The sequence below is a fragment of the Acinetobacter sp. YH12116 genome, from assembly GCF_013418895.1.
In the GTDB taxonomy this organism is placed as follows: domain Bacteria; phylum Pseudomonadota; class Gammaproteobacteria; order Pseudomonadales; family Moraxellaceae; genus Acinetobacter; species Acinetobacter indicus.
The window spans coordinates 115344-172336 of record NZ_VPBE01000002.1 but is presented as its reverse complement, the minus strand read 5'-3'; the positions used below and the strand labels follow the sequence as shown (position 1 = coordinate 172336).

General features: G+C 45.2%; 58 protein-coding genes and 2 pseudogenes (1 of these 60 only partly in view). 33 read left to right on the top strand and 27 right to left on the bottom strand.

The window, feature by feature from the left end; genetic code table 11:
• Positions 1 to 117 carry the 5' portion of a hypothetical protein gene (locus tag FTU54_RS02215; RefSeq protein WP_005177774.1) on the bottom strand. The gene continues 141 nt to the left of window position 1, outside the view, so 117 of the gene's 258 nt are visible here — the first part of the coding sequence; the start codon lies at positions 115 to 117; the stop codon falls past the left edge of the window.
• 1062 nt (positions 118 to 1179) lie between these two features.
• Here FTU54_RS02215 and aroQ point away from each other — a divergent pair.
• The 3 genes from aroQ to accC are packed head-to-tail and all read left to right on the top strand — an operon-like array spanning position 1180 to position 3456.
• Positions 1180 to 1635, top strand: a complete 456-nt coding sequence (aroQ, locus tag FTU54_RS02210; RefSeq protein ID WP_005177772.1) for a type II 3-dehydroquinate dehydratase — start codon at positions 1180 to 1182, stop codon at positions 1633 to 1635.
• Positions 1636 to 1651: 16 nt separating this feature from the next.
• Positions 1652 to 2074 (top strand): acetyl-CoA carboxylase biotin carboxyl carrier protein, encoded by a 423-nt coding sequence (gene accB, locus FTU54_RS02205; protein ID WP_005177770.1) that lies wholly within the window; start codon positions 1652 to 1654, stop codon positions 2072 to 2074.
• Between the two features lie 17 nt (positions 2075 to 2091).
• A complete protein-coding gene (accC, locus tag FTU54_RS02200) occupies positions 2092 to 3456 on the top strand; it encodes an acetyl-CoA carboxylase biotin carboxylase subunit (RefSeq protein ID WP_005177767.1) in 1365 nt (454 codons plus the stop codon).
• A 65-nt stretch (positions 3457 to 3521) separates the two neighbouring features.
• Here the strand turns inward: accC and FTU54_RS02195 are convergent, their stop codons facing one another.
• Positions 3522 to 4013 carry a hypothetical protein gene (locus FTU54_RS02195; protein ID WP_034597534.1) on the bottom strand — a complete coding sequence of 164 codons (492 nt, stop codon included), beginning with the start codon at positions 4011 to 4013 and terminating at the stop codon, positions 3522 to 3524.
• A gap of 197 nt (positions 4014 to 4210) precedes the next feature.
• On the opposite strand from FTU54_RS02195, the gene FTU54_RS02190 reads away from it, so the two are divergent.
• Entirely contained in the window at positions 4211 to 5698 is a 1488-nt protein-coding gene (locus tag FTU54_RS02190) for an amidase (protein WP_180074357.1), read from the top strand.
• 48 nt (positions 5699 to 5746) lie between these two features.
• Here the strand turns inward: FTU54_RS02190 and FTU54_RS02185 are convergent, their stop codons facing one another.
• Positions 5747 to 6907 carry an MFS transporter gene (locus FTU54_RS02185; RefSeq protein WP_168399653.1) on the bottom strand — a complete coding sequence of 387 codons (1161 nt, stop codon included), beginning with the start codon at positions 6905 to 6907 and terminating at the stop codon, positions 5747 to 5749.
• A 203-nt stretch (positions 6908 to 7110) separates the two neighbouring features.
• Between FTU54_RS02185 and FTU54_RS02180 the strand changes: the two are divergent.
• The 3 genes and pseudogenes from FTU54_RS02180 to FTU54_RS02170 all read left to right on the top strand — a co-directional run.
• Positions 7111 to 7275 (top strand): annotated as a pseudogene (locus FTU54_RS02180) (cytochrome b); the annotation flags it as partial.
• 255 nt (positions 7276 to 7530) lie between these two features.
• The gene (locus FTU54_RS02175) at positions 7531 to 7770 is read left to right on the top strand and encodes a DUF2171 domain-containing protein (protein WP_005177756.1); all 240 of its coding nucleotides are present in this window, start codon (positions 7531 to 7533) and stop codon (positions 7768 to 7770) included.
• A 38-nt stretch (positions 7771 to 7808) separates the two neighbouring features.
• Positions 7809 to 8156 carry a four-helix bundle copper-binding protein gene (locus FTU54_RS02170; RefSeq protein WP_104471465.1) on the top strand — a complete coding sequence of 116 codons (348 nt, stop codon included), beginning with the start codon at positions 7809 to 7811 and terminating at the stop codon, positions 8154 to 8156.
• 377 nt (positions 8157 to 8533) lie between these two features.
• Here the strand turns inward: FTU54_RS02170 and FTU54_RS02165 are convergent, their stop codons facing one another.
• The 4 genes from FTU54_RS02165 to FTU54_RS02150 all read right to left on the bottom strand — a co-directional run bounded on the left by FTU54_RS02165 (position 8534) and on the right by FTU54_RS02150 (position 10177).
• On the bottom strand, positions 8534 to 8770 hold the full coding sequence (locus FTU54_RS02165) for a hypothetical protein (RefSeq protein ID WP_160241332.1): 237 nt from the start codon (positions 8768 to 8770) through the stop codon (positions 8534 to 8536).
• Between the two features lie 402 nt (positions 8771 to 9172).
• Positions 9173 to 9505 carry a hypothetical protein gene (locus FTU54_RS02160; protein WP_168399652.1) on the bottom strand — a complete coding sequence of 111 codons (333 nt, stop codon included), beginning with the start codon at positions 9503 to 9505 and terminating at the stop codon, positions 9173 to 9175.
• 118 nt (positions 9506 to 9623) lie between these two features.
• Positions 9624 to 9767: a hypothetical protein gene (locus FTU54_RS02155; protein ID WP_005177747.1), complete on the bottom strand. Its 144-nt coding sequence runs from the start codon at positions 9765 to 9767 to the stop codon at positions 9624 to 9626.
• 176 nt (positions 9768 to 9943) lie between these two features.
• Positions 9944 to 10177 carry a hypothetical protein gene (locus FTU54_RS02150; RefSeq protein ID WP_005177745.1) on the bottom strand — a complete coding sequence of 78 codons (234 nt, stop codon included), beginning with the start codon at positions 10175 to 10177 and terminating at the stop codon, positions 9944 to 9946.
• A 209-nt stretch (positions 10178 to 10386) separates the two neighbouring features.
• Here FTU54_RS02150 and FTU54_RS02145 point away from each other — a divergent pair, with 209 nt between their 5' ends.
• Positions 10387 to 10869 (top strand): CinA family protein, encoded by a 483-nt coding sequence (locus FTU54_RS02145; protein WP_168399651.1) that lies wholly within the window; start codon positions 10387 to 10389, stop codon positions 10867 to 10869.
• A gap of 74 nt (positions 10870 to 10943) precedes the next feature.
• Positions 10944 to 11564 carry an aminotransferase gene (locus tag FTU54_RS02140; RefSeq protein ID WP_168399650.1) on the top strand — a complete coding sequence of 207 codons (621 nt, stop codon included), beginning with the start codon at positions 10944 to 10946 and terminating at the stop codon, positions 11562 to 11564.
• A gap of 76 nt (positions 11565 to 11640) precedes the next feature.
• Here FTU54_RS02140 and prpC read toward each other — a convergent pair whose 3' ends face one another.
• Both prpC and prpB read right to left on the bottom strand, forming a co-directional pair.
• Positions 11641 to 12780, bottom strand: a complete 1140-nt coding sequence (gene prpC / locus FTU54_RS02135) for a 2-methylcitrate synthase (protein ID WP_045795691.1) — start codon at positions 12778 to 12780, stop codon at positions 11641 to 11643.
• 4 nt (positions 12781 to 12784) lie between these two features.
• Complete coding sequence (prpB, locus tag FTU54_RS02130; RefSeq protein ID WP_005177735.1) at positions 12785 to 13669, bottom strand: methylisocitrate lyase; 885 nt, start codon at positions 13667 to 13669, stop codon at positions 12785 to 12787.
• A gap of 226 nt (positions 13670 to 13895) precedes the next feature.
• On the opposite strand from prpB, the gene FTU54_RS02125 reads away from it, so the two are divergent.
• Positions 13896 to 14546 (top strand): TetR/AcrR family transcriptional regulator, encoded by a 651-nt coding sequence (locus FTU54_RS02125; RefSeq protein ID WP_075167741.1) that lies wholly within the window; start codon positions 13896 to 13898, stop codon positions 14544 to 14546.
• Between the two features lie 114 nt (positions 14547 to 14660).
• Complete coding sequence (gene argF, locus FTU54_RS02120) at positions 14661 to 15575, top strand: ornithine carbamoyltransferase (protein WP_005177730.1); 915 nt, start codon at positions 14661 to 14663, stop codon at positions 15573 to 15575.
• Positions 15576 to 15653: 78 nt separating this feature from the next.
• On the opposite strand, the pseudogene FTU54_RS02115 reads toward argF, so the two are convergent.
• Positions 15654 to 16907 (bottom strand): annotated as a pseudogene (locus FTU54_RS02115) (MFS transporter).
• A 358-nt stretch (positions 16908 to 17265) separates the two neighbouring features.
• Between FTU54_RS02115 and FTU54_RS02110 the strand changes: the two are divergent.
• Positions 17266 to 17739 carry a hypothetical protein gene (locus FTU54_RS02110; protein WP_016658171.1) on the top strand — a complete coding sequence of 158 codons (474 nt, stop codon included), beginning with the start codon at positions 17266 to 17268 and terminating at the stop codon, positions 17737 to 17739.
• 83 nt (positions 17740 to 17822) lie between these two features.
• On the opposite strand, the gene FTU54_RS02105 is transcribed toward FTU54_RS02110, so the two are convergent.
• The 7 genes from FTU54_RS02105 to rpiA all read right to left on the bottom strand — a co-directional run bounded on the left by FTU54_RS02105 (position 17823) and on the right by rpiA (position 24536).
• Entirely contained in the window at positions 17823 to 18176 is a 354-nt protein-coding gene (locus FTU54_RS02105) for a YnfA family protein (protein ID WP_005177718.1), read from the bottom strand.
• A gap of 110 nt (positions 18177 to 18286) precedes the next feature.
• The gene (gene clpA / locus FTU54_RS02100) at positions 18287 to 20563 is read right to left on the bottom strand and encodes an ATP-dependent Clp protease ATP-binding subunit ClpA (protein WP_005177712.1); all 2277 of its coding nucleotides are present in this window, start codon (positions 20561 to 20563) and stop codon (positions 18287 to 18289) included.
• A 9-nt stretch (positions 20564 to 20572) separates the two neighbouring features.
• A complete protein-coding gene (gene clpS, locus FTU54_RS02095) occupies positions 20573 to 20989 on the bottom strand; it encodes an ATP-dependent Clp protease adapter ClpS (RefSeq protein WP_035363010.1) in 417 nt (138 codons plus the stop codon).
• 18 nt (positions 20990 to 21007) lie between these two features.
• Complete coding sequence (locus FTU54_RS02090; RefSeq protein ID WP_075167738.1) at positions 21008 to 21754, bottom strand: DUF6776 family protein; 747 nt, start codon at positions 21752 to 21754, stop codon at positions 21008 to 21010.
• Between the two features lie 79 nt (positions 21755 to 21833).
• A complete protein-coding gene (gene argC, locus FTU54_RS02085) occupies positions 21834 to 22889 on the bottom strand; it encodes an N-acetyl-gamma-glutamyl-phosphate reductase (RefSeq protein WP_171526523.1) in 1056 nt (351 codons plus the stop codon).
• A gap of 183 nt (positions 22890 to 23072) precedes the next feature.
• The gene (locus tag FTU54_RS02080) at positions 23073 to 23753 is read right to left on the bottom strand and encodes a M48 family metallopeptidase (RefSeq protein ID WP_180074355.1); all 681 of its coding nucleotides are present in this window, start codon (positions 23751 to 23753) and stop codon (positions 23073 to 23075) included.
• Positions 23754 to 23864: 111 nt separating this feature from the next.
• Positions 23865 to 24536: a ribose-5-phosphate isomerase RpiA gene (gene rpiA / locus FTU54_RS02075; RefSeq protein WP_168397627.1), complete on the bottom strand. Its 672-nt coding sequence runs from the start codon at positions 24534 to 24536 to the stop codon at positions 23865 to 23867.
• A 107-nt stretch (positions 24537 to 24643) separates the two neighbouring features.
• Here rpiA and ilvA point away from each other — a divergent pair, with 107 nt between their 5' ends.
• The 3 genes from ilvA (at position 24644) to FTU54_RS02060 (ending at position 28353) form a co-directional block, all read left to right on the top strand.
• The gene (gene ilvA / locus FTU54_RS02070) at positions 24644 to 26182 is read left to right on the top strand and encodes a threonine ammonia-lyase, biosynthetic (RefSeq protein ID WP_005177685.1); all 1539 of its coding nucleotides are present in this window, start codon (positions 24644 to 24646) and stop codon (positions 26180 to 26182) included.
• 144 nt (positions 26183 to 26326) lie between these two features.
• Positions 26327 to 26977, top strand: a complete 651-nt coding sequence (locus tag FTU54_RS02065) for a TrkA family potassium uptake protein (RefSeq protein ID WP_005177682.1) — start codon at positions 26327 to 26329, stop codon at positions 26975 to 26977.
• 11 nt (positions 26978 to 26988) lie between these two features.
• On the top strand, positions 26989 to 28353 hold the full coding sequence (locus FTU54_RS02060; protein WP_180074353.1) for a TrkH family potassium uptake protein: 1365 nt from the start codon (positions 26989 to 26991) through the stop codon (positions 28351 to 28353).
• A 71-nt stretch (positions 28354 to 28424) separates the two neighbouring features.
• On the opposite strand, the gene FTU54_RS02055 is transcribed toward FTU54_RS02060, so the two are convergent.
• The 3 genes from FTU54_RS02055 to FTU54_RS02045 form a co-directional block, all read right to left on the bottom strand.
• Positions 28425 to 29570 carry a phospholipase A gene (locus tag FTU54_RS02055; protein WP_005177679.1) on the bottom strand — a complete coding sequence of 382 codons (1146 nt, stop codon included), beginning with the start codon at positions 29568 to 29570 and terminating at the stop codon, positions 28425 to 28427.
• A 21-nt stretch (positions 29571 to 29591) separates the two neighbouring features.
• Positions 29592 to 32531, bottom strand: coding sequence for an insulinase family protein (locus FTU54_RS02050; protein WP_180045868.1), 2940 nt, complete (start codon positions 32529 to 32531; stop codon positions 29592 to 29594).
• Positions 32532 to 32676: 145 nt separating this feature from the next.
• Positions 32677 to 33126, bottom strand: a complete 450-nt coding sequence (locus FTU54_RS02045) for a GNAT family N-acetyltransferase (protein ID WP_005177673.1) — start codon at positions 33124 to 33126, stop codon at positions 32677 to 32679.
• Between the two features lie 136 nt (positions 33127 to 33262).
• Here FTU54_RS02045 and FTU54_RS02040 point away from each other — a divergent pair, with 136 nt between their 5' ends.
• From FTU54_RS02040 to FTU54_RS02005, 8 genes are all read left to right on the top strand, one after another.
• The gene (locus tag FTU54_RS02040) at positions 33263 to 34267 is read left to right on the top strand and encodes an adenosine kinase (RefSeq protein ID WP_160243235.1); all 1005 of its coding nucleotides are present in this window, start codon (positions 33263 to 33265) and stop codon (positions 34265 to 34267) included.
• Between the two features lie 14 nt (positions 34268 to 34281).
• On the top strand, positions 34282 to 34590 hold the full coding sequence (locus FTU54_RS02035) for a Rieske (2Fe-2S) protein (RefSeq protein WP_180045899.1): 309 nt from the start codon (positions 34282 to 34284) through the stop codon (positions 34588 to 34590).
• 27 nt (positions 34591 to 34617) lie between these two features.
• Positions 34618 to 35235 carry an OB-fold-containig protein gene (locus FTU54_RS02030; protein ID WP_104489428.1) on the top strand — a complete coding sequence of 206 codons (618 nt, stop codon included), beginning with the start codon at positions 34618 to 34620 and terminating at the stop codon, positions 35233 to 35235.
• 691 nt (positions 35236 to 35926) lie between these two features.
• A complete protein-coding gene (gene cydP, locus FTU54_RS02025) occupies positions 35927 to 36118 on the top strand; it encodes a cytochrome oxidase putative small subunit CydP (RefSeq protein WP_005177663.1) in 192 nt (63 codons plus the stop codon).
• A complete protein-coding gene (locus FTU54_RS02020) occupies positions 36118 to 37704 on the top strand; it encodes a cytochrome ubiquinol oxidase subunit I (protein ID WP_127799519.1) in 1587 nt (528 codons plus the stop codon). Before cydP ends, FTU54_RS02020 begins: the two co-directional genes overlap by 1 nt.
• A complete protein-coding gene (gene cydB / locus FTU54_RS02015; protein ID WP_160241340.1) occupies positions 37701 to 38846 on the top strand; it encodes a cytochrome d ubiquinol oxidase subunit II in 1146 nt (381 codons plus the stop codon). Before FTU54_RS02020 ends, cydB begins: the two co-directional genes overlap by 4 nt.
• A 26-nt stretch (positions 38847 to 38872) precedes the next feature.
• Positions 38873 to 38974 (top strand): cytochrome bd-I oxidase subunit CydX, encoded by a 102-nt coding sequence (gene cydX / locus FTU54_RS02010; RefSeq protein ID WP_002120988.1) that lies wholly within the window; start codon positions 38873 to 38875, stop codon positions 38972 to 38974.
• A 3-nt stretch (positions 38975 to 38977) separates the two neighbouring features.
• Positions 38978 to 39280, top strand: a complete 303-nt coding sequence (locus FTU54_RS02005) for a cyd operon YbgE family protein (protein WP_005177656.1) — start codon at positions 38978 to 38980, stop codon at positions 39278 to 39280.
• Between the two features lie 363 nt (positions 39281 to 39643).
• Here FTU54_RS02005 and aroC read toward each other — a convergent pair whose 3' ends face one another.
• The 3 genes from aroC to FTU54_RS01990 all read right to left on the bottom strand — a co-directional run bounded on the left by aroC (position 39644) and on the right by FTU54_RS01990 (position 42306).
• On the bottom strand, positions 39644 to 40735 hold the full coding sequence (aroC, locus tag FTU54_RS02000) for a chorismate synthase (RefSeq protein WP_016658184.1): 1092 nt from the start codon (positions 40733 to 40735) through the stop codon (positions 39644 to 39646).
• A 14-nt stretch (positions 40736 to 40749) separates the two neighbouring features.
• On the bottom strand, positions 40750 to 41760 hold the full coding sequence (gene prmB / locus FTU54_RS01995) for a 50S ribosomal protein L3 N(5)-glutamine methyltransferase (protein ID WP_045795711.1): 1011 nt from the start codon (positions 41758 to 41760) through the stop codon (positions 40750 to 40752).
• A 168-nt stretch (positions 41761 to 41928) separates the two neighbouring features.
• Positions 41929 to 42306 carry a lysozyme inhibitor LprI family protein gene (locus FTU54_RS01990; protein ID WP_257223312.1) on the bottom strand — a complete coding sequence of 126 codons (378 nt, stop codon included), beginning with the start codon at positions 42304 to 42306 and terminating at the stop codon, positions 41929 to 41931.
• Between the two features lie 197 nt (positions 42307 to 42503).
• Between FTU54_RS01990 and FTU54_RS01985 the strand changes: the two genes are divergently transcribed.
• The 5 genes from FTU54_RS01985 to FTU54_RS01965 all read left to right on the top strand — a co-directional run bounded on the left by FTU54_RS01985 (position 42504) and on the right by FTU54_RS01965 (position 47698).
• Positions 42504 to 42809, top strand: a complete 306-nt coding sequence (locus FTU54_RS01985) for a hypothetical protein (RefSeq protein ID WP_005177647.1) — start codon at positions 42504 to 42506, stop codon at positions 42807 to 42809.
• A gap of 165 nt (positions 42810 to 42974) precedes the next feature.
• Complete coding sequence (locus FTU54_RS01980; RefSeq protein WP_005177645.1) at positions 42975 to 44348, top strand: AarF/ABC1/UbiB kinase family protein; 1374 nt, start codon at positions 42975 to 42977, stop codon at positions 44346 to 44348.
• Positions 44349 to 44572: 224 nt separating this feature from the next.
• Positions 44573 to 45868 (top strand): acyl-CoA dehydrogenase family protein, encoded by a 1296-nt coding sequence (locus FTU54_RS01975; protein ID WP_180045872.1) that lies wholly within the window; start codon positions 44573 to 44575, stop codon positions 45866 to 45868.
• A gap of 26 nt (positions 45869 to 45894) precedes the next feature.
• Positions 45895 to 47094: an acyl-CoA dehydrogenase family protein gene (locus FTU54_RS01970; RefSeq protein WP_180045874.1), complete on the top strand. Its 1200-nt coding sequence runs from the start codon at positions 45895 to 45897 to the stop codon at positions 47092 to 47094.
• A 115-nt stretch (positions 47095 to 47209) separates the two neighbouring features.
• The gene (locus FTU54_RS01965; protein ID WP_104513276.1) at positions 47210 to 47698 is read left to right on the top strand and encodes a GNAT family N-acetyltransferase; all 489 of its coding nucleotides are present in this window, start codon (positions 47210 to 47212) and stop codon (positions 47696 to 47698) included.
• Positions 47699 to 47789: 91 nt separating this feature from the next.
• On the opposite strand, the gene FTU54_RS01960 is transcribed toward FTU54_RS01965, so the two are convergent.
• Entirely contained in the window at positions 47790 to 48995 is a 1206-nt protein-coding gene (locus FTU54_RS01960) for an alkane 1-monooxygenase (RefSeq protein WP_168381374.1), read from the bottom strand.
• Positions 48996 to 49188: 193 nt separating this feature from the next.
• Here FTU54_RS01960 and FTU54_RS01955 point away from each other — a divergent pair, with 193 nt between their 5' ends.
• A complete protein-coding gene (locus tag FTU54_RS01955; RefSeq protein ID WP_016658191.1) occupies positions 49189 to 50127 on the top strand; it encodes an AraC family transcriptional regulator in 939 nt (312 codons plus the stop codon).
• On the opposite strand, the gene lpxB is transcribed toward FTU54_RS01955, so the two are convergent.
• Positions 50117 to 51286 carry a lipid-A-disaccharide synthase gene (gene lpxB / locus FTU54_RS01950; RefSeq protein ID WP_168370481.1) on the bottom strand — a complete coding sequence of 390 codons (1170 nt, stop codon included), beginning with the start codon at positions 51284 to 51286 and terminating at the stop codon, positions 50117 to 50119. The two genes, FTU54_RS01955 and lpxB, sit on opposite strands and share 11 nt — an antisense overlap.
• Before the next feature lie 632 nt (positions 51287 to 51918).
• Between lpxB and FTU54_RS01945 the strand changes: the two genes are divergently transcribed.
• From FTU54_RS01945 to FTU54_RS01935, 3 genes are all read left to right on the top strand, one after another.
• On the top strand, positions 51919 to 52809 hold the full coding sequence (locus tag FTU54_RS01945) for a sulfite exporter TauE/SafE family protein (protein WP_016658193.1): 891 nt from the start codon (positions 51919 to 51921) through the stop codon (positions 52807 to 52809).
• A 127-nt stretch (positions 52810 to 52936) separates the two neighbouring features.
• A complete protein-coding gene (locus tag FTU54_RS01940) occupies positions 52937 to 54028 on the top strand; it encodes a 3-deoxy-7-phosphoheptulonate synthase (protein ID WP_005177632.1) in 1092 nt (363 codons plus the stop codon).
• Between the two features lie 64 nt (positions 54029 to 54092).
• Positions 54093 to 54617 (top strand): protein tyrosine phosphatase family protein, encoded by a 525-nt coding sequence (locus FTU54_RS01935; protein ID WP_016658194.1) that lies wholly within the window; start codon positions 54093 to 54095, stop codon positions 54615 to 54617.
• On the opposite strand, the gene ispF is transcribed toward FTU54_RS01935, so the two are convergent.
• On the bottom strand, positions 54605 to 55093 hold the full coding sequence (ispF, locus tag FTU54_RS01930; RefSeq protein ID WP_180045876.1) for a 2-C-methyl-D-erythritol 2,4-cyclodiphosphate synthase: 489 nt from the start codon (positions 55091 to 55093) through the stop codon (positions 54605 to 54607). The two genes, FTU54_RS01935 and ispF, sit on opposite strands and share 13 nt — an antisense overlap.
• 97 nt (positions 55094 to 55190) lie before the next feature.
• Here ispF and FTU54_RS01925 point away from each other — a divergent pair, with 97 nt between their 5' ends.
• A complete protein-coding gene (locus FTU54_RS01925) occupies positions 55191 to 55841 on the top strand; it encodes a hypothetical protein (protein ID WP_005177627.1) in 651 nt (216 codons plus the stop codon).
• Positions 55842 to 55855: 14 nt separating this feature from the next.
• Here FTU54_RS01925 and FTU54_RS01920 read toward each other — a convergent pair whose 3' ends face one another.
• Complete coding sequence (locus FTU54_RS01920; RefSeq protein WP_104488970.1) at positions 55856 to 56764, bottom strand: AEC family transporter; 909 nt, start codon at positions 56762 to 56764, stop codon at positions 55856 to 55858.
• Between the last annotated feature and the right edge of the window lie 229 nt (positions 56765 to 56993).

Sequence of the window (56993 nt, the reverse complement as noted above, 5' to 3'; positions counted from 1 at the left end):
CACCACAGTTGAAGACGCACATGCCTGCTTAAAAGCATCACGGAATGCGTGAATCGCCAGTTTTGGAATCATATCATCCTCCACCTTGCCTGCTTTCATAATCGTATAAGCTGTCATTGGACAACTCCTGTTCACACTGTGTGTAATATGTCTTTATCTTAGCACATCAGGGCTATTTGTCTATTTATACAGCATTTCGCCGATACAAGGTTGTCACAGACTGAATTAGATAGATCTGCCTTATTTAGGCTAAATTAAGATATTCGTCGCATTTAAGAAGATTTCCCCTTAATAAAGCAATACTGTTATTTTTTAATTCTAAAATCAAGGCCCTACTCGCCAAATCAGTTTAGGCAATACGTGAACTATCAAATTTTGCCAACCTTGCCTGAACGGCTTTCGTACAGAAAGACACGAAACTGTCTTTTTCAATGAAAGAATTGGTCAATGACTTCCTGAAAATAAATCTAACGCTTTTGACTTCAACCTGCTCTCGTGTTCGTCACAATGACTATCCATGATCAGGATTGCTCTTTTCCTATTGGTGCTTTAAATACTCGAATACACCCTCTATCTGAAAGATCAGCCCAACTATTAAGCACATGCTAAACTGATCTAAACAGCACGCTAATGACTAATCGAATTACTATATCCCAAGCACAAAATAAAGATAAATATTTGTAATTCAATAATAAATAAAGATATCAACACGGTAGTTTAAAGCCAGATAAAACAGAATCTATAGCGGCAACCTCTCAGCAGATATATTGAATGGTATAAATTTTAAAACGCGGCCAATTCAATATAGAAATCAGGAGGAGGATAAAAACTCCCCAAATTCAGGGATAGCATTCCGGGGGAAATCCAGAGATAAAACCGGATGCACATGTAGGCCATCTACTTGGGCTTAAACTCATCAAACTATTTTGCGGCAAACCTGTGAATGGTTTTGGTCAATTCTCATTACAATGTAAAAAACCGTAATTTCGTGCAAATTTGGAATCTTTTAACATTGTGAATTGTATGCAAAGTTTGCATGATATAGCCATATTTTGCGACATGCTTTTCACGTAAATTTAAAGAAATTATAAAAAAAATGTGGAATTTCATGCCATAATAAGCAAACTTTGCAGACATCTTGCAAAGACTATTTGCAACTTATTAATTGGAGCAGGCTGGATGAGTTCAACCATTTTGGTTATTCATGGACCGAATTTAAATTTGCTAGGAAAGCGAGAACCTGAGGTTTATGGACACCTTACCCTTGAGGATATAAATCAGCAGCTCATGACACAAGCGCAAAATGCATCATTTTCGCTAGAAACTTTCCAGAGTAACTGGGAAGGTGCCATTGTCGACCGAATTCATCAGGCAGGTCAAGAAGGCGTTCAATTCATCATTATTAATCCTGCAGCCCTGACCCATACCTCAGTCGCAGTACGTGATGCACTTCTTGGCGTTGCCATCCCGTTTATTGAAGTCCATCTGTCTAACGTGCATGCACGTGAAGCATTTAGACATCATTCATATTTGTCCGATAAAGCTGTAGGCGTGATCTGCGGATTGGGTGCAAAAGGCTATGCTGCTGCACTTGACTACGTTATCGAAAAAATTCAACTCACTTCGCAATCTTAATTAGGAATACTGTCTCATGGATATCCGTAAAATCAAGAAACTCATCGACCTGATGATTGAATCTGACTTACAAGCGATTGAAGTTAAAGAAGGCGATCAGGCGATTGCGCTTACTCGTCGCAGTCCAGTAGTAGCGGCAGCAGTTCCAGCAATGCCTGCTCCAGCAGCAGATCTGCCATCAGCACCGAAATCTTCTCCACGTGGCGCAGTTGAAACTTCTCCAATGGTTGGTGTGTTCTATGCAGCACCAAGCCCAGGTGAAGCACCTTTTGTGAAAATCGGTCAAACCGTTTCTGCAGGTGAAACCTTAGGTATTATCGAAGCCATGAAAATCATGAACCCGATTGAAGCGACTCAAAGCGGCGTGATTGAAGAAATTCTAGTTAAAAATGGTGAAGTGATTCAGTTTGGTCAACCACTCTTCCGCTACCGCGCTTAAGACCACGGGGACTCACAATGTTGCAAAAAGTTTTAATTGCAAACCGTGGTGAGATTGCGCTTCGCATCACCCGGGCCTGCAAAACTTTAGGAATCAAAACTGTCGGTATCTATTCCGATGCCGATAAAGACCTGATGCATTTACGTTTCTGTGATGAAGCCGTGTGTATCGGTCCGGGCGCGAGCAGCGACAGTTATCTGAATATTCCTGCGATTATTACCGCAGCAGAAATTACCGGTGCTGATGCCATTCACCCGGGTTATGGTTTCCTGTCTGAAAATGCGGAATTTGCCGAAATTGTAGAAAGCTCAGGCTTTATCTTTATTGGTCCGCGTCCAGAACACATCCGCTTAATGGGGAACAAGGTTTCTGCCATTACCGCCATGCGTAAAGCCGGCGTACCGACGGTACCAGGTTCTGCCCATGCAGTAACACCACAAAATGCCCTGGCTGAAGCCAAAGAAATCGGCTTTCCACTGATTGTTAAAGCAGCTGCCGGTGGTGGTGGTCGTGGTATGCGTATTGTTGAACGTGTCGATACCCTGCTGGAATCGGTACAAGCGGCGCAGCGTGATGCGGAAATGTGGTTTGGTGATGATACGGTCTATATGGAACGTTTCCTGCAAAAGCCTCGTCACGTTGAAGTGCAAGTACTGGGCGATGGTAACGGCCATGCCATCCATCTGTATGACCGTGACTGCTCTTTACAGCGTCGCCATCAAAAAGTTCTGGAAGAAGCACCAGCACCAAACCTGCCAGAGCAAGCACGTGCAGATATTTTAGAAGCCTGTGTCAACGCCTGTAAGATGATGCAGTATCGCGGTGCCGGTACTTTCGAGTTCCTGTTTGAAGATGGCGAGTTCTTCTTTATCGAGATGAACACCCGTGTTCAGGTAGAACACCCGGTAACTGAAATGGTCACAGGTATTGATATTATTGAACAACAACTGCGCGTTGCCGGTGGTTTAGGCCTCGACATTCAGCAGGAAGATGTTCAGGTGAAAGGTCATGCCATTGAATGCCGTATCAATGCGGAAGATCCATCAACCTTCCTGCCATCACCAGGCAAGATTGAAAACTTCTACGCGTCTGGTGGTGCCGGTATCCGCTTAGATTCACATATCTATCCGGGCTATAGCATTCCGCCTTATTACGACTCGATGATCGCTAAACTGATTGCGCATGGTAAAGACCGTAGCACCAGTATTGCGCGCATGCGTCAGGCGCTGGATGAAATGATTTTGACCGGTGTGAAAACCAATATTCCATTACATAAAGATCTGATCTTGCAAGATGAAAACTTCTGCAAACAGGCAATGGATATTCACTACCTGGAAAAGCATTTGTTAAAGCAGCTTGAAGGTGCCAACAAGGAAGCCTAAGCGTTTCCTTGTGAAAATAAAAAAACCGCTGATTTCAGCGGTTTTTTTATGGCTGAATTTCAGCTTTAAGGCAAAACACGGCGCAAAGTGGCAAAGCACTGTTCGGCTTTTTCATTACTACAGAAATGAATAGTATGCGGGTTTTTCCATTGCACAAAATATTGTGAAATCTCCCCGGTCTGATCTTCCTGATAACCGGAACAATCGACCTCATTATTGTCATATTTAATTTGCATGATTAAGGCAGGTAAACTGCTGGCCGGATCTTCTGCCGGCTGATAGTCATAGATGCCAGACGACCATTCCTGACCGCTTTTGATAATGACATCGTTATCGCCCCGAAAATTATAATATTCAATACATTTGCGGTTATTTGGAATTTCCATGCCCCACAATCCCACAATTTCAGGACGGGTAATGACACGAACGGTATTGGCATTGACAGGCGCTTTTGCAGCGGTTGCGGCAGCACTATTTGTTGTTGTCGTTTTTGTTTCATTGGCCATCACGGCAGTGCAACATACTAACATTAAACTGGTGAGATAAAGTTTTTTCATACATTGATTCAATGATATAAAGTACCCGCTAACGTTAGCATATTTTTTGCAATAAACTTAGTGCATAAACATAACTCAACAATTTTTTTAAGCCCCAAAATCGCTAATTTTTACTGTTTAAATTTTAATCTCACCTTGCAACTTTGCGTAAAATCTCTTACAACAGTTTCTGACAATTTATATTTTCAGGATTGAAAATGAAGTTACAAGAATATTTAAAATATGATGGTCTGGGGCTGGCCGAATTAGTGGCAAAAAAAGAAATTCAGGCATCGGAACTACTGAAACTGGCCATACAACGTGCCGAACAAAGCAAAAGCCTGAATGCAATTATTATTCCGATGCATGAACATGCACAGCAACGCGTACAAGGGCCATTGTCGGGTCCATTTGCTGGGGTACCCTTTCTGGTCAAAGACCTGTTTCAGGAATACGCTGGCTACCCGACTTCTTATGGCTGTCAGGGCTTAAAAAGGATGGGCTATATTCCCGAAACAAACGCTGAAATTGTCAATCGTTGGGAACAGGCCGGAATTGTGACTTTTGGCCGTACTAACACTCCTGAATTTGGGATTAAAGGCATTACCGAACCGGATGCCTGGGGCAGCTGTAAAAACCCGTGGCATTTAAAACATAATAGTGGTGGCTCATCGGGTGGTTCTGCGGCTGCGGTGGCCGCCGGTATTGTGCCGCTGGCCGGTGCCGGCGATGGCGGTGGCTCGATTCGTATTCCTGCCTCTTATTGCGGCTTGTTCGGTTTAAAGCCGAGTCGTGGCCGTACCCCATGGGGACCGTCCATGAGTGAAGCCATGCACGGCGCCGCCATTCAGCATGTGTTGACGCGCAGTGTCCGGGATAGCGCCGCCATGCTTGATGCAACCCACGGCGAAGAACACAGCTCTTTATTTAAGATTCAGCGCCCGGAAGGTCAATATCTGCAGCTGATGCAACAAGCACCGAAAAAACTGAAAATTGCGTTTAGCACCCACTCTCCTATTGGTACCGCTGTATCTAAAGATGCTATTCAGGCCATTGAGCACACTGTAAAACTCTTAACCAGCCTTGGGCATGAAGTAATTGAAGATCAGCCGGCTATTGATGGCATGCAACTAGCCAAAGATTTTATTACCACCTGGTTTAGTCAGTTCTCTTATATGCTCAGCCAGATTCGCGCACAGTATCCTTCACGTGATGATGATTTCGAGCTGGACTCACTGGCGCTGGCTGCATTTGGTGCCAAAACCTCTGCGCTGGACTATATTCACAACCTGAATAACTGGGGCGTTTATACCACGCAAATGAACCAGTTCTTTGACCGTTATGATTTATATCTGACCCCAGCCACAGCCTCGGTAGCTCCCCAGAATGGCGAAGTTAAAACGCCAGCCTGGCAAAAACCGGTGTTAAAAGCCTTGTTGAAAGTCGGACAGGCGCATCTGTTAACCCAAGGCAAACTGGTCGATCAGATTGTACGGGAAAACCTGAAATGGGTACCTTTTACCCAGCTGGCCAATATTACCGGCTTACCGGCGATGTCTGTGCCACTGTACTGGAATAAACAGCACTTGCCTTTAGGTTCTCAGTTTATTGCACCTTTTGCTCGTGAAGATGTATTACTACAACTGGCTGCACAACTGGAACAGGCTCAGCCGTGGTTCCCGCAATATCAGCACATCAAAATTTAAAGACTTGAATAGCCTGATTCAACAGCCGGTCGATATGACCGGCTTTTTCTACGCCTGTTTTTGTAGCTGTTTCGGTAAACCAAAGACCAGTAACAAACCCAGTAATGTAGATAAGCCAGCCCAGATAAAGACCGTTTGCCCTGAAAAAATATCCCAATAATAACCAGCCAAAATACTTCCCAACGCCACACCCATACCCCACATAGTGCTATAGATAGCTTGCCCTCGTCCTTGCTGACCCAAGCTGAAATTCTGAAAAATCACCCGCATCGCAATCACATGGAATAAGCCAAAACTAAAGGCATGAATGGTCTGGGCAAAAAACTGGGCGATAAAACTGTCAGGTAGCATACCCACAACAATCCAGCGTAAACCGGTCAGCAGCAAACAAGCCATCACCAGTGTTCGCCATGACCAGCGCGACAAGAAAAAGGTTGCATAAGCAAACATGATAATTTCTGCAATCACGCCTACTGACCACAACAAACCAATTATTGAAGTACTAAAACCAGCCTGACTCAGATAATTGCTATAAAAACTGTAAAACGGCGCATGCGAAAATAGCAGAATAAACTCAATGAGGAAAAAACAGGCCACCACAGGTCGTTTTAACACCGACCACAAAGGTTCCAGCTGTTTTTGGGAACTAGGTGCAGCGCTGGGTTCTTTAATGCTAAAAGACCAGATAAATGCCAGAAACGCGATACATAGCAACAATACCGGCAGCATGGAGATTGGAATAATTTCCAGCAAGGCACCGATACCAAATACCGCAACAATAAAACCGACCGATCCCCATTTACGCACCTTGCCATACAGCTGTTCACGTTGATCGCCCAGCCAGAATAAAGTCACCCCTTCAAACTGGGCCAAAATGGCATTCTGGAAAAAGCTAAAAATTAGCATCAACAACGCGACTGACTGAAAACTATTCGGAATGATAAACAGCATGAACCAGATACAGGCTTCCATCCAGGTGGCAATACGCACCAGCAACATGCGTTTACCGGATTTATCGGCAATCCATCCCCAAATAAAAGGGGCAAAAAAACGGGTGATAATTGCAATGGAAGACAGAATCCCGATTTCCTGATAATTGAAGCCCTGATCTTCCAGATACAGGCTCCAAAATGGCATAAATGTGCCAACAATGGCGTAGTAGAAAAAGTAGAAACCGCCGAGCCGTGTACTGATTGCAAGTGATCGCATTAGCCGCCCAATCCTTGCATGTTGAATCTGTAATGGAACTTGATGAGTGCATTGGGTTGCATGTATTTGCCTTTGCTTGCAGTTGAGGATACTGCTGAGAAACTCTGCCGAATTTCAGTATTTTAGCACTTGCTTTGTGACGCAACTCAACAGATTGAAAAAAGAAATCCTCAAGATGAGATCAGATGCAGATCATTTAATATATGGTACAAGCCAATCCGGAGCTGTTAGCCATCGTTAAACCCTTACATATCTATTTATCCTGGGCAGCAGGCCTATTATTGATAGGCCATGTACTGGCGGCATTAAAACATCATTTTATTGACCGCGATCATGTTCTAAAAAGTATGATTTCGAGCGATAAATAAATATCGGTTTTAAATCAGAATAAATCAGGCAGTTTATCCACTTAAACTGTCTGATATAAATAGGACAAAACTGTCATAAATAAAATACCCTTGTATATAAATAAAACCCACGCCTCTCTTTATTCTATTTAAAAGCATGTAACCGTTTAATACGACGTGAATATCTGCCGCTGATTTGTATCGCTTTTATTGCTTTTCATCTTTTGTACGATAGCTTGCATTAGAGTGAAAAAATCCTGTTCTTGAGGCAGCAGTATGGCCAAGTTTCGTCATCATGAACTGCAACAACATGCGGAGGTCTTTACCGCTAACGGCGTTCATCTGGGCCAAATTGAACAGTTTCTGGATTTAGATCGAATCCAATTAAGTCAGGATGCCGAAGGCAAAGCACATCTGATCCCGCTATCCTGGGTGGGTGATATTTGCGAGCAGCGCATTATCCTGATTAAAAACCTGCAAGAAGTACAAGAAACCTGGATTGAAATACCGCAATAAATTTTGATATCAACCGGACTTTATTCGAGGATCTGCTTATGAATCAGCTGCCGCATCTTTCATCCGTTCAACAATCTTCGCTTTCAATACAGGCCTGTCTGGAATGCATTGTTGCTTGTCAACGCTGCGCAGATGCCTGTTTACACGAAGAACATGTGCAGATGATGCGAACCTGCATCCAGCGCTGTTTGGACTGTGTTGAAACCTGCAAACTCTGTGTTACCTTTGAAGTTCGCAACTCGGAGCTACATCATTTAGCCATGGACCTGTGTGCCAAAGCCTGTGAACTGTGTGCCGAAGAATGTGGCCAGCATGAAGATGAACATTGTCAAAACTGTGCCCGCGCCTGTCGTGCCTGCGCAGAAGCCTGTCAGATTGAAGGTTAATATGGTTTAACGAATCTCAACTGGAAAATAAAAACCACCCGAAGGTGGTTTTTATTTTTAAAAGAGTACGACTCTGTTTTGCCCTAATAAGTAAATCAGACAGGTGATAATACATGAAGCACTCACCAGAACCGTAATATCTAAAGACCGTCGTGTATTCACTTTCATATCCATACTCCTTTCTTATTATTGTTCTGTTCTTATACCAAGAAATAGTGATATGACCAATTGCATTATATTACAAAAGCTCACCTATTTATAATATACATCCCCTACATGTATATAAATCCAGAATACTTGGTAATTTATATTAAATTTCTATCACTAAAATTAGCAAAAAATAACATTTACTTTTTTTATCTATTTAAAAATACGGATTATTCTTTTTCCACAAAACTTAATTCATACTCATCTTGGGTCACTTTTAGCTTGATTCCACGATAACGGCGCTTGTCCGGATCGAGTGCAGAATCTCGGACTTCCTTGGAAAAACGTATATCATGCATAAAATGCGCATACAATTTATAGCCCAAACGTAGTTTTTTCGGTTTCTTGCCCTCTTTTAGGCACTTATCAATGGCCTGATTTAAAAACTCCAAGCTGACATCGTTCATCTGCTTTAACCTCACTTTAACCTTTATTCATTAGTTTTAAATATAAGTAGCAAAAGTTTCATTTTTAAGAATATAGAAAAAATAATATATAGATATATAATATAAAAAATATCAGTTATTTAGCTTTGCTCGATTTTTACCATTGTTTAAAATATTTTAATAAATTACATTTCTATTAAAATCCAGGCAAAAAAAGAGTCCATACGAGGGATGTATGAACTCAAACTCATAAAGAGAAAAGTCAAGAAAAAATAAGAATTTACAGCGCATATTTCCTGATTAAAATTGTCCTATTTTCCTGGATTTCCAGCATTGGCAAAAGCTTCCATTTTTTATTTTTTTTAAACAACAAGTCATATTTTTCAAAGTAATTTCAAAACGTTACTTGTCACATTTTATTGACTAAGGTGCTAGCGTTAGCTGATAACCCAAGCCTTGCGCCGCACCCAGTTGTGTGGCCGAAATGGTAAAGATGGCAGTCTGGCCGGTACTGGCACCACACACGGTAATATGTACCAGACCATCATGCCCGAGTGCTTCATTATAAACTTCTATCCCGGCCTGCTGCAGTTGCTCTTTCAGCTGCTGTAAACGCACTTTGGGATCATCCCCCTCACACTGCTTTAAACCTAAGGACTTGGTCACATCTACCTGTTGTGCTGGTGTAGAAGGTACGCTTTGACATGCCATCAGCGTACAACTGGCAAGCATGCCGACAAATAAACCGATCTTCATCTTGCATCTCCTTGATCAAACTGCAGCAAGCTCTGCGCTATACTGACGCTTCCTGTCCTGCAACACGTTTGATTTAACTATGAAAAATTAGGAGCTGATGGATAAACATCCCCCAGATTTAGCGCTGTACGGCGGTATCCTGTTTATCTCTTGGATGTTGTGGATGCGGATTCTTTTTATTTGGAATCACTTGTGAATCGGTCTTGGGTTGAGGTTGCTGTTGCTGGGTCTTTTCATTAGAGGTTTTTTCTGGTTTAGCCATCATCGACTCCTGTCTTTATTGTTGTGTTGAACTGTTTTTATTGTTCATGATTTAAGACAGCCACGCTGTATAGCTTTGGTCAATATTTCTGCTTTCTTGTTAATTCAGGCTTTGTTATTGCAACAGTTTTAAAAATAAGGCAGATAAAAAAAGCCGCCCGCAGGCGACTTTCAGTGTTATGCCACAGTCACGACTTTGACAATAATACGTTGCAAGTTTTCTGGCTCTGCTGCGTTCTGGACGCGTTTCAGTTCTTTACTAATCACTTTAAACTGATGGTTCTGATAAGAAATTACTTCAGGAATCTGGTCAAAATATAAAGCATCGGCCTGTAATTCTTCCTGGAAAAGTAAGGTTCCTAACTGGTAGTCGAGGTCTTTTAAGACCATATATTTCACAATCGTTTTCATTGTATTAACCTACTTTCACTAAGCACTTTATTTTTAGTTTTACCATTCTTTTGCAGCAGAATAAACCGATAATTTCGAGTTTCGCCTAACTGCTATACAATTGAAACCGGAACGCGCGATCTTTAGTGCTAAATGCCTGAATCCGCAACAAGATTGAGGCTGATCTCGCTTAAAATCGCTTGGAAAAGAAGAAGAAATGGAGATTCATCATGCTGAAACGCTGCTGTGATGCGCTGGAACAACAGCAACTGACCATTGCCTTTATTGAAAGTGCCAGTTCAGGCTATTTATGCAGCCAGTTTTCAATTTATAAAAATAGCGGCGCAGATATTTTACTCGGGGCGCTGGTCAGCTATGACCCGAGCATTAAAGCCAACCTGTTACAGATTGATCCGGCACTGATTGCGCATTACACGGCGGAATCTGCGGAAATTACCGCGCAGATGGCCTTGCATGGCCAGGCTCTGTTTAAACAGGCCAATATTGTGGTGGCCTGTACCGGTTTGCTGAAACCCGGTGGCAGCGCCTCTGCAGAGAAACCCGAAGGCACTTTTTATATTGCCATTCACTATCAGCAGCAATTGCATAATTTTCATTATCTGCTGGATGGCAGCCCGATTGAACGGCTGGATCAACTGACTCACTTGGTGGCACAGGAAGTATTGGCACTTATTTTATCTTCACCCACCTAGATACACAGTTTCTCATCTTTTCTCCATGATTTTGGCTTAAAGTAAAACCATATCCTGCAATGTGGAGTCGAAGTATGAAACTGGTTCAACCATTATTATTTTCTGCTTTGGCCTGTCTGCCCATCATCAGTTTTGCCACCGTCGGCGGCCAGCAACGAATTGAAGTGCTGGGCTATGACCAGAAAGATCAAAAAGTCTATCTGCTGCGCCATTATGAAGATGGTCGTGGCCGTTTGCCGCAGCTGTATTATTACAACTTTAAATCTAAACAGCCGAATCAGCTGGTTCAGGTCAACTCGCTGTATATTAATCCCAAAACCAAAAAGATTGACTATGACCAGCCACCTACCCGCTTTAATGCCGAGTTGGCCAAAATTAAAAACCGCTTAAAACCCTTAACCAAGATTAGTACGCAACAGGCGCAAATTAAGGTTTTGCACAGTAGCAAACGTCGTGCCGACTGGATTAATGGTACGGAAGCGGTACCGCAGTGGCAATATTGCTATCGGGTTGATGCGGGGAACTTCCGCAGTACCGTCCAGCAAGCCACCAGTTATAAGCAAGGCTTGAACATTCACCAGGCCTATAACATTCCGCAGCAGTCAAAAATGCTGGTGACTGTGAAATATTTAGGCATTCCGTTTGAAATGGGCTATCCAATTGAAGATCCGGTTCTGCTCAGCAACTCTCAATAACAGCAAAAATGGAGCGAAAAAATATAGCAGCAAAAAATAAAGCCTCAGATGAGGCTTTATTCAAGTACACGGCAGATTAAGCCGCCGAGGTACGCTCTGCAATTGGCACCACTTTGCGCAGTTCTGGACCGGTATAATCCGCACTTGGACGGATAATACGGTTATCCGCACGCTGTTCCATCACATGCGCCGCCCAACCGGTCACACGCGACATCACAAAGATTGGCGTGAACAGCTTGGTCGGAATACCCATAAAGTGATAAGCCGAAGCATGGAAGAAATCTGCGTTACAGAACAGTTTTTTCTCGCGCCACATCACTTCTTCACAGCGGACCGATACTGGATAAAGTACGGTATCACCCACATCTTTGGCCAGACGCTCTGACCAGACTTTAATAATGCCATTACGCGGGTCATTGTCCTTATAAATAGCATGACCAAAGCCCATGATTTTCTCTTTACGCTCCAGCATGCCCAGCATTTCACGCTCAGCTTCTTCTGGAGAGGTCCAGTTTTCAATCATTTCCATAGCCGCTTCATTGGCACCGCCGTGCAGTGGACCACGCAGTGAACCAATCGCGCCGGTAATACATGAATGCATATCAGACAAGGTTGATGCACACACGCGCGCCGTAAAGGTGGATGCGTTAAACTCATGCTCTGCATACAGAATTAACGACACGTTCATCACCTGTTCATGCAACTCATTTGGTTTTTCACCACGTAACAGATGCAGGAATTGCGCGCCAATTGAATCATCATCGGTATTTTCATCAACACGTACGCCGTCATGGCTAAAACGGTACCAGTAACAGATAATGCCCGGTAAAGCGGCCAGAATACGGTCAGCAACATCTTGCTGCACATCAAACGACTGTTCGGTTTCCAGATTGCCGAGCATCGACACGCCAGTACGCATCACATCCATGGGATGTGAATCGGCCGGAATACGCTCCAGTACTTCTTTTAGTGCATCTGGTAACTGACGTAAAGATTTCAGCTTGGCTTTATAGCTGGTTAGCTGTTCGGTGGTAGGTAATTCACCAAAGAAGATCAGATAAGCGACTTCCTCAAACTGGCAGTTTTCTGCCAGATCCTGCACGTCATAACCACGATAGGTCAGACCCGCACCGCTTTTTCCAACCGTCGATAATGCGGTTTTCCCTGCGACTTGTCCGCGCAATCCAGCGCCAGTCAGTACTTTTCCTTCAGCCATTGTTTTAATTCTCCTGCTTGAACAGTTTATCTAATGTGTTTTCAAAGGTGTGGTAATCTAAAAATTCATATAATTCTTTGCGTTGCTGCATTTTATCCAGCACATGGGTTTGTGTGCCATGCTCACGAATCGACTGCATCACTTCCAGCGCTGCTTTTTGCATTGCACGTGTTGCCGACAATGGATATAACACCATACGCACGCCCTGCTCAGCTAGTTCATCAGTGGTGTAATACGGCGTATCACCAAATTCGGTAATGTTGGCCAGTACCGGTACACCGACTGCATCACAAACAGTTTTGTACATGGTAATGTCGGTCATGGCTTCTGCAAAAATGGCATCTGCACCTGCCTCGACACAGGCACAGGCCCGGTCAATCACCGCCTGCAAACCTTCTTTTTGCAAGGCATCGGTACGCGCCATCACCACAAAGTTGGAATCAGTTTTGGCATCGACTGCCGCTTTAATACGATCCACCATTTCCTGCTGGGTCACAATTTCCTTGTTCGGGCGATGGCCACAGCGTTTTTGCGCCACCTGATCTTCAATATGCACCGCAGCAGCACCTGCTGCAATCATTTGCTTGATGGTACGGCCAATATTAAATGCACCGCCCCAGCCGGTATCAATATCCACCAGCACAGGTGTATCGACACGTTCTGTAATACGGCGTACATCTTCCAGGACATTATCGAGGCTGGTCATGCCCAAATCCGGCAAACCGTAGGAATAATTGGCGACACCTGCACCCGATACATAAATGGCTTTATAGCCGACCTGTTTTGCCATCATGGCTGCATAGGCATTGACTGTACCGATAATTTGTAAGGGCTTTTCCGTGTCCAGCGCCTGTCTGAATCTTAAGCCTGCAGATGTTTGTTCTGTCATCGTCCTTTCCACAGTAGTTTCTAATTATTGAGGCTTGAGTATACTCAGAATCTTTGCCTAAACCATGACCAATTAGAATAAAGTCCCTAAAACTTTAGTCAAATATTCAAGTAAATCTGTAAGAAAAAAGTCAATACATTTCCGTCTACGCTATTCCATGCCAAGCGGTCATATATTTGCTACAATTATATTTATTCCTTACCAATTGGCGGCCTGCTCCCTGATTATGCATGATTTGGCTCAGTTAGAACCCTTTAGCAAAGATGTCCCTCCGACCAAGCGTGGGCATGAACGCTGTCTGGCTTTATTATTGAGCGCCAATGACCTGTTTCTGGAACATGGCTACGATGCTGTCTCGCTGGATGATATCGTGCATCATGCCGGTGGTTCCAAGGCCTTTATCTATAAATATTTTGGCAATAAAGAAGGCCTGTTTACCGCCATTTGTGATTATCGTGCGGAAAAGTTCTTTAAAGACATTTGCTTACCCTTTGAATCTTTTGAGGGGGATTTACGGGCTTATTTAATTCATACACTAGATAATTTTAAAAGCCATTTAAGTGTGCCGGCCAATTCTGCCTTTTTAAGGTTAATTTTGGAGCGCACCCAGCACAATGTGGAACTGGCGCGTTATATCTATGAACAAGGCCCCAAGCATTTGCAAACATCCATTGCACATGCGCTGGATCATGCCGCCGCCCAGGGTCTGATTCGCTGTGAGAATTCACTTTATTCAGCGCAGCTGTTCTTTGGCATTCTGCGTAATCTGGAATGGCGGATTTTAATGGGCTTGCCTGTTCAGGATGACCCGCAAACCACAGATGACTATATTCATTACTGTGTCGATCACTTTCTGCAAGGTCACCAAATCGTCTAGTTTTTTGCAATTTCGATTCAATATAGTATATTAGCCGATTCCCTGTTTTATTTAACCAACCAACAACTAATTGTTGTTTTGATTTCAATTTCAGCAATTATTGTGGAGTAACGAATGGCTCTACGTCACTTTCTCACTTTACGCGACCTGTCGACTTTAGAACTTAACCAGATTTTGCAACGCGCAATTGAACTTAAACGCAAGCAGCATCAGCATGAAGTTTTCCAACCTTTTATTGGTAAAGTTTTGGGCATGATTTTTGAGAAGTCGAGTACCCGTACCCGTGTATCGTTTGAAGCTGGTATGAATCAGTTTGGTGGTAGCGCAATTTTCTTATCTCCACGCGACACCCAGTTAGGTCGTGGTGAGCCTATTGAAGATTCAGCACGCGTGATTTCAAGCATGCTGGATATTGTCATGATTCGCACCTTTGGACATGACATTGTGGAGCGTTTTGCTTCTTATTCCAAAGTGCCGGTGATTAATGCCTTAACTGACGATCATCATCCATGTCAATTACTGGCCGATATGCAAACCTTCCTTGAGCATCGCGGTCCAATCGAAGGCAAAACCGTGGCCTGGATTGGTGATGGCAACAACATGTGTAACTCCTATATTGAAGCGGCACACATGTGGGGCTTCAAGCTGAAAGTGGCCGCACCTAAAGGTTATGAGCCACAAGAAAAATTCCTGTCTGAATTTGCTCACTGTGTTGAACTGGTCGATTCTGCTGAAGATGCCGCAGTCAATGCCGATTTAATCGTGACCGACGTGTGGGCCAGCATGGGTCAAGAAGAAGAACAGAAAATCCGTGAACAGGCATTTGCCAACTATCAGGTTAATGAACGCCTCATGGATCTAGCGCATCCAGATTGTCTGTTCATGCACTGCCTGCCTGCACACCGCGGTGAAGAAATTTCAGAAAATATGCTGGATCATAAAAATTCTGTGGTTTGGGATGAAGCGGAAAACCGTCTACACGCACAAAAAGCCCTAATGGAATTCCTGATCAACGAGCATTTAAAATAATTGCTAACCGCATCAAGATAAAAAAGCACCGTTCATTCCCGGTGCTTTTTTCGTTTTGATCAAGTCATGAAATCCGGATTAATGATCATCTTTTAAATAGCGCGCTTCACGAGGAATTTGCAGACTATAGAAGAAACAGATCACCAGCATCACAATCACATAGATAAAGAAACTGTTTTCAATACCGGCTGATTTAAACTGTAAAGCCACTGAAGGGGCTGAGCCGCCAAATACTGCATTACCAACCGCATAAGAGAAACCAACACCGAGTGCACGCACATGCGGCGGGAACATTTCCGCTTTTACAATTCCACTGATCGAGGTATACAGACTTAACAGCATCATCAGGAAAATCAACAGCAAGGCCACCATCATGGGTGAATCACTAAAGGCACGCATCCCGATTGCCATAACAGGATAAATGGCAATCGCCATCAGACCACTAAACAGCAGCATCGAATTTCTGCGACCAATCCTGTCTGATAAAATCCCGAAGAATGGCTGCGCCACCATCAGAATAAAAATACAGCCCGTCATGATTAGCCCGACCGTCTGCGAATCAATGCCGATATTGGTCAGATAGGTTTTGGAATAAACCGTAATCACATAGAAACTAAGTGAACCCGCCGAGGTATAGCCCACCACCAGCAAGAAAGTTTTCCAGTGATTTTTAAACAGCTCTTTTAAGCTGCCCGACTCTTCTTTATCGCTGTCTTCATGTGACAACGTTTCTTCCAGACGGCTTCGTGCCAGCAGTGAGGCAATGGCAGCCAGACCACCAATCACAAACGGAATACGCCAGCCGCCATCCTGTAACTGCTGCTCGGTCATAAAACTCAGGAAAATTACACCCAGCAAGCTGGCCAGTAACTGTCCGCCGGTTAAAGTCACATATTAGAACGAGGCAAAAAAGCCGCGCTGACCTTCTAAACCCAGCTCACTCATATAGGTGGCAACCGCACCATATTCCCCGCCAACCGACAAGCCTTGTAACAAACGCACCAGCAACAGCAGGAACGGTGCCGCCATCCCGACTTGCTCATAAGTCGGCAATGCAGCAAACAGAAAGGAACTGAAGGCCATTAGGCAGATGGAAATCACCATGGACTTTTTACGGCCATGTTTATCGGCAATACGTCCAAACAGCCAGCTGCCAATCGGACGCATAAAGAAGCTTGCCGCAAATACCCCCCAGACATAAATGGCCTGGGTAGAACTATCCATGTTCGGTGCAGTCAGCGCTTGGGTAAAGTAAACCGCAAATACAGCATAGATATAGAAATCGAACCATTCGACGAGGTTGCCCGAGGCCGCCCCGATAATTCCCTTAATTCGACTGGCTTTTTCCTGTTTGGTTTAAGCTTGGCTCAAGGTTTATCTTCCTCATTTTTAATTTATTGAAATTTCTCATGTATAGGCGATAAGCTCTTGCCACATAAGGAGATATTTTTGCTTAGATACAGCATAAGCACGTTGCTAATATAACTTTTAATGGAAACTTCACACAAAAAATAAAATGTAATTTTTGATCAATTTTTTAGTTAAAAAGTCTTTAAACACAATAATTTATAGATAAATAGATTATATATTTCTTAAATTTATAGAGATAAAGCCAGATCGGATGGTTGCTTATCCGCCCTATTCATGTTGATATAAATGTCTAGAATACAGCTCATAATGTGTGACTCGAATGAACAATAAAATCTATTTGTCGACAGTTTTAGCCCTCGGACTCAGTGCCCTTTCATTCACCAGCCATGCCAGTGAACTGGACCAGTATCTGCAACAAAAACAGATCATTGATGCCGAGTACAAAATCAAGAATACGACCGGACTTAATGAAATTCTGAATATTATTAGTGTGGAAGATTCACGCACCCTGCCGTATCAGGTCGATCAGAATACGATTATTGAACAGATGCAGCTATTTGCAGACCGAGTTGAAGTGAAAGGTTTGATTAGCAGCCCGGATTTCGAGCAGTTTGCTCAGGATGTGGGCCATAGCGAAGTGAAAAAAATCATGAAAAAGAATTTACTGCAGAATTGCGAGATGATTTTTGAGCATCAGTTCCAACGCGTCAATCCCTACCGGATTGAGCTGCAGTTAAGCTCGGCGCAGCAGCAGTATCAGTTACAGCTAAAAAATTCGGAATGTCAATTCTAAACCAACCCGATTAATCACTAACTGCGGTAGTAAATCCTGCCGCAGTAAATTCCCATTTTCAGCCCACAATGACAATAGAAAAATTAACGCACCAGTCCTTGTGGCTGCAAAATAATAATCAGCGCGCCGCACATCACCACCAGACCACCCAGCAGATCCCAACGACTTAAACTGACTTGATCGACAAATTTCAGCCACATCAGCGCGGTAAAAATGTAAATTCCACCATAAGCGGCGTAAATTCGCCCTGATGCTGCCGGATGCAAGGTTAACAGCCAGACAAATACCGCTAGAGCCAATACCGTAGGCAACCAGAGCCAATGTGATTTCCCCTGATTCAAAATTAAATAAGGAAAGTAACAGCCCAAAATTTCCGCCACCGCCGTCACCAAGAACAGACAAACCGTGGTCAGAATTTTAGTGATAGAAAAATCCATAAAAACTCACAATACAAGTGACGCGCAGCTTTCCAATAGAAAGGTAAAAAGATAAACCTTAAACAAACAAAAGCCCGTGCATACACGGGCTTTCATATTCAAGTACAGGATTAAGCCGGTTCAGCGGTTTGATCTTCAAATACTTCAAGTTTCAAACCGGTGGCTTTACCGTTTTCTTTCTTGACAGATACGGCTACATTGCCGCCGTGTTCAGCCAGCTCACCAAATAGGATCATCTCTGCCAGTGGTTTCTTCAGGTGTTCCTGAATTAAACGCTGCATTGGGCGTGCACCCATTAAACGGTCATAGCCATGTTCAGCCATCCACTCACGTGCATCCTGATCTACTTCAAGAATGACTTTTTTCTCATCCAGCTGAGCTTGCAGTTCAGTCAGGAACTTGTCGACCACGCTTTCAATCACGCTGGTCGGCAAGGCTTTAAACTGAATTACGCTGTCCAGACGGTTACGGAATTCAGGCGAGAAGGCTTTTTTCATTGCTTCCTGGTTGTCATTGCTGTTGTCCTGTTCCATAAAGCCAATGCTGACACGAGAAATACTTTCTGCACCAATATTGGTGGTCAGTACCAGCACCACATTACGGAAGTCTGACTTACGCCCGTTATTATCGGTCAATGAGCCATGATCCATAATTTGCAGCAACAGGTTAAACACATCCGGATGGGCTTTTTCAATTTCATCGAGTAGCAGCACACAATGCGGATTTTTATGAATCGCATCGGTGAGCAAACCACCCTGATCAAAACCGACATAGCCCGGCGGCGCACCAATTAAACGGGACACCGCGTGGCGTTCCATGTACTCCGACATATCGAAGCGGACCAGCTCGACACCCAGCAATTTGGCCAGCTGCTTGGTGACTTCAGTTTTACCCACCCCGGTCGGGCCGGCAAATACAAAACTACCCACTGGTTTATCAGGCGATTTCAAACCGGCGCGTGACAGTTTGATGGCAGATGCTAACGCTTCAATCGCTTCATCCTGACCGAACACCACACGTTTCAGATCACGTTCCAGATGCTCAAGCACAGTCTTGTCATCTTTAGACACCGTTTTCGGTGGAATACGGGCAATTTTCGCCACAATATCTTCGATATTTTCCACGGTAATCAGACGATCTTCCTGCTCATCTTTCAGACGGCGCTGTGCACCGGCTTCATCAATCACGTCAATGGCCTTGTCTGGCAAGAAACGGTCATTGATGTATTTAGATGACAACTCAACCGCAGAAACCAGTGCTTTATCGTCATATTGCACATGGTGGAAATCTTCAAATTTTGATTTCAGGCCACGTAAAATATCAATGGTTTCAGGAATTGATGGCTCATTGACATCAATTTTCTGGAAACGACGCGACAAGGCATGATCTTTCTCAAAGACCTGACGATATTCCTGGAACGTGGTCGAACCGATACAACGCAAAGTGCCATTGGCTAGCGCCGGTTTAATCAGGTTCGAGGCATCCATGGTGCTGCCCATGCTGGAACCGGCACCAATAATCATGTGGATTTCATCAATAAATAAAATCGCTTCCGGCTTTTTCTTTAACGCATTTAACAGCTGTTTCAGGCGTTTTTCAAAATCACCGCGGTATTTGGTTCCGGCCACCAAGGCACCAATATCCAGACTGTAAATTTCCGAATTGAGCAGTGGTTTTGGCGCTTTACCATTCACGATTAACCAGGCCAGACCTTCGGCAATTGAGGTTTTACCAACCCCCGGATCACCGACCAGCAGCGGGTTGTTTTTGCGACGGCGACATAAGATTTGCGCGGCGCGTTCAATTTCTTTTTCACGGCCAATCAGTGGGTCAGTTTTGCCCTTCACCGCTTCATTGTTGAGGTTGGTGGTATACAGCTCCAGCGGACCGCTATTGGCCGAAGTTGAGCTTTCCCCATCGAGTTCTTCAATTTCTTCTTCGGCTTGCGATTCTTCTTTGCGCGTACCGTGAGAAAGATACTGGGTTAAGGTTAAACGGTTAATTTGATGGCGTTTTAATAGATATACGGCAAAAGAATCCCGTTCCGAATACATCGCAACCAGAATATCTGCGCCTTCGACTGTGCGATCACCACCACTGGATTGCACATGGAAAATTGCTCGTTGCAAAATGCGGTCAAAGCTTTCCGTTGGATGCGGTGCCTGATCGCTGTTTTCACCGAGTTTAGGGGTATGTTGTTCTACATATTCTTCAAGTTCTTTGCGCAGCACAATAATATCTGCCCCGCATGCTTTTAGCGCATTTACTGCAGAATCATTGTCGAGCAAAGCCAATAATAAATGTTCTACCGTCAGAAACTCATGTCTCTTTTGACGAGCCATGCTAACAGCCAAACGTAATGATACTTCTAATTGACGACTGAGCATGTAACCCCCTTAGTTTTTAGGCTCAATCTGACAAAGTAATGGATGACCTTGAGATCGAGCGTAATTATTGACTTGGTTTGCTTTGGTCTCTGCGATGTCTCGCGGATAAACCCCTGCAATACCTTTTCCTTCGTAATGTACAGTTAGCATTACTTGAGTCGCTTGGTCAAGATTCATTGCAAAGTATTGTTGTAAAATTTCAATTACAAAGTCCATTGGGGTATAGTCATCGTTCAATAAAACGACAGCGTATAGTGGTGGACGCTTTAATTCAGGCGGTGCCGTCTGTACGGCAATGTCTCCGTCCTCATGCTCATTCGGCTCATCCGTACTTAAACGCGGATTAAAATGCCAGTCCACCATGCCAGACTGCTGAAAAGACTGTTTGATTTCGTTTAAACAAATTGGTCGTTTGTTACTTCGCATAAGAGATTTATTTCACAGTTATTGCGCAGTGGCTTCTGCTTGCGGTATTTCAGAGATAAAGGCAGAAGGCGCTTCCGTGGCTTTTCCACGTGCCCAGCTGAATCGTTTGGTCACAGGGGTACTACCAGTTAAACGCACTTCAATAAATTGCGGACTAAAGCCTTTTGGCATGGTCCAGCGGCCGGTCAGGCGCTCATAATTATCAAAATTGAAATTATTGTCTTCCATGGGCACCACCAGCACCTCGGTGCCCTGAATCAGACGCAGTTCAACATTGCCTGAAGCACGGCGCTTATTCGGGCTGATCTGCACCAGATCGAGCTGATATTCATAGGCATTATCGGGTAAAGGTTTAATCCCAATATTCTGGATGGTCAGACTTAAACCACCCCGATCACGCAGCACTTCACGGTATAAATTGCCCATGCCATCGGCCTGGATTTTATCATTACGTGCCTGATTCAGGGCCGCATACAGGTCATTGGCATTGCTGACCGCTACATCACGCTCCTGAACCGCTGCATTCAGGGTTTTATTCAGGCTTTCCAGACGAACTTTCTGTTCCTGTACGACTTCAACCAGCTGCTCTGCATCGGCATCATAACCGACCACAGTCAAACCCTGACGATGCCCCACCGAATAGCCCAAAAAGCCACTGCCTAACATTAATACAGCTGCACCGAGTACGAGAGGTAAATTGCTTTGCATAAAAGGTTTTTTCGGTGGCGTCGGTTGTGACGTGGTATTGGTATCCGTATTCTGCATCGTCATCTCTTGTTTTGATTGCATTCAAACCACACATTTAAATCGAAATCTAAATGTGTGTGAAGTCGAAAAGCGTTTCTTATGGTAATAGACCAATCACCTCGAGGCCAGCCTGCTCTGTAAAGCCAAACATCAGGTTCATGTTTTGTACCGCCTGACCGGCTGCCCCTTTCACCAGATTGTCCTGTGCCACCAGCACCACCAGTTTCTTCGGTTGCGGCTTGTACAGCGCAATACGTAACTGGTTCGCGCCGCGTACTGAACGCGTTTCAGGTGAGCTGCCTGCTGGCATTACATCTACAAACTGCTCTTGCGCATAAAACTGTTCATATAGCGCCTGTACATCTGCCGCATCCCCTGCATCGGTCAGGTCAATATACATGGTGCTGAGCATGCCACGAATCATCGGCACTAAATGCGGTACAAACACAATGTGGTTAAACACATCTTTTTGACCAGAAATATTTTCCAATGCTTCCACAATTTCCGGATGATGACGGTGACCTGCCACCCCATAAGCCTTGAAGTTATCGGCATTTTCAGAGTAAATCATGCCCAGGCTGGCTTTACGGCCGGCGCCGGATACGCCCGATTTGGCATCAATAATAATACTTTCAGGTTTAATCAAGGTTTCAGCAGATTTTAATAATGGTGCCAAACCTAATTGCACGGTAGTTGGATAACAGCCCGGGTTGCCAATCACCTGTGCAGTTTTGATCTGCTCACGGTTCAGTTCAGATAAACCATAGACTGAATCTTTAAGAATGTCCGGACACGCATGTTCCATGCCGTACCATTTTTCGAATTGGGCCAAATCCTGTAAACGGAAATCTGCCGCCAGATCAATGACTTTGGTATTGGCCGCAACCAGATCGGCCGCGTGTTTCATGGCAACACCGTGCGGCGTGGCAAAGAACACCACATCACACTGTTTTAAATCTTCAATATTTAAATCTGAATAGCATAAATCGGTATGACCACGCAGACTTGGGAACATATCATCGACACGGCGACCAGCTTCAGTACGTGAGGTTAATACAGTGACCTGTACCTCTGGATGTCGTAGTAAAAGACGTAAAAGTTCAACGCCTGTATAACCTGTACCGCCGACAATACCTACTGAAATCACGTTCATACCTCAATCAAGTGTGCTATGTTCAATAAAGCAGTAGTATGACAGGAAGTTTGTGCTTTCTAAACCTTTTTACTCGGTATTGATGGTTTTTTGTCTTATGTATCTATTGGATCGATCAGAGTACTGATTTTTCAAGAAAATGAACGAGGAATGGGTGAGTTCAACAAGGATGACCCGGCACCCTCACCCCAACCACCAATACGGCAACTGAAAGCGTTTTAAAAATTGTCGATGCTGCTGAAACTCAGGATCATGCCGCGCCACCTCTGCCCAAAAGCGCGGGCTATGATCAAAATGGCGGGTATGCGCCAACTCATGCACACAGACATAACGACAAATCGCTTCTGGCATTAATACCAGCGCACTATTCAGCATAATATCGTGGCGGGCCGAGCAACTGCCCCAACGGGTTTTCGGCTGGCGGATATTACAGCCGTTAAAGTTCAGCCCAGTATCCAGACTCAACTGTTTTAAATACAGCGGCAAATGCTGCTTGGCATAGGCAATAATAAAAGTTTTTAAATAAGCTTCAGGATGCCGATCACTAATCCACAGCTGTAAAGCAGATTCATCCCAGATAAAATTCTGTTTCTGGCTCTGATAACCAATCTGAATAGGCGTATTGAGATTAAACAGTTGTAATTCAGCAGGCAGGCTCTGATCAATCTGTTGCAACTGGGCCTGTTGCGCTTGCCAGGTTTTTAACAGCCAGCCTTCGGCATCGGCAATAAATTTCTGGATTTGGCGATTGCTACAAAAAACAGGCGCCGTAACTTTAATCTGCTGACCAGCGACACGTAAACGCAGTCGTGTCGCACGGACGTTGCGGGTGATTTGAATTTCAGGAAGGTCAGATAATGTCATTATTGTTCTTTTTAGAGAGTCCTCCCCGACCCTCCGTTAATCAAGGAGGGAGAAAAGCCCCCTCTTTAAAAAAGAGGGGTTTGGGGAGATTAACTCTTAAAGCTGTTAAGTTTAAATTGCAGTACGCTCTTCAATACCGTTATTGGTTGCAACAATAGCAATATCAGCTTTGTTTAAAGCAAAAATACCGTTACACACCACACCCGGAATATCATTGATGGTTTTTTCCAGTTCCAGTGCATTTAAGATATTCAGGTTATAAATATCTAAAATCACATTGCCGTTATCGGTTACCACACCTTCACGGTACGCCGGATCACCCCCAAGTGCGACCAACTTGCGTGCCACAGCAGAACGCGCCATTGGAATTACTTCAACCGGTAGCGGGAATTCACGGCCCAACTGTTCAACCCATTTTGAATCATCGACGATACAAACAAATTTTTTCGCAATCGACGCGACAATTTTTTCACGGGTTAACGCCGCACCGCCACCTTTAATCATGTGCATATGACGGTCAATTTCATCTGCGCCATCGACATAGGCATCTAAACCGCCCACGCTGTTCATATCCACAACTTCAATACCCAGCTTTTTCAGGCGCTCTGCCGTTGCTTCAGAACTGGCTACAGCCGCTTCCAATTGCAATTCAGGCAATAAATCGATGAGGAAATTGACGGTACTGCCTGTGCCTACACCCAGAATCCCGCCTTTAGGCAAATGTTTTAAGGCTGCTTTTGCCGCAGCTTGTTTCTTCTCATCTTGGGTTGCATACAGACTCATGACTTCGCTCAACTATTTTTTGACATTTGATGCTGATTTTACAGCCCAAATGTACAGGGGTTTGTTACAATAAACCCCTATTTTAAACTGTTAGATGGAAGATTAACATGCTGTCTCGTTTGGTTCGACAAATTTTACAAGCAACAGTCTACGATGTTGCAATCGAAACCCCACTCGAAGCAGCGCCACGAATTAGTGAACGACTGAATAACAACATCCGCTTCAAGCGGGAAGATTTACAACCGGTCTTTTCTTTCAAACTACGCGGTGCCTATAACCGTATTAGCCAACTACCTAAAGCGCAGTTAGAACGTGGCGTGATCACAGCTTCAGCCGGCAACCATGCTCAAGGCGTGGCTCTTTCAGGAAAAAAACTGGGGATTCGTGCCATTATCGTGATGCCTAAAACCACGCCAGATATTAAAGTACAGGCGGTAAAACGTTTAGGTGGCGAAGTAGTACTACACGGCGATTCGTTTGATGTAGCCAACAAATATGCCATTCAGCGTGCCCAGGATGATGGCATGACCTTCATTCCACCTTATGATGATGAACTGGTCATGGCCGGCCAAGGCACCATCGCCAATGAAATTTTACGCCAATGGCGCGATGTCGATTATGTCTTTGTTGCCGTAGGTGGCGGTGGCCTGATTGCCGGTGTAGCAGCGTACTTGGGTGATGTCGCTCCGCACGTCAAAGTCATTCCAGTGGAATATGATGAATCGGCCTGTCTGAAAGCAGCCTTAGAAGCTGGTGAACGTATTGTTCTGCCTTCGGTCGGTCTATTTGCCGATGGGACCGCCGTGGCACAGATTGGTGAAAAACCCTTTGATGTGATTCGTCTGCAAAAATCAGATAACTCTGGCCCGATTGTCGAACCGGATGTGGTGCTGGTGAATACCGATGAAATCTGCGCTGCAATTAAAGATACTTTTGATGAAAACCGCAGCATTGTAGAACCATCAGGTGCTATGGCGCTGGCCGGCATCAAAAAATATGTCGAGCAGCATGAGCTGATTGGTAAAAATATCGTGTCGATTGTTTGCGGCGCGAACATGAACTTTGACCGCCTGCGTTATATCGCCGAGCGTACTGAACTGGGCGAACGCAAAGAAGCGATTTTTGCAGTCACCATTCCAGAGCAGAAAGGTTCCTTCCTGAACTTCTGCCGCGCCCTGCAAGGCCGTAATATTACCGAGTTTAACTATCGTGCCAGTGATGCATCGGCCGCACAGGTCTTTGTCGGCATTAGCTTAAAAGGCGGTGAAAAAGAACGTCATGACATCTTTGAGGCCTTGAAAGTGCAATATGATGTTGATGATCTGTCTGATGATGAAGTGGCTAAGCTGCACATCCGCTATTTAATTGGCGGTCATGCCGATATTGAAAATGAACGTCTGTTCCGGGTGGAATTTCCGGAGCGTCCAGGCGCCCTGCTGACCTTCCTGGAGCGTTTAGGCCCGACCCATAACATCACCCTGTTCCATTACCGTAACCACGGCGCCGCCGAAGGCCGTGTGCTGGTTGGTCTGGAAGCCAGCGATGCCAAACAGAACCCGGACGGGCTGATTGAAACCCTGGAAAGCATTAGCTATCCATATGCGGAAATTAGCAATAACTTAGGTTATCAGCGCTTCCTGAAATAAAATCCAGTTTAAAAAACCGCCATTTGCTGGCGGTTTTTTATTGGTTTACACAAACACCCTAAGAAAAATGATGTAAATATCCACCTGATCTTTAAAATAAATTTATATTCACGCTAACCATAAAAATGTAATTAGGAACACACTATGGCGCAATTTGCAGTCATTGGCTTAGGCAGTTTTGGTGCCACCGTTGCCACGCAACTGGTCAGCCTGAAACATGATGTGATTGGCATCGATATTAATAAAAAGTATGTGGAAAATATTGCCGAGGAAATTACCCATGCCGTGATTGCCGATGCCACCGACGAACACGTGCTACAAGAGCTGAATATCCAGAACTGTGATGCGGTGGTGGTGGCCATTGGTGAAGATATTGAAGCCAGTATTTTATGTGTGCTGCATCTGAAAAATATGGGGCTGGAAAAAATTTATGTCAAAGCCAAGTCCAAAGCCCACCACATGATTCTGACCCATCTGCAGGTCAGCAAAATTATTCATCCGGAAGAAGATATGGGTGTCCGCATTGCCCAGTCACTGAGTTATCCGATGGTCAGCCGCTATATGGCGCTGGAAGATGACCACTTTATTGTCAAAGTGGAAGTCACTGAAGCCTTAAACGGTACGCGCTATCATGAGTTTATCGGTCATGCGCCAGAAGTGAAAACCCTGCTGCATAAACGCGGCAGCGAGATTCAGTTCAGCCTCGATCCGCAGTTAATTATGCAGCAAGGCGATATTCTGGTGCTTGAAGGCCAGGTTGAACAGCTGAAACGCTTATCCAAGCATTTTAAATAGCCATGAACCACATGACGAAGAATAAGACTGCCTATAAAAATACGGCGAAGCCCAGCACAGCAACCACGGTCAATTTAAGCCCGCCGAGTCTGCTCGTACTGGGATTTTTAAGCTTTATTGTGATCGGCACTCTATTGCTTAAACTGCCCTTTGCCCATGAGGGGGACCTGAGCTGGTTACAGGCTTTATTTACTGCCACCTCTGCGGTGACCATTACCGGCTTGTCGGTGGTCAATGTCGGCGAGGCCTATACCGTATTTGGCCAGATTGTGATTATGCTGTTGCTGCAATGTGGCGGGCTGGGCTTTATGACTTTCGCAATTCTGGCCGCCATGAGCCTGTCACCGAAAATTGGCTTAAAACAGCAGATGATGGCCCAGGAAACCATCGGTCAGACCAGTCTGGCGACGGTAGGCTTTACCATCAAAGGCGTATTACTCTATTCGCTGTTTTTTGAAGGCATCGGCACCTTTATTCTGACCTTGGCCTGGCTGCAGGATTATGATTTTCTGGAAGCCTTTTTCTATGCCGCCTTTTACAGTGTCTCGGCTTTCAATAATGGCGGATTTTCATTATTTCCCAACAGTTTAATGAGCTTTGCCGACCAGTACCTGATTACCTTTACCATCAGCATGCTTTACATTATTGGCGGTGTGGGCTTTGTGGTGCTGATGGACATTAAAAAAACCCGGCGCTGGCATAAACTCAGCGCCAACAGCAAGCTGATCCTCTCCACCATTCTGGGTTTAAACCTGTTTGCCTTTATCACCATCTGGTTACTCGAAGCCAGTAACCCTGCGACGCTGGCCGCCATGAGCCTGACCGATCAGGCCTGGAATGCCTGGTTCCATGCTACCGTACCCCGTTCTTCCGGCTTTAACAGTCTGGATATTGCCAGCATGAGTGATGCTTCCAATTTACTGACCATGTTCCTAATGTTTATTGGCGGAGGCTCTTTAAGTACCGCCGGTGGCATTAAAGTCGGCACCTTTATTATTGTGGTATTAAGCGTGATCAGCTTTTTAAGACGCGCCGATGAAGTGCGGGTGTTTCATTATTCAGTGCCAGAAAAAACCACCTTTAAAGCCTTGGCTGTGGTGTCAATTACTGCATTTTTAGTCTTTGCCGGGATTTTCAGCCTGTTGCTGCTGGAACCTGAACATGAGTTTATGGACTTGCTGTTTGAGGCGGTTTCTGCGGCCTGTACCGTAGGTTTATCTCGCGGGATTACCGGGGAATTACAACCATTAAGTCTGGTGGCCTTAATGCTGCTGATGTTTGCCGGCCGTTTAGGCCCACTGACCCTGGCCTATTTAATTGCTACCCCAAAACGCAGCCGCCTGCAACATCCCACCACCGATATTCAGATTGGTTGATGCGCGAGTTCCGTTATCAACTGAAAATAAAAAAGCCACTGTTCACAGTGGCTTTTTGCTGGTGCATGAATTTAGAACCAGTTCATTAACGATACACCTAGCCCGACATAGGTCGCGCGGTGGTTATAATCAATCAGGCTTTCTCCATAGCCATCAAACAGCTGGAAATGCCCTCTTAATTTGCCGCTAATCGGGAATACCCAGTCAAACTGGGCGGCGCCATGCGCATCATCACCGCCTTTTAGGCTATGCCGTAACATCAGCGAGAAATCATGATCTTTCCAGCGGTAGAATGCCAGCATATCGCCACGGCCAATATAGTTTTTAATGTCCGGGTTGTTGTCATCACTGCGGTCTTCTTCAATGCGATACCACGGACGCAACATCAGCGCGAAATTGTTCTTTTCAAAGCCCAGATTCAAAATGACCCGGTTCCAGCTACGTGACAGCGGATCGGAACGGCCATTGGACTGATGGTTCAAGGTCAGGCCTAACAAGCGCCCATTCAAGCCCAGAATCTCATAATTGGTTCTGAACATTAAACTGGCTTCAGGTTCATAATTGGTTTCACGAAATGGGCGTGATTCTTCACCATTATAAACCTGCCAGCGTGAGGACTGGGTATAACCGAGCCAGAGATCGCCATTATCGCCCAGCAGGTTTTCAACCGCTTTGGTTTTTAGTGACAACTGGAATTTGGCCTCGGTTGATGTCAGGTTCTGCTGCTGCGCTTCAGTAACGGTATTGTTTTCATTGGGACTGGATGGACGTTCGTTTTTATCGGAGGTCCAGAAGCCCGGCATCAGATACACCGGTTGATAGGCCCGAATATTCCAGGTGCCCAGCTTGCTTTCAGGTGCCAGTTCCCAGCGCTTATCCAGCAACGACACGTTCGGATCAATATGTGAGCCTTCCAGTGAAAACAGGTTGTTCACCCCGGCTACAATTTTTTCTTTAACGGTTTCTGGTGGAGGGGCCAATTGCTGCGCTGCCTGACGCTCGGAAACCAGATCTGCCTTTTCCGCTTCCGGCAACTTGAATAAAGCATCATAACAGGCTAAACGCTCGGCATTGGACTCCAGCGCCACACAGGCCTCCGGTGTCGGCGGAATGGTGACCACCGTTGCTTCCAGCGCCTGTACATGTGTCACAAACAAAGCGCTGAGTGCAGTAACACTCAGCGACCAGCTTGTGCGCTCAACAGGATTGAACGCCATAGAACTTCCTCTATTGTTTTTTTAATTGACTTGTTTGATCTGGAAACCCAGCTCCTGCAGCGCTTCACGTTTCGCCACCGGTGCCACCACCGATTTCACCGGGGTTTGCTGACGTAAATAAACGTCGGCCACACGTTTCAGATCATCTAAAGTAACCGCCAGTAAACGCTCACGCAGTTTGGTTCTAAAGGCCGGGGTGCGCGCATGCAATAAGGCATAACATGCGGTAATTGCTTCACCGGCTGGAGAGCCTGGTTTATCCATGCTGGCAATCAAACCTAGAATGGCTTCTTCCAGCTGATGCGGTAACTGCTCGGTATTCAGCAACCAGTCCACACTGGCGTCAAAATCCTTAAAGGTTTCAGCCAGACGCGGGTCACGGTAGCTATAGAAACGGAACGAGCAGGCATTGCCATCATAGCTGGCACCGCCACCATAGGCGCCGCCTTTTTCACGGATGGCACTGTGCAGGAAGCCATTGCGCAAATACGCCGCCAAGACCATCAATGGTGCTGCATCTGGATGCGATACTTCCACCGCAGGATACGCTGCCGCACAGAACTGTACATTGGCCTGAATCAGCCAGGCTTCATCTGCATTGTTATTTTCAACAGGCACTTGAGTTAAAGCTGCCTCGTGCGGTTCAATTGCCAGCTTGTCCCACACGGTCTGGATTTCTTCAATCAAACGGTCTGATTGTGGCTCTTCACAGACCAGCAGGAACTGTTTTGGCGCTTGCAGCAACATACTGTGAATCAGCTTAAGCTCATCCATCAGCGCATCAAAAGCAGCATCATCCTGTTCAATTTTGCTGACCAGCTCGCTTAACCAGTTCAATGCACCCAGACCAGTATTGTGATAGTCACGCAGCGCTAAAGCACTGTGGTTACGTGAAGCGGCCTGCATGGCATAGCTATGTCCTGCACCCGATACCCGGGACTGCCAGCGCGTTTTACGTTGCTGTAATAGCTCGATAATCCGGTCTTTTTCATCAAAACGCAGTTGCTCAAAGGCAATTTTTAGCAGGCGGATGGCATCAAAATTATTCACCAGTGATTTGGTGGTTAAGGTCAGCCAGGCACTAATCCGGTTTTTGTCATCGACCTTAGAGCGTAAGGATGCCCCCATACCCAGACCGCCACTCACTGCAGTTTGCAGCTGTTGCAGTTCCAGATAATCATATTCACCGGCACCGACTTCACCCATTAAAATCGACAGCAGATTAAAATAAGGCGATTTCACGATCTCATCGGGAATACGCACCAAGACCTGCTGGTAATAAATACCGTTGGTACCGGCATGATACAGGTTTAATGGTGTATCAATGCGGTTGCAGATAATCTCACGTAGCTGCCCTTGTACAATTTGCAATTCTGCCGGCACATCTTCGAGGCCGACTTTTGGCAGCAGGTTTAAATCATCCGGGGTATCCTGACGCACTTTTAGCGCTTCGGTCTGGGCGATAATTTCTGCTTTTTGTGCTTCGGTCAGCTGCGCACCAATTTCAGCCAGACGGGCTTTTTCAGCTTCGGCATCTTTGGCTGATTTGCTGGCATCTGGGACCAGGGTCATTTGGACGCGATGCGGATTACCAATCAAGTGCTGCTGAATCAACTGAGACAGCCACATTGGATCTTTCAGTTCTTCTTTAACCTGTTCAATGGCACTGTCAACATCCCAGACATGCACCGGATCACTATGGTGAATCGCGCTGCTCAAGCCGTTTAGAATCAGGCTTAAACCGTATGGCATACCATCGCCGTTAATTTCACGCTGATGCAGCTCGATCTGGTGTAAAATGGCATTGACGGTATCGCTGTCGACCGGTTTAGACGCCACTTCTTGCAGTACCTTGAAGACGCCCTCTTTAAAGGTTGCTGCATGCTCAGGATTAGAACCTTGAATGGCACAGAAGAAAGTCATTTCAAAGTTGGAATCATCCACGCCCATAAATGGCCCGGTTGATTGCGCATAACCACAGGTTTCTAAATAATGACGCAGTGGTGAAGCCGAGTTTTCCAGTAACACACCTTCGACCAGACGCATGCCCAAACGCAGTTTAATATCACTGGCTTCTGGCAATAACCAGCTTAGAACATGGTAAGTTTTGTCTTTTAAATCTTCAGCATCGACCGCATAGCTTTCAGTTACGGTCACTGGCGCAGCCAAACGGCGCTCAGGTTTTGAATACAGGGTTTCGCCTTGTTCAAACTTGGCTAAAGCCAAGCTCTGGAACTGTTCTTGCAAGTCATACGCTGACTGATTACCAAAAGTCATAAATACCGCATTACTTGGGTGATAATGGGATTTATAGAAATCCACTAACTCTTGGTAAGTTAAGTCTGGAATATCTTTCGGGTCACCACCGGAATTGTAATGGTAGGTGGTTTCCGGGAACAAATGATGTGCCAACTGGTGATACAGCTGATCTGAAGGCGAACTCATCGCGCCTTTCATTTCATTAAAGACCACGCCTTTATATACAGGCTCACCATTTTCCAGCTCGATACGAATCCCTTCCTGGGCAAAATCCAGTGGATTCAGGTTGGCTGCAAAGGCTGCATCCAGATACACCTCCAGCAGGTTCTGGAAATCTTTCTGGTTTTGGGTGGCAAATGGATAGGCCGTCCAGTCGGCTGCGGTAAAGGCGTTCATAAAGGTGTTTAATGAACGGCGAATCATCAGGAAAAACGGGTCGCGTACCGGGAATTTTTCAGAGCCACACAGTGCAGTATGTTCCAGAATATGCGCTTCGCCCTTGGAATCCATGGGCTGGGTACGAAATGCCACCAGAAATACATTTTCATCATGATTGGTGGCCAAATGATAATGCACCGCACCGGTAACCCGATGCTTATATTCAGACACTAAAATGTCTAAGGCTTCAACATGGTGTTGACGTACCAACTGAAACGCAGGATGAACGGTTTGAGAAATGGTTTCAGTGACATCTACAGTCATGCGATCTCCTAATCATCAAAATAAAAAAACTAAAGCCATTATAGCTTTAGTTCTTGATATAATTCACGCTTAAATCCCGACTAAAATTATAGAAATTTGCAACCCTGGCAATTTTCAAACCCCAGTCCGAAGCTCATGCTGCCGTTTAAACCAAATATTTAAAATAATTATAATTGGGATGGTTTTCGACATAGACATAATTCTGCTTCTGGTAAAAATGCGCCGCAGATTTGGTTTCGGTATCCAGACATAGGGCCGAAAAATGAGGACGTGCCTTTTTCTCTAAGTATTGCAATAACAGCTTGCCCACGCCATGTTTACGATATTCAGGCAATACATAGAAACGGCGCACCCGGCCAATTCCCTGTTCCACTTCCTGATCATTCCACTGCTGGTTCAGGCCGCCACAGGCAATCAGCTTGTCCTGATCATAAGCAAAAAGTAAAAACTCCCCAGGCTGATCGAAACGATTCTTGGCACTCTGATACTCATCAATTAAACGCTGTACAAAAGCAAAACCCTCTTTCGATGCCTGTTTTTCAAGCTCGACAATTTGCTCTGGTAATCCTTGCGCTTCTTTTATCTCGATATTCATTTCACTATCCTGATCTGCTTTACTAACTTTCCTCAATGAATAAAACCGTCTAAAAAATGAATTTTATTCACAAATCTACAGCAATCCTGAGCATTGGTGTAAACTTAGCATTTATTTTTTGATGTGATTGAACGACATGGCAACTGTTGACCTCTTTGCAATTGGTAATGCACTCATTGACCAGGAATTTCAAGTCTCTGATGACTTCCTTACTCAACAAAATTTGCAAAAAGGCACCATGCAGCTGACCGATGGCGAAACCCAAGCAAATTTATACAACAACTTACAGCAAACGCAAAGCTATAAAGGTCAAGCTTCAGGCGGTTCGGCTGCAAATACAACAGTTGCCTTTAGCGCATTGGGCGGTTCTGCCTTTTATGCCTGCCGCGTGGGCAATGATAACTTGGGTGAAATTTACCTGAACGGCCTGAATGATGCGGGCATTCGCACCACCGCAAAATCGGTCAGTGAAGGCGTAACCGGAACCTGTATGGTATTAGTCAGCCCGGATTCTGAGCGCACCATGCATACCTATTTGGGTATTACTGCAGAACTCACCGATGCACAAATTGACTTTGAACCCTTAAAAACCGCGAAATGGCTGTATATCGAAGGTTATTTATCGACTTCGGACAGCGCCCGTCAGGCGGTAAAACAGGCACGTGAAATTGCCAAAGCTCACCAGACCCAAATTGCCTTAACCTTATCTGACCCGGCGATGGTGCAATATGCACGTCAAGGTTTGGATGAATTACTCGATGATGGCGTGGACCTGCTGTTCTGTAACCAGCAGGAAGCCATGATGTATACCGGTACCGACACGGCTGAGGCCGCTTTGGAACAGCTAAAACAAAAAAGCAAATACGTTGTCATTACAATGAGTGCACAAGGCGCAATGATTTTTGATGGTCAACATACCTTTAGCGTTGCAGGCCGTCAGGTACATGCCATTGATGCCAATGGTGCGGGTGATGCTTTTGCCGGTGCGTTCCTGTATGCCTTAAATGCCAACCTTGGCTTTAAAGCCGCTGCCGAGCTGGCCATTTTAATTTCCAGTGAAGTGGTGTCACAATTTGGTCCACGTCTAGAGGTTGAACAGTACGCAACCCTTCTTCAGAGCTATAACAAGGAATGTGCCTAATGCATAAAATCTGCATGACCGAAGATATCCCTGAACGTGAAGCACGCTCGTTCGAGCTTCCAGATGGCGATACCATTTTTATTACCCAACGTGATGGCATGTTCTATGCCTATCAGAACCTGTGCCCGCATTTGCAGGTTGAGCTTGAATTTCTGGAAAACCAGTTTTTAGACCGGGATCAGGAATTTATTGAATGTTCGACCCACGGTGCGCTGTTTGTGGTTGAAACCGGGGAATGTATTTCTGGCCCATGCCAAGGTCAAGCACTTGAAAAAGTAAAGATTACCGTGCATTCTGATGGCGGAATTTACTTAACAGAATAATTTTAAGCCCCATCTGCAGGTTACGCCATGCTTGAGTTTGTATTAGACATCGACTTAATTCCTTTTCATTTAAGTCTGATTGCACTTGTCTTGCTCAGCCTGGCGGAAATTGTGGGGCATTATTTTAATCTCAAGCCCAGCGCGATATTCAAGCAGCTGTTTCCGCAGCGGCTGCTAGACTCGCCCTTACTCAATGTTAAATTCTCCAAACTGCTGATTTTCGTGTTTCTGCTCCTGAATTTTAGTGTTGCAGGCTATTTCCTGCAGTTTGCGCTCTATTCACAGCAGCAAAGTTTTGTTCCATCGTATTATCTGATTTTACCAGCGCTTATCATTGCCCTGTTTTTTACCGTGTTTATGATTCACTGTCTGGATCAGGTGATTAAACCACAAAAAACCATTCAGCATGTCAATTTGCTGGGCCGACTGGCCACCATTTCCAGTGGCAATGCCCGTCCCGGTTTTTCGGCTCAGGCCCGGGTTCGTGATGAATACGGCCAGCTGCATTACGTGCAGGTCGAGCCGGAATTTGGTGAACTAGAATTTCAGGCGCAAGTGATTTTAATCCGGCAAAAAAAATCCTATTACATTGCCAAGAAAATTTCCGCCTCGAACAATCTGTTCTATGGCGAAAGTAGCAGCTGATTTAAGCTCGCTCCTCTTTCAGCAGCAATTCCATCCTTACTTTGTCCAAGATAAAGCTACAACGCCGTGTATCTCGCAGCTTTCCCTTCTTCCTTGCCGTGTACATTCGTTCTTTCCGTTTAAGCTGCTCGATTCACTTTCTCTTGGCCTCAAGATCAGCTGTTCTGTGCATTATGACTATCTCTATGGTTGTTCGTTGTAGTTGTTCACTCTGCCCTCCACGTTGAAGACTAAAAAATTTTCCGTGTTGCTGCTTACTGCACTTTTATCGTACTTCATTGTGCATATTTGCTACAAATTGCTTCATTTTGGTGCTTGACTGTTTTCTGTGCAAATGCTTACACCTCAACCCTTACAGCCATTTTTTAACACCCGATTATTGAATAAAAGTTAAAAATTAAAAGCTGGAATTTTTAATAAAATCGTCAAAATTTTTAAATATAACTATTTTAGTCAGAATTAAATTTTAATTCACACCATTTTAGTCAGAATAATCATTATTATAAATACAAGCGTTTTAGTCAGGTTTTTAACCGGAATATTTTTGATTAAAAATTAAAAAAACTTTTTATAAGCTACTGTATTTTAATACATAAACAATATATTTTTATTTTAACTGTGCAGACTATTTATTTTTTGTATTATTTTGTTTAATAATATAAGACACAGTTTAAAAAACAGGCTTGTTTCTATGAGCTTAGTCCCGAAAGATTTGAACCGTCGCGTAACCCGAGAAATAGCAGCCATTTTAATAATTAAGGTTGTTATTTTAATGGCGATTAAAAATATCTGGTTCGATGCCCCTACCATTCCTGAAAATTTTGACTCTCAAGTTGCTGAGCGTATTGCCAGCAATCCTTCCCAAATCAAGGAGACACGTTGATGATTTCTGAAAGCGTGGTCGATCTCTCGCGGTTCCAGTTCGCAATGACCGCGATGTATCATTTTATTTTTGTTCCACTGACACTTGGTCTTGCTTTTATTCTGGCCATTATGGAAACCACCTATGTGATTTCCGGCAAAGAAATTTATAAGGACATGACCAAATTCTGGGGAAAACTGTTCGGTATTAACTTTGCTTTAGGGGTAACTACCGGCCTGACCATGGAGTTCCAGTTCGGTACAAACTGGGCGTATTACTCGCACTACGTGGGTGATATTTTTGGTGCTCCGCTGGCCATTGAAGGCTTGATGGCTTTCTTCCTTGAATCGACCTTTATTGGTCTGTTCTTCTTCGGCTGGGATCGTCTGTCCAAGGTACAGCACTTGTGTGTAACCTGGCTGGTGGCCTTGGGCTCAAACATGTCGGCACTGTGGATTCTGGTGGCTAACGGCTGGATGCAAAACCCGGTCGGCTCTGCGTTTAACTATGAAACCATGCGTATGGAAATGATTGATTTCGGTGCGCTAATTTTCAACCCGGTGGCACAGGTTAAATTCGTCCATACCGTTTCTGCCGGTTATGTTACAGGTGCGATTTTCGTTCTGGCGATTTCGAGCTACTACCTGCTGAAAAAACGTGACCTGCCATTTGCGCGTCGTTCTTTCGCGATTGCGGCTATCTTCGGTCTGGCATCTACCCTGTCTGTAATCTTACTAGGTGATGAGTCTGGTTATGAACTGGGCGATGTCCAAAAAACCAAACTGGCTGCGATTGAAGCAGAATGGGAAACTCACCCCGCACCGGCTGCATTTACCCTGTTTGGTATTCCAAATCAGGAAACCCAGACTACCGATTACGCGATTAAAATTCCGTATGTGATGGGTCTGATTGCCACACGTTCAACCACTGAAGAAGTGACCGGGATCAAAGACCTGATTGCCCAGCATGAAGTGCGTATCCGTAACGGTATGGTGGCTTATCAGCAACTTGAACAACTGCGTGCAGGTGACAGCTCACCAGAACTCAAAGCGGCATTTGATGAATCTCAAAAAGACCTAGGTTATGGCCTGTTACTGAAAAAATATACACCTAACGTGGTAGATGCGACTGATGAGCAAATCAAACTTGCTGCAGCAGACACTATTCCACACGTTCCAAGCTTGTTCTGGGCCTTCCGTGCCATGGTGGCTTCTGGCTTCTTAATGCTACTCCTGTTCGTTCTGGCAACACTGGCTGTAGCAAAACGTAATGCAGAAAACAAACCTTGGTTATTAAAATTCGCCCTGATTGCCCTACCATTGCCATGGATTGCTGCACAAACTGGCTGGTATGTGGCTGAAGTAGGTCGTCAACCTTGGACTATTGGTGAAGTTCTACCAACATATCTCTCTGCATCTAGCTTAAGTACTGGCGATGTATGGGGTTCAATCATTGCATTAGCATCGTTCTATACCGTACTGCTGATCATTGAAATGTACCTGATGATTAAATTCTCTCGTCTTGGTCCAAGCTCGTTACATACCGGCAAATACCATTTCGAAAAATTGGAAGCTGCCAAAAAAGCATCTGAGGAGACTCAAGCATGATCGAATATGAATTACTCAAAATCATCTGGTGGGTACTGGTGGGCGTACTGCTCATCGGTTTCGCCCTCACCGATGGTTTCGATATGGGCTCTATGGCGATCATGCCATTCGTTGGAAAAAATGATGAAGAACGTCGTGCGGCAATCAACACGATTGCCCCACACTGGGACGGTAACCAGGTCTGGTTCATTACTGCTGGTGGTGCACTATTTGCTGCATGGCCAATGGTGTATGCAACTGCCTTCTCGGGCATGTACTGGGCGCTGCTTTTAGTCCTGTTTGCGCTATTCCTGCGTCCGGTCGGCTTTGACTACCGCTCCAAGCTGGAAAACACTAAATGGCGTACTGCCTGGGACTGGGGTCTATGTATCGGTGGTGCAGTACCTGCGCTGGTATTTGGCGTAGCGTTCGGTAACATGTTCTTAGGTGTACCTTTTGAACTGGATGAGACTGTACGATCCAACTACACCGGCAGCTTCTTTGCCCTGCTTAACCCGTTTGCTTTGGTCTGCGGTATCGTGAGTCTGGCCATGCTGTGTGCGCATGGTGGTGCATGGTTAATGTTACGTACCGATGGTGCTTTACGCGAGCGTTCTGCCAAAGCCACCAAAATCAGCGGTATCGTGTTCCTGGTCTGCTTCCTGCTGGCAGGTGCATGGTTATACTTTGGTGGCATCCAAGGTTATACCCTGGTTACACCATATGACACCGGTAGCGTTGCAAACCCGTTAGCCAAAGAAGTGATGACCAATGCCAACCCGGGCTGGATGAACAACTACTCGGCTTACCCGATCACCATGATTGCACCAATTATGGGTATTCTTGGCGGTATCATTGTGATTCTGGCAGCCTCTAAAGGTAAAGCAGGTTTAAGCTTCACTGGTTCTGCACTGGCAGTAACAGGTGCGATTCTGACTGCAGGTTTTGCCCTGTTCCCATTCCTGATGCCATCGAGCATAGATCCTGTATCTAGCTTGACCATGTGGGATGCGGTATCTAGTCAAAATACTTTAACGGTAATGACTGTTGCAGCCTGTATTTTTGTGCCAATCATTTTGCTGTACACCACCTGGTGTTACTACAAGATGTGGGGCGTGATTACCAACAAACACATCAAAGAGAATTCGCATAGCCTGTACTAAGGCTATGCGCTAAAGGAGTAAAGATTATGTGGTATTTTGCTTGGATTCTCGGTATTTTGATGGCCTGTTTTGCAGGTGTACTGAGTGCGCTCTATATCGAGCATCATCAAGACCTGGATGAGGAATAAGTCATGACAGAGGTTGTAATGGAAACTCCAGTAATCGAAAAAAAACCGAATAAACTTGCGATGGTCATTTCTTGCTTATTGGCCTTTCCATTGGCAGCCGTGTTATTACTTCATCCAGCTGCCATGTTGGATGCCGATGGCAATTACAGCCACAGTGCCATGATGTATATAATGATTGGCATTTCCGGCGGATTTATCCATGGTGTTGGTTTTGTCCCACGTTTCTGGCTGTGGAAATGGCTGTTTAGTCCATTTGTGGCCTGGCCATTAATGATCTGGGGCTATTACACCTGGTTCTTTTCTTGATGAAACAAGCTCCCTTCGGGGAGCTTTTTAATTTCTGGGAGATCCATTCTGATACAAAATGGGATCAGCACAATTTCATCACAAGATGATTTCCCACATCCTTTAAAAAAGATCAGCCCGATCTCTTTTAAAAATTAAAATCTATTTTTATCCAACCCCGCTTTTTATTTATATCTGAATTGATGTCTATATGGATGCTTAATTTAAGGTGGTGATAAAGCAACCAATATTTAGATTCAAGCTCAATCAACTTCTGTATTTATCTCATTGATCGTGGTATTTTCTTAGGAAATTTCAAACTGATACAACCTATCGCCATAAAAAAAGCCGGACATTCAGTCCGGCTTCTTTAATCTGGGATAATTAAGGCTCAATCGGTGCAAATGGCGCCACCACATCGGCATTTTGTGCACGGTGACGTAAGAAATGATCCATCAGCACAATCGCCAGCATCGCTTCCGCAATTGGTGCAGCACGCACACCCACACATGGATCGTGACGGCCTTTGGTCAGTACATCGGTATCTTCACGGTCAATGGTAATGGTTTTACCCGGTGTGGTAATAGACGCCGTTGGTTTAAGCGCAATCGCCACACGAATGGTTTGACCACTGGAAATACCACCCAAAATACCGCCAGCATGATTGGCCAGGAAGCCTTGTGTGGTCAGTTCATCACGGGTTTCATGACCGAACTGTTCCGCCACGGCAAAACCATCGCCAATTTCTACGCCTTTAACCGCGTTAATCGACATCATGGCATGGGCAATATCGGCATCTAAACGGTCAAATACCGGCTCGCCCCAGCCCACAGGCACTTTTTCGGCCAGAATTTCCAGTTTGGCGCCACAGCTGGTGCCTTGTTCACGTAATGAAGTCACCAACGCTTCAAAACGTGGCACAGCATCGGCATCGCCACAGAAAAACGGGTTATTCGGCACTTCATTCCAGTCCAGCTTTTCCGCTTTTTCTGTACCAATTTGGGTCACATGACCACGAATCAGAATCCCGAATTTTTCTGCCAGATATTTTTTGGCAATCGCACCGGCAGCTACACGCATCGCAGTTTCACGGGCACTGGAACGACCACCACCACGATAATCACGGAAACCGTACTTTTGCGTATAAGTATAGTCGGCATGACCCGGACGGAAAGTCTGGGCAATGTTGCCATAATCCTTGGATTTCTGGTCGGTATTGCGAATCAGCAAGCCAATTGGGGTACCGGTGGTTTTACCTTCAAATACCCCAGAAATAATTTCAACCTGATCCGGCTCTTTACGCTGGGTTGCAAATTTGGAAGTCCCCGGCTTACGGCGGTCCAAATCGTGCTGTAAATCGGCTTCAGTCAGTTCCAGGCCCGGCGGTACACCATCAACAATGGCCATCAGGCCTACACCATGCGATTCACCACAAGTCGTGACACGGAAGAGTTGTCCAATACTATTACCTGCCATGTGCAACGACTCCTTTATGAATTAACAGATTGAATGAATAAATCGCGGTATTGACGGCACTGTGCTGCGGTTAGGGCAAAAATGCCTGAACCACCTTTCTGGAATTGTAGCCAGTGGAAATCGACGGTATTAAAGTTCTGTTTCATGGCCCATTCAGAGTTACCGACTTCAATCACAATCAGACCATCTTCGGTTAAATAGTCTGCGGCTTGGGCCAGCATTTTACGCACCAAGTCCAGACCATCCTGACCGGCAGCCAACGCCAGCTCTGGCTCATGACGGAATTCATCTGGCAGGTCGGCCATGTCTTCGGCATCGACATATGGTGGATTCGATACAATCAGATCATACTGATTTTCTGCTGGAATTTTAGAGAACAAATCCGACTCAAGCAGCGCCACCTGATACTGCATGTTGTGATGTTCGGTGTTAATGGCCGCAACTTCTAAAGCATCTTTAGAAATATCGGTCGCATCCACTTCTGCATCCGGGAAAGCATAAGCCAATGCAATTGCGATACAGCCTGAACCGGTACACATATCCAGAATACGACGTGGCATTTGCGGATTTGGGTTGGCTGGCAAGTTATTATTGGCTTCACCCATCTGGCCATTTTCATCCAGACAATATGGCGCAAAACGGTTTTCGATAAGTTCAGCAATTGGCGAACGTGGAATCAGTACACGCTCATCGACATAAAACGGCTTGCCATAGAAATAGGCCAGATTGAGCAGATAAGAGGTTGGCGTGCGTTCATTAATACGACGCTCCAGCAGACTTAAAAATTCCTGCTTTTCGCTCGGCAGTAATTTGGCATCCAGAATTTCTGCATCGGCATTCCAGTCCAGCGACAGGGTTTGTAATACCAACGCGGAACTTTCAGCAAAATAATCTTCTGTACCTTGACCTAGATGTGCATCATATTGACGTAATGCTGTTACACCAAAACGGATAAAATCACGAATGGTGACTAATGTTTCAGCGGCTTCCTGCAAATGTTCAGGGCTAATAGTCGGTCGATCCACCTAAGGTCTCTCCAGAGTCAATTTTTTAAAACGCCTTATGATACCTTGTTTTGTGCGCTTTTATAATGTCTCTGTGCGTAAAAGCCGGATTTCAATCTGATAAATTGATCTCAACTTTTACGGCCTTAGCCAGATTTGGAATAAAGCCCTGAAATGGTAAGTACAGGATTAACGGGCAATAAATTTGCTCTGATAATAATTGGCCTGATCAATCACCTGTGCCAGCGTACAACGCGATTGCTGCAATTTGGCAACATCACCGTTCATGCCCCGATAGCATTGCTGCTTTAAACGCTGCTCCCACAGCGCATGTTGCTGGGTAATATTGGCCTGATGTGCCCCACTGGCCCGATAGTAAGACTTATAGCTTTTCTTTAAGCGTTTTTGCTGCTGTTTCAGTTCTTTATTGACACATTTTTGCAAGACCGATGTTTGCCCATAAGCATGATTGCTACATTGAATATACTGTTTTGAATAACTTTCCTGCGCATAGGCCGAACCCGCCAGCAGCGCCCAGGCCATTCCCCCGATGAATGCTAAACGCATCATATTCCCCTTGCTGCCAAACACAGCGATCATCTTTGTTTTAATTTATGTAAAGCATATTACTGAACTTCAAGCAAAAAACCTATAGCGATGAACAGGATAGAATTTCCAGATCTTCACAATTTCCTGCCATTTTGCGATTGAATCTGCAAAAATAGACCTTATATTGACTATGAGACTCCCGTGAACCTGTTGATATGAGTTACAAACACAATAACCTGCTGGCCATGCGTCAAAACTACTGGAATGACAACGATTCACCGCGTGTCTTGCAGGAAAAACAGTTTTTACAGCAGATGCTGGTGGAACGCGGCATTTTTCAGGATGCGACTTTGGATGATGCCAAATATCTGTTCTTTAACCTGCCCAGCATTATTATTGTCAAAGGCTATGCGCATGGTTTTCTGCATGAATCGGTACAAAGCCTGATTTTAAAATACATTGATGAAAACAAGCAGATGCTGCAACAAAAAAGTACCCTCAAGATTAAATTCCGGATGTGAGTGAGCGAAATTGCATCTTTATAGATTTTGCTTAGGCTATTTCATAGAGAATGCAAAACTTAACTCGACATTCAGCAACTTGAACTTTTTTAATACGTTAAGACCCGTTAATATTCGTTAAACTATGACCTTTCTGCGAATTGCTGATTGAAGGATTAAATTTACATGTCAGATCAGAACGATAAGCTTAAACAATTGAAAACTTCCTCTATGGATCGACGCTTATCGATCGCGAAGGCATCGTTGCTGGCCGGGACACGTTGGGCCGCCTCCAGCGCCGGTTCAATCTTTTCCAGTGAAGAAGAAAAAGAAAAGAAACGCAAAAAAGCCATGAAAGAACAGGCCGATTATCTGGTCGCAGAAATTGGCAAACTGAAAGGCTCTATCGTTAAAATTGGCCAGATGATGGCGCTTTACGGCGAACATTTCCTGCCTGAAGAAATCACCCAAGCCCTGAATACCCTGAATAACCAGACTGTTGCCCTGGCCTGGCCTGCGATTAAAACCCAGTTACAGGACCAGTTAGGTTCCAAACTTAATGATCTCACCATTGACCATGAGCCTTTAGGTACTGCCTCTTTAGCTCAGGTACACCGCGCCACCCGTAAATCTGATGGTATGGAACTGGTATTAAAAATCCAGTATCCGGGTGTGGCCGATGCCATTGATTCGGATATGAGTCTGTTTAAAAACATGCTGAAACTGACCCGCATGGTGCCGCAAACCCGCGAATTTGATCAGTGGTTTGATGAAGTCCGCGAAATGATGCACCGCGAGGTCAATTATCGGATTGAGGCAGCCACCACACGCCGTTTTGCCGAGCGTTTAAAGCAGGACCCGCGCTATATCGTTCCAACCATTATTGAAGATTACTGTACCGATCAGGTGCTGTGCATGACCTTTGAACGTGGCGTACCAATCAACAGTCCGGTGATGCTGTCTTTACCACAAGAACGTCGTAACCTGCTTGGTGAAGCCTCTTTAGAAGTGGCTGTGCGGGAAATTTTTGAATGGGGCGAAATGCAGACCGACCCAAACTTCGGTAACTATCTAGTACGTCTGGGCAATGGCGCAGATGTACAGGATAAAATTGTGCTGCTGGATTTCGGTGCCATTCGCCAGTTTGATGACAACCTGCTCTCGGTCGCACGTAACCTGATTCAGGCCGGCTATCAGCATGACGCGGAGATGATGGTGAAAGCCATGACCGGTTATGAGTTTTTTGACTCCATTCCGCAAAGCATTAAGCCGGATATGGCCAAAGTCTTTTTACTGGCCACCGAAGCCTTTAGCAGTCCTGAAAACAACCCGGATTTACCAGCCGGTGTGATGGATGATCAGCATCGTTATGACTGGAAAAAAAGCCAGCTGCATAGCCGGGTGATGCAACAGGCCTCTAAATCCATGGCTTCACGTTATTTCAGTGTTCCGCCGAAAGAGTTTATGTTTATTAGCCGTAAATTTATTGGGGCTTATACCTTTATGACCGTGATTGATGCCAAAACCAATGTGCGCGACATGATCAAAAAATTCCAGTAAAGCCACACCCGACCCGAATGCAGCTAATGTCATTCGGGTCAATCCTCTCCCTTCCCCGCTCTTTCCAAAAATTAAAAATATAAACAGAAGCAACTATTTAGATTCCTGTTTCATCTTACAACAACCGTTTATCTTTGACAATTGAGTATGTCAGTTCTGACATGGTTTTTTAAACAGCCGCGTGTCAGCATAAAAATAATCACCCGCATGATGGAACAACAACAATGACCAATATGGTAAACAAGGCCCAAGGATTTGGACTGTCGCTGCTCACTCGGCTTGCCAGCAGCGAGGTTTTAGACCAGCTCAAACTGCGTAAATTTGTAGAAAAATCTTTATATCAGGGGGCCAAAGCCGGCTTTAAAACCTTAAGCGTGACCCAGAAAGCTTTTCAAAAGCACGATGATGTACCCAGACAGCGTTTACCCCATCAGCAAAAATCCCTGTTTGATTTAAGCCTGAGCGAAGAACAGCAAATGACGGTAGATACCATGCAGCAGTTTGCCACAGAGGTGCTTTATCCACTGGCGCATCAGGCCGATCATCTGGAACAGTTTCCCGAAGTGTTATGGCGACACAGTCAGGATTTGGGCCTGAATGATTATGCACTGCCGGAGGCTTTGGGTGGCGTGGCCAGCGAGCAGAATATTGTCACTAATATTCTGATGGCCGAGCATTTGGCCCGGGGTGATTTCAGCCTGACCGCAGGTTTATTATCGACCTTTGGGGTAATCAATGCCCTGATCCGCTGGGGTTCTGAAAGCATCCAGTCACGTTATCTGACCAGTTTTGCAGAAGATTCGGAACTGCGCGCCAGCTTTGCCGTGCAGGAAGCTACACCGGCTTTTGATCCGCTGCGTTTAAATACACAAGCCACTTTTAGCCAGGGCCAGTACTGGATTCAGGGTGAAAAAACTCTGGTAATGCTGGGTGAAACGGCGGACTTGTATCTGGTAAGTGCTGAATTCAATGGCCAGCCAGAAGTATTTGTGGTGAAACGCGACAGCAGCATTCGTGCACAAAAAAGCCCGGCAATGGGGCTGAAGGCCACAGAAACAGTCACCCTCAGTTTTCAGCATACCCCAGCCGAACGTCTGGGCGATGATGATTTTGACTATAGTGCTTTTATTGATTTGGGTAATTTAGTCTGGTGTGCCATGGCGGTTGGGTGCTGCGAAGCCGTGAAAGCCTATTGTATTGACTATGCCAACCAGCGCACGGCCTTTGGCGAGCCCATCTCACATCGTCAAAGTGTGGCTTTTATGATTGCCGATATGGCGATTGAAATTGATGCGATGCGCATGCTAGTGCTGAATGCTGCCAGTCTGGCCGAAGCTGGACAGGACTTTCATCGGGAAGCCTATCTGGCACGCTTATTATGTGCAGAAAAATCCATGCAAATTGGCACAAATGGCGTGCAGATTCTGGGCGGTCACGGCTTTACCAAAGAACATCCGGTCGAGCGCTGGTATCGTGATCTGCGCGCGACCGCGATTGTCCAGTCTGGCCTGCATGCCTAAATAACCATAAAAATAAGGAACAGCCCATGAATTTACAGAACCCGAAAAAATTTAAACTGCTGATTGATCAGGCACATGAAGTCGCCCTAAATGTCCTGCGTCCAATTTCACGTAAATACGACAAGGCAGAACATGCCTACCCGAAAGAACTGGATATGCTAGCCTCAGTGGTCGATGGCATGAATGCCGGTGGTGATGGCATGAACGCCGGCGCTGCAGTGAATAAACGCGGTGATACCGCCAGTGGCAATAAAAACGGCGTCAATATGTCCACCGCTTTAAGTATTGTCGAAATGTGTTATGGCGATACCGGCCTGTTGCTGAGTATGCCGCGTCAGGGACTGGGGAACTCTGCCATTGCCGCAGTGGCCAATGACGAACAGTTACAGCGTTTTCACGACACCTGGGCCGCCATGGCCATTACCGAACCCGGCTGCGGCTCCGATTCAGCGGCAATTCGCACCACAGCGGTCGCAGATGGCGATGATTATATTCTGAATGGCGAGAAAATCTTTGTGACCTCGGGTGAACGCGCCGATGCCGTGGTGGTCTGGGCCACACTGGATAAAAAGCTTGGCCGTGCGGCCATCAAGTCTTTTGTGGTACCGAAAGGTACACCCGGCATGACCGTAGAACGACTGGAACATAAACTCGGGATTAAAGCCTCGGATACTGCAGCCATCAGCTTTGTCGATTGCCGGGTGCCGGCCAGCAACCTACTTGGCAATGCCGAGATTGATGTCTCCAAAGGCTTTGCCGGGGTGATGGAAACCTTTGACAACACCCGTCCTTTGGTCGCGGCCATGGCCATTGGCTGTGCCAAAGCATCCCTGGAACGGATCAAGCAGATTTTTAAACATGAGCTAGATGAGCATTATCAGACCACCTATTTACACAGCTCCCAGATAGCCGCGCAGATTTATCGCATGGAAGCCGAATGGGAAGCAGCGCGTTTATTAATGCTTAAAGCTGCCTGGATGGCCGATAACAAGCAGCCTAATTCCAAAGAAGCCTCAATTGCCAAAGCCAAAGCTGGCCGTGTCGGGAATGAAATTACCCTGAAGTGTGTAGAACTGGCCGCCGCTGTGGGCTATAACGAAGATGAACTGCTGGAAAAATGGGCGCGCGATTCCAAAATCCTGGATATTTTTGAAGGCACCCAGCAAATTCAGCAACTGATTATTGCCCGACGTGAACTGGGCAAAAGTTCCAGTGAACTTAAATAAGATACCGAGTACAGCATCAAGCGACATTTAAAGTCCAATAGATGTACCTCAAATCTGCTCAAGAGATGAATATTTAGTGATAAAATTCATCTCTTTATCTTTTAGCACTGCGCTTATGTATTTTTTACGCCCGATTCAAGCCCAAGATAATCCTGCACTGGCCCGTATTATTCGTGAGGTTTCCAAAGAATTTGGACTGGCGCCGGAATCCGGTTTTGCCGTGGCCGATGCTGCGGTCGATGATTTATATGCGGTGTATTCACAGCCACACGCACAGTATTGGGTCGTTACCAATAATCAAGGCGACATTTTTGGTGGTGGCGGTGCTGCGCCTTTGCAGGGTGATCCAAGCCGCCTGGAAATCCAGAAAATGTATTTTCTGCCAGCAGTACGTGGCTACGGATTTGCCAAACAGATTCTGGAACACGCTTTTGACTTTGCCCAGCAGGCCGGTTTTCAGTCCTGCTATCTGGAAACCACAGCATCACTGTGGCAGGCAGTGAAACTCTATGAAAAGCTCGGTTTTGTACATTTGTCTGCCCCACAAGGCCAGACCGGTCATAGTCATGCCTGTGAAATCTGGATGGAAAAGAGCGTTAAATGAACATGAATCTGGGTAACATCAACCGCCTGCGTACAAAAAAGCCCTACTCACCATAGGGCTGACTAAAACAGTCGAATGGATTTTTCTATACTTAATCTGCCTTCAGGCCGAACTTTTTAAACAGGCTTAAACGGCGTTTCGGCTGGATATTGGCTTTGTTTAAATCACCTTTATAATGCTTGAACACGCGTTTATCCATCATTTTAAACCATAGCGGTGGAATCAGCGCCGGCAGCAACATACTGGCATAACCGCTTGGCAATTCAGGCGCTTCATCAAAATGTCGCAAGGCCTGAAATGGACGGGTCGGATAGGCATGATGATCGGAATGACGCTGTAACTGATATAAAAACAGATTGGTGACAATATTATTGTTGTTCCAGCTATGTTCCGGCTGGGTACGCTCATATTTGCCCTGCGCATCTTTTTGTCGAAGCAAGCCATAATGCTCAATATAATTGACCAGTTCAAACAGGCTGATGGCATAAAAGGCCTGCGTGCTTAAATACGGCACAATGCCTTTCCCAAAGCTGGCCAGCATTCCGGCATGAAACAGCGCACTCATGCCCCAACCTTGTAGCAATTCATTGTCTTTGGACCAGAAATTCTTGCCTTTGCGTTTTAAACGCTGGGTTTCAATTTCAATTGCCGATTTAAACGAGCCTTTCACCGTACGTGGCCAGAACTCATAAAAGGTTTCGCCCATACGGGAAGACGCCGGATCTTCTGGGGTTGCAGCGCGTTTATGATGCCCATACGGATGTTCAATCCGGAAATGGTTATAACCCGACGGCACCAGCGCCAGATGCGACAGATAATGCTCCAGTTTGGAGGATTTATGGCTCAGTTCATGTGCAGTATTAATCGCCACCCCATTAACCAGTCCCATCGACGCACCCAGAAAAATTTTATCCAGCAGCGAAGTCTCTTTACGTGAGACCAGATAGGCCGCATAAATATTGGCGATATACTGCAAAGGAATAAAACTTTTTACCAGACGGGAATAATACGGGTCCTGCTCCAAGAGCTTGACCTCTTCCGGGCTTGGATTGTGCTCATCTTTACCAACCAGAGTATCAATGCTGGGAATAATCACATGAATTAACAGTGGTCCACCTAGAGCAAATACAGTTTTAAATGGTTTCGGTGCAAACTGGTAACCGGCCAGAATCCCAATACCCAAAACCGGTAAAAATGGGCTAATCAGCCATAAATAACGTTTTTTATCTAAAGCCAGACCGGATTTTCCAAGTAAAAATTGCTGTTGTTGTTCTGTGAGCTGTAGCGGAGCATTCATTGCCTGCACTTCCATCCTGCTTAACTTATCTATATATTTCAGCAAACAAGCCACAGAGAACAGTTGCAAACGTCCAAAAAAGCTATGTAAACGTCTTTGGCCCACATTGCCTGAAATTGGCCTTTCATCACACGATAAATTCAGGCTTAATGACCAAATAGCTAAGCTCGAAATAAGAAGATATCAACCCGGTATGGATGCTTTAAGTAAAATTTTTGATGATATTCATCTCAACAAATCTGAATTTATCTATTTGAATCCACAGGGAAACTGGGCATTTCAATATCAGGATCACAGCGCCATTATTGCCTATGTGGTACTAAGTGGTGAATTATATCTGGAATTATCGACCCAGCGTCAGGTCTATGCGCAGGCCGGTGATATTGTGCTGATTCCTTCCGGCGGTAGCCATGTTGGCAAAAGTAGCACGCAACTGGAGTGGCTAGATGCCCTGGATATTAGTGACCTGTTTCAGCAGAAACGCCAGCAGACCATCGAGTTTGGTGAAGCATCCGGTGAAAAATCATTTATTTTAGCCATGCACGGCACAATGGACAGCATTATGGCCAAGCCGCTGTTAAATGCCTTGCCGGACTATATGCATATTCATCATATTATGAGCAGCACCGCCCCGGAATGGTTGCAAATTGGCTTACAGTTTCTGGCAGTAGAAAGCCATCAGATCCGGCCCGGCCGCGATAAAATTCTTGATCATCTGATCAGTATTTTATTTATTGAATGTGTGCGTGATTATATTGCCCAGCTGAATGATTCTAATAACTGGCTCAGTGCCCTGACCCATCCGGAACTGTCCAATGCTTTAACCGCCATTCATGGACAACCGGAAAAAAGCTGGACCGTCGAAACCCTAGCCGAACAATGCTGCATGTCGCGCTCAAAATTTGCCAATCTGTTTGCCCAGATTGTTGGCGAATCGCCACTGGCCTATTTGCAGCAGCATCGCTTAAGACTGGCGGCTCAATATTTACGTCATGGCCAGCTCTCAATCCAGCAAATTGCCTATAAAGTTGGCTATTCTTCTGAAACCGCCTTTAGCCAGACTTTTAAAAAACAGTTTGCCCTGACCCCAAGCCAGTACCGGCAGCAGTTTCAGCAGGCTCTTATAAAATAGCCAGAATCGCCGCTACCGGGTCTTCACAATTGCCGGATAGCAGCTGTTTATGCATGGTACGATGTTGCATCACCTGAATTTGTGCAGCTTCGATATGCATCAGCTTTTCAATTTCATGCGCCAGACGCTCTGGTGTAGCCTCTTCTTGAATCAGCTCTTCAATGACTTTTTTGCCGGCAATAATATTCGGTAGCGAGTAATACGGAATTTTAACCAGCAGTTTGGCAATCCAGTAGGTAATCCGGTTGAGCTTATAAAAAGTCACCATTGGACGATGCAATAACATCGCTTCCAACGTTGCAGTACCTGAAGCCAGCGCAACAATATCCGCTGCATTCATGACCTGACGGCCAATTTTTGATTCTGTATCGGTATTTTCCAGCAGACTAACCCGTGATCTCAGATCAGCAGCACAATGCTGTAATAAACTTTCAATCTGCTGTTTACGCGCATCGTTAATGGCGGGAATTAAGAAGTGATAGTTTGGATATTTCGCAGCCAGAATTTCAGCGGCTGCCAGAACCAATGGCCCTAAACGCTCAATTTCACCACGACGACTACCGGGCAATAAGGCAATATGCTTTTGCGAAGCTTCCAGCCCCAGTTCCAGTTTGGCATCGGCCAGATTATTATCGACAGGCAACTGACTCGCTAATGGATGCCCGACAAAGGCAGCCGGAACCTGCCATTTTTGATAAAAGGCTTTTTCAAATGGAAATAAACACAGCACCAGATCAATATTGGCTTTAATGCCATGAACACGACCCTGACGCCACGCCCAGACCGAAGGACTAACATACTGCACGGTTTTAATGCTTGGACTTTTCTGCTTCAGGCTTTTCGATAAACGCAGGTTAAAGTCCGGCGCATCAATCCCAATAAAAACATCGACCGGCTCCTTGACCCACTGTTCAACCAATCCATCACGCACGGCAAACAGCTTTTTAATGTCTTTTAAGACTTCAACAATGCCCATGACCGACAAAATATCCATCGGATAATAGCTTTTAAAGCCTTCAGCAATCATTTGCGGGCCGCCAATACCTTCAAATTCAGCCTCAATGCCTTGCTCACGAAAACGGCGGATCAGTCTGGCACCCAAGGTATCCCCAGAAACTTCTCCCACCACAATGCCTATTTTCAGTTTTCGTTTTTGCAAGACCTTGCTCCTTCAATTGCTGCGTGGAATTTTAACATATTCTGCTTGAAGTGACTGTAACGACTGTTTGTTCTGAGCCGAGAAAAAATTCAGGTTTTTCTATATTTTAACTGCTTTGTTTTTATACAGCATGACTATCAGGTTTGATTGATGATGCTGTGCTGGGCTCATTCATTTATTACGCTTTCACCGCTTTATTTCACTCTATTCCACCTGACTTGCAGTTTCATGACCATTAACTGCTTTTTATCATGCTGAAAGATTGATCAAATAAAATCCAAAACCCCAACACATGTCATCCCTATGTAATGATACTGAATACACAAATAATAATTTTAAAGTGAAATTTCCTGCTATTTTTAATCTTTTTATCTTTCCATTTTGCTGCGCTGTCATCACAAAATCCGTCTATTCGGCCCTGCACATCCTGATCTTTTTACTAAAAAATCCCCTTTTTTTCAGCTTTAAATCCAGCAGATTTCAGATAGATCTACTCCACGCTGTTTCACTATAAATGTTGATCTTTTTCTCATCTTTAGCATTTTTTAGAATAAGCAAATCATTAATCATGCCAACGACTTATATCCGAAAGTCATAAGATAAGCACGTTTTTTGATGTATGGCATATCCCCATGTTTGGTGCAGTTGAGTTTATTTTGGCAGGTGTTTTGGTTGGCTTCTGTGTAGGTGTGACCGGTGTAGGCGGTGGTTCGTTAATGACCCCGATTTTAATCAGCCTGTTTAAGATTGAACCGCACATTGCCATTGGTACCGATCTGCTCTATGCCGCAATTTCCAAATTCTGTGGTTCACTGGTCCATGCCAAAAAAATGAATATCGTCTGGCCAATTGTCATCTGGCTGTCTGTCGGCAGTATCCCGGCGTCTTTTGCAACGCATTGGGTACTCGACAACTATTTAAGCCAGTCCACGCATTATAAAGCTGTGCTGACCATGGTCTTGGGCTTTATGCTGACCCTAACCGGCATATCTATTATTTTCCGCAGCCAGATTGAAAAATTTTTCAACAAATATCGCAAACATGAATTGCCAGATATGACTCAAGACCTGGAAAAGGTCGACCTGAAGGCCACCAACAAGCGCGCGATGATTGTGGTGATGGGAATTGTCCTGGGTGTGTTCGTCACCCTATCTTCGGTGGGTGCAGGTGCCTTCGGCATTATGGCGCTGGTGCTAATGTTCCCGAACTTGCCAATGATCCGCATTATCGGCTCCGATGTGGTCCACGCAGTCTTACTGACCTTTGTCGCCGGTATGGGGCACATGACCTCGGGCAATGTCGATTTTGAACTGCTGATGTGGTTACTGGTCGGTTCTATTCCGGCAATTGTGGTCGGTACTTTAGTCAGCTCACGCCTGCCTGAAAAAATTATCCGTAAAGTGCTGGGCATTACCCTGTTCGCGCTTGGGGTGAACTTTATGCTGAACCCGGTCAAATCCAAACCGGCACAACCAGTTGAAGCGGCGATGGTGGTGAGCGCTGAAAAAACATCGCCAGTTTAATTTATCTCTGCGATTCATCACTTTTTTTTCAGTAATCTATTGATCTTTTTTATAACAATAGGCTGCTATATTCGTGTTATATTCAGGCTATTAAACAATCTTGTATACGATTAAACCAGTGACGGCAATGAACACTTTACAGTCTAACCCTATTACACCTTCAGATATCGATGATGTGAATATTAAAAGCATCCAGCCACTTGTGACCCCTGCTGAACTCAAAGCAGAACTTCCACTGACTGACTCTGCTTATCACACCGTACTGAAAGGTCGTGAAACCATCCGCAATATTCTTGATGGTAAAGACAAACGTCTGTTTGTGGTCATTGGGCCTTGCTCGATTCATGATCCTGTGGCAGCACATGATTATGCAGACCGCCTGAAAGTGCTGAGCGAAAAAGTAAAAGATACCTTATACATCGTAATGCGGGTGTACTTTGAAAAACCGCGTACGACCGTGGGCTGGAAAGGTCTGATTAACGACCCGGACATGAATGACTCTTTCAATATTGAAAAAGGTCTGCGTATTGGCCGTAAACTGCTGCTGGAACTGAATGAAAAAGGTCTGCCTTGTGCCACTGAAGCACTGGACCCGAACTCTCCACAGTATTATCAGGATCTGATTTCCTGGTCAGCGATTGGTGCGCGTACCACAGAAAGTCAGACTCACCGTGAAATGTCTTCTGGCCTGTCTTCACCGGTTGGCTTTAAAAATGGTACCGATGGCGGCTTAACTGTTGCGACCAACGCAATGCAGTCTGTAAAACATGGTCACAGCTTCCTGGGGCTGAACGAACATGGTCAGGTGTCGGTAATTCGTACCAGCGGTAACAACTATGCGCACGTGGTATTGCGTGGTGGTAATGGCAAGCCAAACTATGATGCCGGTTCAGTCGCCGATGCAGAAGCAGCGCTAATTAAAGCCAAAGTCAGCACCAAAATCATGATTGACACCAGTCATGCCAACTCCAACAAAGACCCGTACCTGCAACCACTGGTCTTAAAAAACATCACCGAACAGATTTTAGATGGCAATAAATCAATTGTCGGGATTATGGTCGAAAGTCATTTGAAAGGCGGTCGTCAAGATATTCCTGCAAATCTTTGCGATTTGGAGTATGGTAAGTCTGTTACCGATGGATGCATCGACTGGGAAACCACTGAAAAATCCCTGCTTGAGATGCATGAAGCATTGAAAGAGGTTTTAGCCAGCCGCTAAAACTGACTCAAAAACGCCATCGTCAAGATGGCGTTTCCATTTCAGTTGCAGGAAATTTTATCTGATGAATGAAATTGAAACCGCTTTAAGCCAAATTGATCACTTTCAGTTTGTGCATGAACACCTGTACACATCCGGCCAGCCGAATGCGGAACAGTTACGTCAGATTAAAGAATATGGCATTACCACTGTGGTTAATGTCGCACTGAGTGATGCCGAGCAGCATCTAGCCAATGAAGATAAAATCTGTCTGGAACTGGGCCTGAACTATGTACAATTACCGATTTCTTGGGAAACCCCATCTGACGCCCAGTGTCTGCTGGTTTTAGACCTGATTGATCATCTGGTACAGGATCAGATGGTCTGGCTACACTGCGGCACCAATCAGCATGTCAGCAGCCTGATGTATTTGTATCGTCAGTATTATATGAATATGGACATGCCAACCGCGCAAGAAATGTTGCACCAGATCTGGGAACCGAATGAAACCTGGACCGGTCTGATTCACGCTGTTGCCTTACAACTTCAGGGCCGTAAAGCAACCCAGGAACTGCAAATTTCCTTAATGAAAACCGATCACTTTGCGTGACAAATTAACACCGTAGCTGTAGCCAGAATTCCTTCCTGACGTCCGGTAAAGCCTAATTTTTCCGTGGTGGTGGCTTTAATGCTGATTTGAGTCACATCCACATCCAGCACATCAGCAATACTCTGGCGCATTTCCAGATTGTGCTTGGCCAGTTTCGGGCGTTCACAGGCCACGGTAATGTCGGCATTATTCAGCAAATAACCGCGGTCTAAAATCAGCTGATAAACATATTTCAGCAACACCCTACTGTCAGCGCCCTTAAATTCAGGATCGGTGTCGGGAAAATGCTGCCCAATATCGCCCAGTGCCAATGCACCCAATAAGGCATCGCACAGTGCATGCAAAATCACATCCCCATCTGAGTGGGCTTTCAGAGCATGGGTATGTGGAATTTTAACCCCGGCCAATGTCACAAAATCGCCTTCTTCAAAGGCATGTACGTCTATTCCCTGCCCAATTCGTATTTGTGCAACCATATTCAACTCCTTCAGAAATAAACGATTGAAATCTTGTATTCACAGTTTCTCTTTCGCTATAGTTAGCTTACGCAAGCTAATGAAAGTATAAGCGATCATGCTGTTGAAAACCGAGATGAATCTTATAAAAATCATTGGAACCCTGTTGTTTTTGGGCGCCGCGGGCACCCCGCTGTCGCATGCACAGAAAATCAATTGCGAGCAGGCCAACACGCCTGCTTTCAATAAAATCTGCCATGCCGATTTACAGGAGATTCGTGAGCAGCTCAATGATCAGTTTCTGACGGCTTTTCTGGTGACTGATGCCCCGCTGCGTATTCTGCAAGATACCCATCAGCTCTGGTTTAAACGTGCGCAGCAGTGTAAAACGACCGAGTGTTTTAAACAGCAGTTTGAAGCGCGTCTGGATCAGTTAAATTTCTTTAGCTCGATGAACCAGAGCATGACCCAGCATTATCTGAAATTTGAACAGGGACAACTGGCCAAGCAGCCGGTACATTTGCAGATTCATCAACTAAATAAAGACAGTATTAAAATTGAAGGTGTGGCCTATCGCAGTCCAAACAACAAGCTAGACACCCAAACCATTTCCTTACTGGCCTATACCTCACCGCAGCAAAAGCAGCATATTATTGATAATGAACATGACTGCAATTACCAGCTCGACTTCCAGAAGGCTTATTTAGCCGTGCGTACTGAACAAAAAGGCTGCGAGCGTTTTAGCGGTATTTATCGTCTGTATGATTAAAACCTGACAGCGCTTTACATCACCCACCACAAAATCAATGGCAAACTGAACGCCGCACACACAGTCTGCAGGCTAATCACACTGGCCATCAGCTGGCTATCTCCCCCCAAAACTTTGGTCAGAATATAAGCCGATGAGGCCGTCGGTAAGGCAAAAAACATCACCAGAATCTGGGTATGTAGGGCCGGCAGATTCAATGCCAGACAGGTCGCCAACGCAATCATCGGCATCAACAGCAAGCGTCCAAAAGTGTTTAATAACAAGGTCCGCAGATCTTTACGCAGCCCCTGAAACTGTAATGCTGCACCAATACACATCAAGCCCAATGGCAAACTGGAAATGGCAATCTGTTTTAAATAATTTTCAAAGCCAATCCATAAGCGTAAATTCAGCAGATTAAACACCCCGCCTGCAATACAGCCTAAAATTAAGGGATTTTTCAACAATGATAACAGGATGGATTGCAAGCGCATCCCTTCTGAATTGGTCAGAGCCAAAACCGAAAGCACATTGACCAGAGGAATGCAAAACACCAGCAGAATAGCAAACAGCGCCATACCTTGCTGATAAAACAAAGACGCCGACAGTGCTAAGCCGATATAGGTATTAAAACGCACCATCCCTTGCATATACACACCGAAACGCGCCGCTGCAGTGCCATACAGCGCCTTTAAAATATATAACAAACAAACCGCAATCAGCAGGGTCAGACCTGCTCCCAGCATCATGTGGCGAATCTCACTGGCCTGAATTTCAGCATGCGCCAAGCCCAAAAACAGCATCACCGGGAATAGTAGATAGTAGTTGAGCTTTTCTGCACCGTGCCAGAATTTATCTTCCAGAAACCTAAAGCGCTTGAGTACATAGCCCAACGCAATCAGAAAGATTAAAGGAAATAGCGCAACCAGAATTATATTTGCCATCGTTTATCCATACATATCGCGGTCTGCCCAGGAGGGCAGCATCTCAATCCATTTTTTAATGGCAGTTCAAAATCTTAAAACGAAAATATTTTATTTAAAGCCTGAGTATAAGCCAAATAGCTCATTGAATTGACAGCGATTTGCGTTATTTTGATGAATTTATTTTGCCAGAACCCGGCAGATGATCAGCATCTCTCCTAAAGCCCTGTTACTTTAAAACAGAGCTCAA

Excerpts from the sequence above, each read along its gene's own strand:
- aroQ (WP_005177772.1), top strand. The coding sequence starts at position 1,180 with ATGAGTTCAACCATTTTGGTTATTCATGGACCGAATTTAAATTTGCTA.
- accB (WP_005177770.1), top strand. The coding sequence starts at position 1,652 with ATGGATATCCGTAAAATCAAGAAACTCATCGACCTGATGATTGAATCT.
- accC (WP_005177767.1), top strand. The coding sequence starts at position 2,092 with ATGTTGCAAAAAGTTTTAATTGCAAACCGTGGTGAGATTGCGCTTCGC.
- FTU54_RS02195 (WP_034597534.1), bottom strand. The coding sequence starts at position 4,013 with ATGAAAAAACTTTATCTCACCAGTTTAATGTTAGTATGTTGCACTGCC.
- FTU54_RS02190 (WP_180074357.1), top strand. The coding sequence starts at position 4,211 with ATGAAGTTACAAGAATATTTAAAATATGATGGTCTGGGGCTGGCCGAA.
- FTU54_RS02185 (WP_168399653.1), bottom strand. The coding sequence starts at position 6,907 with ATGCGATCACTTGCAATCAGTACACGGCTCGGCGGTTTCTACTTTTTC.
- FTU54_RS02175 (WP_005177756.1), top strand. The coding sequence starts at position 7,531 with ATGGCCAAGTTTCGTCATCATGAACTGCAACAACATGCGGAGGTCTTT.
- FTU54_RS02170 (WP_104471465.1), top strand. The coding sequence starts at position 7,809 with ATGAATCAGCTGCCGCATCTTTCATCCGTTCAACAATCTTCGCTTTCA.
- FTU54_RS02165 (WP_160241332.1), bottom strand. The coding sequence starts at position 8,770 with ATGAACGATGTCAGCTTGGAGTTTTTAAATCAGGCCATTGATAAGTGC.
- FTU54_RS02160 (WP_168399652.1), bottom strand. The coding sequence starts at position 9,505 with ATGAAGATCGGTTTATTTGTCGGCATGCTTGCCAGTTGTACGCTGATG.
- FTU54_RS02155 (WP_005177747.1), bottom strand. The coding sequence starts at position 9,767 with ATGGCTAAACCAGAAAAAACCTCTAATGAAAAGACCCAGCAACAGCAA.
- FTU54_RS02150 (WP_005177745.1), bottom strand. The coding sequence starts at position 10,177 with ATGAAAACGATTGTGAAATATATGGTCTTAAAAGACCTCGACTACCAG.
- FTU54_RS02145 (WP_168399651.1), top strand. The coding sequence starts at position 10,387 with ATGCTGAAACGCTGCTGTGATGCGCTGGAACAACAGCAACTGACCATT.
- FTU54_RS02140 (WP_168399650.1), top strand. The coding sequence starts at position 10,944 with ATGAAACTGGTTCAACCATTATTATTTTCTGCTTTGGCCTGTCTGCCC.
- prpC (WP_045795691.1), bottom strand. The coding sequence starts at position 12,780 with ATGGCTGAAGGAAAAGTACTGACTGGCGCTGGATTGCGCGGACAAGTC.
- prpB (WP_005177735.1), bottom strand. The coding sequence starts at position 13,669 with ATGACAGAACAAACATCTGCAGGCTTAAGATTCAGACAGGCGCTGGAC.
- FTU54_RS02125 (WP_075167741.1), top strand. The coding sequence starts at position 13,896 with ATGCATGATTTGGCTCAGTTAGAACCCTTTAGCAAAGATGTCCCTCCG.
- argF (WP_005177730.1), top strand. The coding sequence starts at position 14,661 with ATGGCTCTACGTCACTTTCTCACTTTACGCGACCTGTCGACTTTAGAA.
- FTU54_RS02110 (WP_016658171.1), top strand. The coding sequence starts at position 17,266 with ATGAACAATAAAATCTATTTGTCGACAGTTTTAGCCCTCGGACTCAGT.
- FTU54_RS02105 (WP_005177718.1), bottom strand. The coding sequence starts at position 18,176 with ATGGATTTTTCTATCACTAAAATTCTGACCACGGTTTGTCTGTTCTTG.
- clpA (WP_005177712.1), bottom strand. The coding sequence starts at position 20,563 with ATGCTCAGTCGTCAATTAGAAGTATCATTACGTTTGGCTGTTAGCATG.
- clpS (WP_035363010.1), bottom strand. The coding sequence starts at position 20,989 with ATGCGAAGTAACAAACGACCAATTTGTTTAAACGAAATCAAACAGTCT.
- FTU54_RS02090 (WP_075167738.1), bottom strand. The coding sequence starts at position 21,754 with ATGCAGAATACGGATACCAATACCACGTCACAACCGACGCCACCGAAA.
- argC (WP_171526523.1), bottom strand. The coding sequence starts at position 22,889 with ATGAACGTGATTTCAGTAGGTATTGTCGGCGGTACAGGTTATACAGGC.
- FTU54_RS02080 (WP_180074355.1), bottom strand. The coding sequence starts at position 23,753 with ATGACATTATCTGACCTTCCTGAAATTCAAATCACCCGCAACGTCCGT.
- rpiA (WP_168397627.1), bottom strand. The coding sequence starts at position 24,536 with ATGAGTCTGTATGCAACCCAAGATGAGAAGAAACAAGCTGCGGCAAAA.
- ilvA (WP_005177685.1), top strand. The coding sequence starts at position 24,644 with ATGCTGTCTCGTTTGGTTCGACAAATTTTACAAGCAACAGTCTACGAT.
- FTU54_RS02065 (WP_005177682.1), top strand. The coding sequence starts at position 26,327 with ATGGCGCAATTTGCAGTCATTGGCTTAGGCAGTTTTGGTGCCACCGTT.
- FTU54_RS02060 (WP_180074353.1), top strand. The coding sequence starts at position 26,989 with ATGACGAAGAATAAGACTGCCTATAAAAATACGGCGAAGCCCAGCACA.
- FTU54_RS02055 (WP_005177679.1), bottom strand. The coding sequence starts at position 29,570 with ATGGCGTTCAATCCTGTTGAGCGCACAAGCTGGTCGCTGAGTGTTACT.
- FTU54_RS02050 (WP_180045868.1), bottom strand. The coding sequence starts at position 32,531 with ATGACTGTAGATGTCACTGAAACCATTTCTCAAACCGTTCATCCTGCG.
- FTU54_RS02045 (WP_005177673.1), bottom strand. The coding sequence starts at position 33,126 with ATGAATATCGAGATAAAAGAAGCGCAAGGATTACCAGAGCAAATTGTC.
- FTU54_RS02040 (WP_160243235.1), top strand. The coding sequence starts at position 33,263 with ATGGCAACTGTTGACCTCTTTGCAATTGGTAATGCACTCATTGACCAG.
- FTU54_RS02035 (WP_180045899.1), top strand. The coding sequence starts at position 34,282 with ATGACCGAAGATATCCCTGAACGTGAAGCACGCTCGTTCGAGCTTCCA.
- FTU54_RS02030 (WP_104489428.1), top strand. The coding sequence starts at position 34,618 with ATGCTTGAGTTTGTATTAGACATCGACTTAATTCCTTTTCATTTAAGT.
- cydP (WP_005177663.1), top strand. The coding sequence starts at position 35,927 with ATGAGCTTAGTCCCGAAAGATTTGAACCGTCGCGTAACCCGAGAAATA.
- FTU54_RS02020 (WP_127799519.1), top strand. The coding sequence starts at position 36,118 with ATGATTTCTGAAAGCGTGGTCGATCTCTCGCGGTTCCAGTTCGCAATG.
- cydB (WP_160241340.1), top strand. The coding sequence starts at position 37,701 with ATGATCGAATATGAATTACTCAAAATCATCTGGTGGGTACTGGTGGGC.
- cydX (WP_002120988.1), top strand. The coding sequence starts at position 38,873 with ATGTGGTATTTTGCTTGGATTCTCGGTATTTTGATGGCCTGTTTTGCA.
- FTU54_RS02005 (WP_005177656.1), top strand. The coding sequence starts at position 38,978 with ATGACAGAGGTTGTAATGGAAACTCCAGTAATCGAAAAAAAACCGAAT.
- aroC (WP_016658184.1), bottom strand. The coding sequence starts at position 40,735 with ATGGCAGGTAATAGTATTGGACAACTCTTCCGTGTCACGACTTGTGGT.
- FTU54_RS01990 (WP_257223312.1), bottom strand. The coding sequence starts at position 42,306 with ATGCGTTTAGCATTCATCGGGGGAATGGCCTGGGCGCTGCTGGCGGGT.
- FTU54_RS01985 (WP_005177647.1), top strand. The coding sequence starts at position 42,504 with ATGAGTTACAAACACAATAACCTGCTGGCCATGCGTCAAAACTACTGG.
- FTU54_RS01980 (WP_005177645.1), top strand. The coding sequence starts at position 42,975 with ATGTCAGATCAGAACGATAAGCTTAAACAATTGAAAACTTCCTCTATG.
- FTU54_RS01975 (WP_180045872.1), top strand. The coding sequence starts at position 44,573 with ATGACCAATATGGTAAACAAGGCCCAAGGATTTGGACTGTCGCTGCTC.
- FTU54_RS01970 (WP_180045874.1), top strand. The coding sequence starts at position 45,895 with ATGAATTTACAGAACCCGAAAAAATTTAAACTGCTGATTGATCAGGCA.
- FTU54_RS01965 (WP_104513276.1), top strand. The coding sequence starts at position 47,210 with ATGTATTTTTTACGCCCGATTCAAGCCCAAGATAATCCTGCACTGGCC.
- FTU54_RS01960 (WP_168381374.1), bottom strand. The coding sequence starts at position 48,995 with ATGAATGCTCCGCTACAGCTCACAGAACAACAACAGCAATTTTTACTT.
- FTU54_RS01955 (WP_016658191.1), top strand. The coding sequence starts at position 49,189 with ATGGATGCTTTAAGTAAAATTTTTGATGATATTCATCTCAACAAATCT.
- FTU54_RS01945 (WP_016658193.1), top strand. The coding sequence starts at position 51,919 with ATGTTTGGTGCAGTTGAGTTTATTTTGGCAGGTGTTTTGGTTGGCTTC.
- FTU54_RS01940 (WP_005177632.1), top strand. The coding sequence starts at position 52,937 with ATGAACACTTTACAGTCTAACCCTATTACACCTTCAGATATCGATGAT.
- FTU54_RS01935 (WP_016658194.1), top strand. The coding sequence starts at position 54,093 with ATGAATGAAATTGAAACCGCTTTAAGCCAAATTGATCACTTTCAGTTT.
- ispF (WP_180045876.1), bottom strand. The coding sequence starts at position 55,093 with ATGGTTGCACAAATACGAATTGGGCAGGGAATAGACGTACATGCCTTT.
- FTU54_RS01925 (WP_005177627.1), top strand. The coding sequence starts at position 55,191 with ATGCTGTTGAAAACCGAGATGAATCTTATAAAAATCATTGGAACCCTG.
- FTU54_RS01920 (WP_104488970.1), bottom strand. The coding sequence starts at position 56,764 with ATGGCAAATATAATTCTGGTTGCGCTATTTCCTTTAATCTTTCTGATT.